The sequence below is a fragment of the Lentzea waywayandensis genome (genome assembly GCF_900115955.1).
Taxonomy (GTDB): domain Bacteria; phylum Actinomycetota; class Actinomycetes; order Mycobacteriales; family Pseudonocardiaceae; genus Lentzea; species Lentzea waywayandensis.
Map to the genome: position 1 here is coordinate 1 of NZ_FOYL01000001.1, position 56,226 is coordinate 56,226.

Below are 56,226 nucleotides of genomic sequence, written 5' to 3' on the forward strand. Positions count from 1 at the left end.
CGGTCACCGGGGACGGCACCGGCGGAAGAGCACGCTTCTTACGGCCGATCGTGGCCTGAATGTCGCCGCCGGTCTCGGCAAACCGCCTGGCGACCAGCCGCAGCATCTCACCCGAGACCCCGAGCCGGGCCGCGATCACTTCCTTCGGATCAGGCTCACCCACCGAGGTATCCAGCGCGAGCAGCACCCGCGCCCGCCGGATCGCCGACGCCGAGTGCACGCCCGTGGTGGTCAGCCGGAGCAGTTCTTCACGATCCCGCGCCGACAACGTGACCGGCCGTTTCAACTGGGAGGCCATGACAACAGCCTCCCAGCCACATGCATCAAAACTAAGCAGCGACACACTACTAGGGTCGGAGAGGACGCTAGGAGGCGCGCAGTGGGACTACGCAGCGAGCACTGGTACGCAGGTCAGGACCGCAACGCCTACATCCACCGGGCCTGGATGCGGCGTGGCGTCCCGGACGACGCCTTCTCCCGTCCCCAGATCGCGATCGCCAACAGCGCCTCCGACCTGACCCCGTGCAACGCGCACCTGAACGAGGTCGCGAAATCCGTCTCCAACGGCGTGTACGAGGCGGGCGGCATCCCGCTCAACCTGCCCGTCGTGTCGCTGGGCGAGACGAACGTCCGCCCGACCGCGATGCTGTGGCGCAACATGGCCGCGATGGCCACGGAGGAGATGCTGCGCGCCAACCCCGTGGACGGCGTGGTGCTGCTCGGCGGGTGCGACAAGACGATTCCGGCACTGCTGATGGCCGCCGCGTCCGTCGACATCCCGGCGGTCGTGGTGCCCGGCGGGCCGATGCTGACCGGCACGTTCCGCGGCACTCCCCTGGGCTGCGGCACGGACGTGTGGCGGCTGTCCGAGGAGGTGCGCGCCGGCACGTTGTCGCAGGAGGCGTTCGTCCGCTCGGAGTCTTCGATGATCCGCAGCCGCGGTCACTGCAACACGATGGGCACGGCGTCGACGATGGCGTTGGTCGCGGAGGCGCTGGGCACCGTCGTCCCCGGCGTGGCGGGCACCCCGGCGCCGGACAGCAGGCTGCTGGAGGCCTCGCACGGCACCGGGCGGCTGATCGTCGAGCTGATCGAGAAGGACCGGCGTCCCAGCACGTTCCTCACGAAGGCGAACTTCCACAACGCGATCGTGGCGCTGGCGGCGATCGGTGGCTCGACCAACGCCGTGGTGCACCTGCTCGCGATCGCCGGGCGTCTGAACATCGACCTGACGCTGGACGACTTCGACCGCATCGGCTCCGGTGTGCCGTTGCTGGTCGACCTCCAGCCGGCGGGCCGGTTCCTGATGGAGGACTTCCACCGCGCGGGCGGGCTGCTGGCCGTGCTGCGGGAGGTCCGCGACCTGCTCGATCCGGAGGCCTTGTCCGTCACCGGCAACCCGCTGGTCGATTACCTGGACGACGCGCCGATCTGGGAGCCGGAGGTGATCAGGAGCCGCAGCGAACCGATCATCGCCGAGGGCGGGATCGCGGTGCTGCGCGGCAATTTGGCGCCATCAGGATCTTTGATCAAACCGGCGGCCGCGTCGGCGCATCTGTTGCAGCACCGGGGCAAGGCCGTCGTGTTCGACAGCATCGAGGACTTCCACGCCCGCATCGACGACCCGGATCTCGACGTGGACGCGGACTCCGTGCTGGTGCTGCGGGGCTGCGGCCCGCGCGGCTATCCGGGGATGCCCGAGGTGTCGAACATGCCGTTGCCGAAGAAGCTGCTGGAACAGGGCGTGCGCGACATGGTCCGGATCTGCGACGGGCGCATGAGCGGCACCGCGTACGGAACCGTTGTCCTGCACGTGGCACCGGAGGCGGCGGCAGGCGGACCACTCGCGCTGGTCCGCACGGGCGACGTCATCGTGCTGGACGTGGAGAACCGCCGCATCGACGTGGAGGCACCGGACTTCCTGTCCCGTACGCCGAACGCGGCGACGACGTCGGCGTTCGCGGCACCGAAACGCGGCTGGGAACGGCTCTACGTCGACCACGTCCTGGGCGCCGACACCGGAGCCGACCTGGACTTCCTGGTCGGCTCCAGCGGTAGCGACGTCACCCGCGAGTCACACTGAACTCAGTGCGCGTGCTCGTGTTCCTCGACGTGACCCGCGTCGTGCACGTGCGTGTGTGAGTGCGTTTCTCCGTCGTGCGTATGGGTGTGCTCATGCTCGACGTGATCGTGCGCGTGTTCCCCATGCGGATGCGTGTGAGTCGTGTCGCCGTGACTGTGCTCGTGGGTGTGCACTCCGTTGTTCATGTCCTTGATGCTGGCATGAGTCCGACTTGAACGCACAAATGCAAGATCTTGCCTATTGCAACTCCCTTGCTGTTAGCTGCACCCGGCAACACGGACTTCTGGGGAGGATCTGCATGCGGCGAGCTGTTCTGGCGGCCCTCGTTCTGGTGGCGGGGTGCTCGTCTCCCGACGGCGCGACGACCGGATCGGCCACGTCGATCGTCATCGGCGCGGGCAGTGAGCCGGAGAACCTCAACCCCGTGCTCGGCTACGCCCCGGACGGCGCCGCGAAGATCTTCGACGGGCTCGTGACGCGGGACGCCTCGCTGGCCCTGAAACCGGCGCTGGCCGCGGAACTGCCCACCGCGTCGGCGGACGGCCTGACGTGGACGGCCAAGCTGCGCAAGGACATCACCTTCTCGGACGGCACGCCGGTGTCCGCCGACGACGTCGTGTTCACCTACAGGTCCGTGCTGGACAAGAAGGTGAACTCCACGATCGCCTCCCGGTTCGACGCGCTGACCGAGGTGAAGGCGGTCGACGCGGGCACCGTCGAGTTCAGGCTCTCCTACCCGTACGCCCCGTTCGCGCAGCAGCTCGCGCTCGGCATCGTGCCCGCCGCGAAGCTCGCGGGCACGGACATCAACAGCGCGCCGTTCAACACCGCACCGGTCGGCACCGGCCCGTACACGGTCGAGTCGTGGCGCAAGGGCGACCGGATGGTGTTGAAGGCCAACGAGAAGTACTGGGGCGGCGCGCCCGCGATCAAGTCCGTGACCGTGGTCTTCGTGCCGGACGACAACGCTCGCGCGACCCGCATGGCCGCAGGCGAGTTCGACGGGACGGTGCTGCCGCCCAAGCTCGCCCAGACCTACCGCGACCGGTCCGGCTACAAGGTCGTGCAGAACCCGTCCGCCGACTACCGCGGCCTCGGCATCCCGTCCGAACTGCCGCTCACCTCGTCCCCGCAGGTCCGGCGCGCGATCAACCTCGGCATCAACCGCCAGGCCATGATCGACGCCGTGCTGGCCGGCTCCGGCAGGCCCGCCTCCACGCCGATCTCGCCGTACCTGAAGGACTGGTACAGCGCGGGTTCCGCGTTCGGCTACGACCTGGCCGAGGCCGAGAAGCTGCTCGACGAGGCCGGGTGGCGCAAGGGCGCGGACGGCAAGCGCACGAAGGACGGCCAGCCCGCGAAGCTGCCGGTGCTCTACCCCGCGCCGGACGTGCTGCGCAAGGAACTGGCTCTCGCGACGGCCTCCGACATCGCGAAGCTCGGCATCGACGCCCCGGTCGAGGCCACGACGTTCGAGATCATGCTGCAACGCCAGAAGGAAGCGGCGGCGGTGTGGGGCGGCGGCGACCCGTACGACCCGGACACGGCGGCGTACACGTTGCTGCACTCCCGTTACGCGGGCCAGTCCGGCTACGTCAACATGACGCTGTACAGGAACTCCACTGTGGACACCGCACTCGACACGGCGCGACGCAGCCTCGACCCGGCCGCCCGCAAGAAGGCCTACGACGAGTTCCAGACGGCCTACGCGGCCGATCCCGGCTGGGCGTTCCTGGTGTTCCTCGACCACACCTACGTGCTGCGCGACAAGTGGAACGGCCAGGAGACCCAGGTCGAGCCGCACGACCACGGCCTCGTGCACGCGGTGTGGTGGAACCTCGAGCGCTGGACACCGAAGTCATGACCCGGTCGATCGGCCTGGCCGCGTTGCGGCGGCTGGCCTTCGCGGTCCCGGTCCTGCTCGTGGTCAGCTTCGCGCTGTTCGTGCTGGCCAAGGCCAGCCCGTTCGACCCGGTCGAACGCTACTTCGGTGTCCGGATCATCGGCGCCTCCCCGGAACGCGTGGCTCAGCTGCGCGAGAACTGGGGCGTGGACGAGCCCGTCGTCGCCCAGTACTGGGCCTGGCTGCGGCACGCTCTGGCAGGCGACCTCGGTGACTCGCTGTCGTTGCAGCAACCCGTGTCGGCGGTGATCGGCGACCGTCTCGGGTGGACGGTGCTGCTGGTGTCGGTCGGCTTCACACTGGCACTGGTGCTCGGCCTGGTGCTGGGCACGCTCGCGGCATGGCGTCAGTGCTCGTGGCTCGACCGTTCGATCACGGGCAGCTGCTACGCGCTGGAGGCGGCGCCGGTCTTCTGGCTCGGCCTGGCGGTGCTGTACATCTTCGCGCTCCAGCTGCGGTGGTTGCCGGGCGGCGGTGTGACCACGGGCTCCGAACCGGTGTCCGTCGGCGGGGTCGCCGTCCACATGGTCCTGCCGGTGGCGGTGCTGGCGATCTCGCAGGCGCCGTGGTTCGTGTTGTTCGTGCGGCAGAACCTCCTCGAATCGTTCACGCAGGACCACGTGATCGGCGCGCGAGCTCGCGGGCTGCCCGACCACCTGGTGGTGTCGGGGCACGCCTTGCGCACCTCGCTGCTGCCGTTCCTGACGCTCCTCGGCGCACGACTGCCCGAGCTGATCACCGGGGCGTTGCTGGTGGAGACGGTGTTCTCGTGGCCGGGCATCGCGCGGGCAACGGTGGAGGCGGCGCTGAACGTCGACTTCGCGTTGCTGGGCGCGTTGACCGTGATGGCGACGGGTGTGGTGTTGCTGGGCAACCTGCTGGCCGACGTCCTGTACGCGCTGGCCGACCCGAGGGTGGCGCTCGATGGCTGACCTGCTCTGGCGTCCTGCCCCGCGCAGCCGCCTCACCGCCGCGAGCCCGCCGCGCTCGCCTCGCTGGCGGCTGCTGCCCTCCGCGATCATCCTCGCCGTCGTCGCGCTGGTCGTCCTGATCGTGCCGCTGGTCGTGGAGCTCAACGAGCAGTACGTCGACCTCGCGATCGCCAACCAGCCGCCGTCCGCCGCGCACCTGTTCGGCACCGACGAACTGGGTCGCGATGTCCTGCTGCGCTGCGTTTACGCGCTCAGGGTCTCCCTCACCGTCGGTGTGGTCGCCGCGCTGATCTCCGCGTTGGTCGGCACCGCGGTCGGCGCCCTGGCGGGATCGATCGGCGGCTGGTTCGACCGGATCCTGATGCGGGTGGTCGACGCGATCGCGTCGGTGCCGCACCTGCTGCTGGGCATCGTGATCGTCGCGATCCTGCGGCCGAGTCTGTCCGCCGTGATCATCTCGATCGCGCTGACGCACTGGCTCACCGCCGCCCGGATCGTGCGGTCGGAGGTGCTGTCGCTGCGGACCAGGCCGTTCATCGACGCGGCGATCGTCGGTGGCGCTTCGAGACTTCAGGTGATGACCCGGCATCTGCTGCCGAACGTCGCCCCGCAGGTCCTGCTCGCCACCACGCTGATGGTGCCGCACGCCGTGTGGCACGAGACGGCGTTGTCGTTCCTGGGCCTCGGTCTGCCGCCGCACGCGGCCAGCATCGGCAACATGATCAACGACGCCCAGCGCTCGTTGCTCATCGGCGGCTGGTGGATGTCGCTGGCGCCAGGACTGCTGCTGATCATCACGACGCTGGCGGTGTCCGGGGTGAGCGGCGTGTGGCGGGATCGGCTGAACCCCAAGCGGCGCACGGAGTTGACGTGGTGAACCTGGAGATCGACCGGGTGTCGGTGCGGTTCGCGCTCAAGGGCGCGACCGTCGAGGCCGTGAACGACGTGTCGTTGCGGATCCGGCCCGGCGAGTGCGTGGCGCTGGTCGGCGAGAGCGGCTGCGGCAAGACGGTGCTGGCCTCGGCGTTGCTCGGGTTCCTGCCGGGCAACGCGGAGACCAGCGGCAGCGCGCGGCTCGGCGACGTGGACCTGCTCGCGGCGAGCGACCACGAGCTCGCGACCACGATCCGCGGCCGGCAGATCGGCCTCATCCCGCAGAGCCCGGCGAGCCACCTGACGCCGGTCCGCACCGCGCGTTCGCAGCTCGAAGAGGCCGCGCGGGTCCTCGGCGGCGACGCTCTCCAGGCGGCTGAACGAGCCGGTCTGCTCCCTGAGCACCTCGACCGCTACCCGCACGAGCTGTCCGGTGGCATGGCGCAACGCGTCGCGAACGCGTTGGCGCTGGTCGGCGACCCGTGGCTGTTGATCGCCGACGAACCGACGACCGGCCTCGACCGCGATCTCGTGGACGGGCTGCTGGACGAGTTCCGCAGGCTGGTCGACGACGGCCACGCCGTTCTGCTGATCACGCACGACCTCGCGGCGGCGCACCGGATCGCCGACCGGATCGCGGTGATGTACGCGGGACGGATCGTGGAGGTCGGCCCGGCGCACGAGGTGCTCGACAACGCGAAGCACCCGTACAGCCGGGGACTCGCCAACGCCCTGCCGGAACGGGACTTCCTGCCGATTCCCGGCCAGCCGCCCCTGCTCACCGACCTGCCCGCGGGCTGCGCGTTCGCCCCGCGCTGCGAGCAGGCCACCGCGATCTGCGAGGACCGCCCCGTGCTCACCGACGACCCGCACGCCGTCGCGTGCCACCGCCCGTGCTGACCGCGAACGGCGTCACCGCCGGCTACCGCGAACCGGTGATCACCGACGTCAGCCTGACCGTCCAGCCAGGACGGACGGTCGGCCTGGCCGGCCCGAGCGGGTCAGGGAAGTCCACTTTGGCCCGTGTGCTCGCGTTGCTGCACAAGCCGTTCGGCGGCACCGTGGAGATCGACGGCGAGACCGTCACCGGGTTCCGGTTCCAGGCCGTCCAGCGCACCAGGATCGGTGTGCTGTTCCAGCAGCCCAGGCTGTCGGTCGACCCGCGCTTCACCCTCCGTCAGGCGATCGCGGAGCCGTTGAAGAACCAGGACCGAGTCGAGGAACTGGCCTCGTTGGTGATGCTCACCGACGACCTGCTGGGCCGCCGTCCGCACGAGGTCAGCGACGGCCAGTTGCAACGCGCCTGCCTGGCCCGCGCGCTCGCGCTGAACCCGCGCTACCTGATCTGCGACGAGATGACGACGATGCTGGACGCCTCCACGACGGCCGCGCTGGTCGGCGTGATCCGCGCCTACCAACGTGAATCGAACGCGGGTGTTCTCGCGATCTCGCACGACGCCACGTTGCTGACGAGGTGGGCGGACGAGACCGTCAGACTTTCAGCACCGCGTCCACGATGACGTTGTTCCGGTAGCTGCCCGCGACCCGGTCGAACTCGCCCCCGCACGTCACCAGCCGCAGTTCCGACAACGGCGTCGGCCCGTACACGGCGTCCGTCGGGAACGCGGTCTTCTCGGTCGTGTGGGTGCTGCTCACGACGAACGTGAGCTTGCTGCCGTCCTCGCGCTCGACCAGCACCTCGGCGCCGGGCTGCAGTTCAGGCAGCCGGAAGAACACTCCAGGCCCGGTCTTCGAGTCGACGTGCCCCGCGATCACCGCCGGACCGGCGTCCCCCGGCGCGACGCCCTTGGCGTACCACCCGGCCTTGTCCGCGCGCGTCGGTGGCTCCAGCACGCCGGCGGAGTCCACCTTCAACGCCTCCAGCGACGTGTCGACCCCGATCGACGGGATCAGCACCGTCACCGGTTCCGGCACCTCGTCCGCGCCAGGCCCCTTGACCACGTAGATCAGCGTGACCAGCACGGCCGCTCCCATCAGGAGCTTGCCCTTGGCCATCAGCCGAACCGGAACAGCCGGCCGCGCACCGAGAACATCGCGACGCCCACGATCAGCGCGATCACCAGCGCCGTGAGCCAGTCCCAGCCGCCCGCCATGCCGCCGAACCCGGTCTCCTGCCCGCCGCCGGGCACGACCTCGGCGCCCTTGGCGTCGGTGCGCAGCTCGATCCGCCGGGCGCTGACCAGCAACGAGTAGACGCCACCGGGTTCGAGCGTGGCCTCCAGCGTCGTGGAGTCCTTCCCACGCGGCAGCACCTGGAGCCCGTCCGAGCCGGGCAGCATCACGACGTAGCCGGTCGTGGAGGTCGCCTGCACGTTGCGGTGCACGAACACGCTGCCGCGCAGCAGGTCCATCTCGGCGTCGCCGGCGTTGATCACGCGCAGCCGCGCCTGGCCGTTCGGCGGCAGGCTGACGTCGTCCTCGAGGACCTTCATCGAGGACGCGATGTCGATGACCGTGTACGCCTTGCCGGCGCCCGCCTGCACGAGCACCGACCGCAGCACCGGGCTCCCGGGATCGGCCCCGGCCGTGCGGAAGTCGACGACGTGCTCCCCCGCCTCGACACGGCGGTACTCGTAGAGCTCGGCGTAGTCGAGGGTGCCGAGCTTGACGCCGTCGAGCGTGGCATCGACGCGTGCCTGGTCCATCGAGAAGTGTCCCAGGCGCACGTACGTGCCTGTGGCGGCTTGCGCGGGCATGGCTGTGAGCAGCAGCAACAGCACAACAGCGAGCACTCGCACGTGGACACCTCCCCTCACTGGAGGTGTCCACGATAACTCGGCTGATCAGCTCCGTGGGAACTGATCAGTGACGTCCACCCCGTCCGGCAGCACCGCGAACAGGTCCACCGGTGTCCGCTGCGACACCATCTCACTGCGATGCGCGCGCTTGAGCCGGTCCCTGGCGACGACGACCTGCTGGCTCGGCGCGGACAGCACGAGGACCGGCACCGCGCCCTGCGCGACGTGCGCGCTCGCCCGGTCCGCGGTCCCGCGCCCGAACTTGAGCACCTTCCCGTATCGCACCAGGTAGAGCAGGTTCTCCTCGCCGCGCAAGCGCTTGAGCTGCCGCACTTCCCCGGTCTCGTCGTCGCGTCCCCACGTACCGTGCGACTTGGTCAGCCAGCGGAACCCGGTCCACGGCAACCCGTGCACGTCCGTCGCGAGCACCGTCCAGCCGGGCCGGAAGTACTTGGCCAGGCGAACCTTCACGGTCGTCGCTGCGATGAACTCCGAGTTCTCCCGCCAGGTGCCGTCGAGCTCCAGCCGGTGCGCGATCTTCTGCACCGCCGGGTCCGGCACCGACCTGTCGTCCAGGCACACCAGGCACCTCGTGCGCCAGCCGACGCCGCACGAGCGCGCGACGCCGCACCACCCGCACTGCTGGATCTGCACGGGCGCACCGCCAGGCCTGTCGTGCATCACCTTCATCTGGTCGGACACGACTTGCAGGCACGGCGCACACAAAGAACACCACGCGACCTCGGTGACATCCTTGCGCGGCAACCGGGTCATGCAGTTGATGCACTGCTTCACTTTGCCCTCCCCTTGCGGGAAAGCCTATTCCAGCGCCCTTCGCAGGCGCGAGGAGACGAGAGCGTGACGAGGATCGGTGACCGGGAGCAGCAGGTGCAGGCGTTCGAGCACCTCGGCGTCCTCCCCGCTGTCCGCGAACGACAGCAGCGCGTCGAGGTCTCCCCGCTCCAGCACGCCCTTGCGCACCGCCGCGGCGAGATCGATCCGCTCCTCGCGGACCACCGGAGCGTCCGAACGGGGTAGCAGATCACCGCTGTAGTGCCGGGTGGCCTTGCCCGCGTCGCCGGATCGCAACGCAGTCCGCACGTCGAGGAAGTCGCCGCGCACCACCGCATCGAGCCGATATGGCCTCGTCAACAGGACACCACCGAGCTGCGCACGCAGCCGATGCAGCTCCGCGCGGACCGTGGTCGGGTTCCCCCGTTCACCATAGAGCAACAATGCGAGTTGCTCCGCTGTCAGTCCCTTGGGGTGCAGCGCGAGCGCCGTCAGCACCTCCGCGTTGCGCAGCGTCAGCCCCAGCGGCCGTCCGTCGAGATCGGCGTGCACCCCGCCCAGGAAGTTCAGCGTCAGCACGTGCTGCCGTGGCGCGAACTGCCCCAGGTGGTGCTCGGCCAGCCGGGCGGCCGCGGACACGAGCTGCGCGACGGCCGGGTGCATGGTCTTCAACGGCCCGCTGACGTCGACTACGCCCAGCAGCAGCCCCGTGTGGGGGTCGTGGATCGGGCTCGCCGCGCACGTCCAGCCGTGGTAGGTGCGCACGAGGTGTTCGCGGGAGTGCACGGTGACGGACCTGCCGGTCGCCAGCGCCGTGCCCATCGCGTTCGTGCCGATGACGTCCTCGCTCCAGCGCGAGCCCTCGGTGAGGTGGACGCGTTCGGCGGTGTGGCGGACCCGGTTGTCGCCCTCGCACCACAGGATGTGACCGCGGGTGTCGGTGACGATCATGATCGTGTCGTCCATCGACAGCGTGTGCGTGAGCAGCGGCACGGTCGCGGCGAGCGGATGCGCGCCGCGCAGGTCGGCGACCTCGTCCGGCGCGTAGACGACCGGCGCCTCGTGCCTGTCCGGGTCGACGCGCGCGGCAAGGGAGCGCCGCCACGACTCGAAGATCACCGGACGCGCGGCACCCAGCTCGACTGGGTCCATTGGTCCAGGATGCAGCCCGTGCACCGCACCGGCAAGCCTGCGGTTGCTCCGATCGGATGCAACGTGGGTGAAACGTTGCCGGTTCTACGTTCACCGCCTGTTCGCAACGACGCGGGAGGCAGGCCCCATGGCGAAGTACGCGGCTCCAGGACAACCGGACAGCGTGATCACCTATCGCGACCGGTACGACCACTTCATCGGAGGCGAGTACGTGCCGCCCGCCAAGGGCCAGTACTTCGCCAACCCCACCCCGGTCACCGGTGAGGACTTCACCGAGATCGCCCGCGGCACCGCCGAGGACGTCGAACGCGCGCTGGACGCGGCCCACGGCGCCGCCCGCGCGTGGGGCAGGACGTCGGTCGCGGACCGCGCGAACGTGCTCAACAAGATCGCCGACCGCATCGAGGCCAACCTCGAGATGCTCGCGGTCGCGGAGACGTGGGACAACGGCAAGGCGGTCCGCGAGACGCTGGCGGCCGACCTGCCGCTCGCCGTCGACCACTTCCGCTACTTCGCGGGCGTGCTGCGGGCCCAGGAGGGCGGCATCTCGCAGATCGACGAGGACCTGGTCGCCTACCACCTGCACGAACCGCTGGGCGTCGTCGCGCAGATCATCCCGTGGAACTTCCCGATCCTGATGGCGGTCTGGAAGCTCGCGCCCGCCCTGGCCGCGGGCAACGCGATCGTGCTCAAGCCGGCCGAGCAGACCCCGGCGTCGATCCACGTCCTGATGGAACTGATCGCCGACCTCATCCCGCCGGGCGTGCTGAACATCGTCAACGGGTTCGGCGTCGAGGCGGGCAAGCCGCTCGCGTCCTCGCGCCGCGTCGCGAAGGTGGCGTTCACCGGCGAGACGACCACCGGCCGGTTGATCATGCAGTACGCCAGCGAGAACATCATCCCCGTCACGCTGGAGCTCGGCGGCAAGTCCCCGAACGTGTTCTTCGCCGACGTGGCCGCGCAGCGGGATGCCTTCTACGACAAGGCACTCGAAGGCTTCACGATGTTCGCGCTGAACCAGGGCGAGGTCTGCACGTGCCCGTCGCGGGCGTTGATCCAGAGCGACATCTACGACAGCTTCATGGGCGACGCCGTGGAACGGACCCGCGCGATCAAGCAGGGCCACCCGCTCGACACCGACACGATGATCGGCGCGCAGGCGTCCAACGACCAGCTCGAGAAGATCCTGTCCTACATCGACATCGGCAAGCAGGAAGGCGCCCGCGTGCTGACCGGCGGCGAGCGCGCCGACCTCGGCGGCGAACTGTCCGGCGGCTACTACGTCACGCCGACGATCTTCGAGGGCGACAACAAGATGCGGATCTTCCAGGAGGAGATCTTCGGCCCGGTCGTGTCGGTCACCCAGTTCTCCGACTACGACGACGCCATGAAGACCGCCAACGACACCCTGTACGGCCTGGGCGCGGGCGTGTGGTCACGCGACGGTTCCGTCGCCTACCGCGCCGGCCGCGACATCCAGGCGGGCCGCGTGTGGGTGAACAACTACCACGCCTACCCGGCGCACGCGGCGTTCGGCGGCTACAAGCAGTCCGGCATCGGCCGCGAGAACCACAAGATGATGCTCGACCACTACCAGCAGACCAAGAACCTGCTCGTCAGCTACTCCCCGAACGCCCTGGGCTTCTTCTGATGCCCCGCGTCGCACTGACCCCTGAGGCCGCGGACGTTCTCCGCGGCCTCAGGGCCGATCACGGCGACCTGATGTTCCACCAGTCCGGCGGCTGCTGCGACGGCTCCGCGCCGATGTGCTACCTGGCCGGGGAGTTCCGCACCGGTTCGTCCGACGTGCACCTCGGGGACCTCGCGGTGGACGAGTTCGTCATTCCTGTGTGGATGTCCGCCGCGCAGTTCGAGTACTGGAGCCACACGCACCTGACGATCGACGTGGTGCCTGGTCGTGGGAGCGGTTTCTCGCTGGAGGCACCGCTTGGAATACGTTTTCTCGTACGCTCTCGACTGTTGACCGACGAGGAGCTTTAGCATCTGCGCATGACCGTCCAATGCGGATGCTGCGGAGCCGAGATCACCTCTACGGACCGCATCGACTACAGGCTCAACCGTCCGGAGCAACTGCTCGGCGTGCCCGGCGAGCAACTCGGCGCGCCCACAGGCGGGCTGCTCGTCGGACCGGACGGCGACTCCTACATCCGTTGCCTGCTCCCGGTTCGGCTGACCGGCGGAACCGAGCTCGTGTTCGGCGCGTGGACGCAGATCAGCAAAGTCGACGCGATGTACGCGCACGCCGTGTGGGACAACGACGACGAGTACGCGAACCTGCGGATCTCCGGCACGTTCGCGAACGTGATCAAGCCGTGGGACCTGCTCGGCGTGCCCGTCGAGGCCGCGGTGCTCAACATCGACGAGCTGCCGTACTTCACCTCGCACCCGGTGCTGGAGCGGGAATGGAACCGCGACGAGGTGCTGTGCCGCATCCGGCACCCGTTGCCGATCCCCGTCCGCGAGACCCTCGGCGAGGTCTGGTCCATCGAACGCACCGACGGCATGCGCTGTGTGGTCGACGGCCGCACGGTCAGGTTCACGAGCCCGGACCGCCGGGTGGCGCTCGACGTCTACGCCGACCTCACCGGCGGCAGCGTGAGCGACTTCCTGGGCGCGGTCCTCGACGGCTACCCGGCGAGCGCCGAGCACTCCGTCTCGCACGACGGCCCCGAGTTGCGTCACGCGTTCTGGCTCAGCGAGGTGATCGACGGCCATGAGGAACAGGTGTTCCACGGTCACGTCGTCCGTCCCGGCACGATGATCTCCGTGCGCTGCGTATATCGCTATCCGGCAGACAAGGCGTGGGCGCAGCACGTGCTCAACAGCGTCCGGTACATCGGGTGACGGCCTGCGCGTGCTGCGGCACCGAGACCGACGACTCCGGCGCCATCGACCTGGACCTCGGCCTGCCACCCGGTGTCCGCTCCCCCTCGTTCCTGGCCGGCGGCAACGTCCTGCTGACCGACGACGCCGCGTTCGCCCGGTGCGTGCTTCCGGTCGAGCTGACCGGTGACCTGGAGCTGTGGTTCGGCGCCTGGATGCGAGTCGATCCCGGCGACGCCCGGCACGCGGCCGACTCGTGGGACGGCCCCGGCTACGCCTCGCTGAGGTTCACCGGCACGTTCGCGCACGACATCAAGCCGTGGGACGGCCTGCGCGGCGCCGAGGTGGTCGCCGAGGTCCGCGAGCCCGATGACCTGCCCGAATACGTCGAGCACCCGTTGCTCGGCACGACCTGGGACCGCGACGAGGTGCTCAGCGGCTACCTGGTCGAGCTGCCGGTCTCGATCCGGCAGAAGCTGCCCGGCCAGTGGAGCATCGAACGGACCGCGGGCCTCACCCCGCACGTGCTCGACGAGGGTCTGCGCTTCGCCGGTCCTGGCCGCGCCGTGTTCGTGGACGTCCGCAGGGCCATCGGAACGTCGGCCGAGAAGTTCCTGGAGCTGGCTCTGGAGGGCGCGCCGGACGTGCCTGAGGAGCAGCAGTTCCTCGTGCGCGACGGTGTCGAGCTGCGGCACGCGTTGTGGCTCACGGCCAGTTCGGAGGGCGTGACACGGCACGAGTTCCACGGCCACGTCGCACGGTTCGGCGAGATGCTCGTCGTGACGTGCGTGTACGACGACCCTGCCGACCACGCGTGGGCGCGGCACGTGCTGAACAGCGCCCGCTTCCGCCGCGTGACTCGCTCGTAACGTCAGGGAAATCCCAAGTTTGGGTGAGTGAACTGGACCACTTGTTGAGCTGGACTCACGATTCCCGCCATGAACGTCCTGCTGGCATTCGCACTCACCGCGAGTCTCACGTCGCCGGTGCATCTGCCCCCGACCGCACCGTGCCCGGCGAACGTCCCCGCCGGCACCACCTGCTACGAGGGCCGGGACCCCAACGGCGCGTACTACACGATCGCCGTGCCGAAGAAGTGGAACAAGACGCTGGTCGTGCACTCGCACGGCGGCCCTGACCTGGGCGACCCCACGCCGGAGCGCACGCGTGACGACCTGAACCGCTGGTCGGTCATGGTCAAGGAGGGCTACGCGTGGGCGGGCACCTCGTACCGGCGCGGCGGCTACGGCACGCGGATGGCAGCTGAGGACACCGACAACCTGCGCAAGATGGTCAGCGCGATGCTCAAGCCGCACAAGGTGTACATCCACGGGCAGTCGTGGGGCGGCAACGTCGCGGCCAAGACCATCGAGCTGTACAAGGGTTTTGACGCGGCGCTGCTCACGAGTGGCGTGATGGCTGGCGGTTCGCGCGGGTACGACTACCGCGTCGATCTGCGCGTGGTCTACCAGTACTACTGCGGCAACCACCCGCGGCCGTCCGAGGCGCAGTACCCGCTGTGGCAGGGCCTGCGGCCCGGTTCCACGATGACGACCGCCGGGTTGCGCGGCCGGATCGAGGAATGCCTTGGCGTGGCCGGTAGCCGCACGCCCGAGCAGCAGCAGAAGCTCAACGACATCCTCACGGTCACGAAGATCCCCGAGGAGACGCTGAACTCGCACCTGAACTTCGCGACGTTCACGTTCCGCGACATCGTGCACCTCCGCCTGGGCGACAGGAACCCGTTCAGCAACACCGGTGTGGTGTACAAGGGTTCGCACGACGACAAGGCGCTGAACGCGGGCGTCGAACGCTTCGCCGCCGACCCCGCCGCCCGTGCCGAGCTCGCCTACGACAGCGACCTCACCGGCAAGATCGACATTCCGGTGCTGTCGGTGCACGCGATCGGCGACCCGACCGCGTTCGTGGAGCACGAGTCGGCCTACAGGGACGTCGTGACGAAGGCCGGGCGCTGGTACAACCTCGTGCAGACCTTCACGACCGAGGCCACGCACAGCGCGTTCAGCGACTCCGAGTACGCCGCGGCCATGCAGTCGCTGGAGGCCTGGGAGAAGTGGGGCATCCGCTCCAACGCCTTCCTGATCGCGGCGGCCTGCCCCAGCCACGACAGGAAGTACGGCACGGGTTGCTTCTACAACCCCTGGTACAAGCCGAAGTCCTACGAGTCTCGGGTCGCACCCCGCGAGTGACCCGGTGAAGAAGGCCCGGCCGTGCACACCGCCTCCATCACGCTGTGCGCGGCCGGGCCTCGGTTTCACCCTTGACCTCTACATTGGTCGAGGTACGACGATCTTCACCATGACCGACATCGCGGAAATCGAAGACCTCGTCGCCACAGTCCAGCACTCGCAGCAGAACGAGCTAGCCGAGGAGTTCATCGGCCTGTTCCGCGCCGACGCGATCTGGACGACCGCGCACGGCAAACGCCTCACCGGCCGCGACGAGATCGCCGCCTTCACCCGTCAGGTCCTGCCCGGCGCGACGAAGGAGTCGACCGCCACGTACGAGGTGGCGCACGTCCTTTTCATCCGCCCGGACGTGGCGGCCGTCAAGATCCGCCAGCGTCCGGTGAAGCCCGACGGCACCGTGATCCCCGACCAGAACGAGGGCTCACCGCTCTACGTCCTGTCCAAAGAGGACGGATTGTGGAAGATCGCCGCCGGGCAGAACACCATCGTGCTCTAACGGCCCTGCAACGACTTCACCTTGTCGCCGAAGGTCCAGTTCTTCGACCCGTCCCAGTTGATCGACCAGGTCATGAGGCCCTTGAGCTGGCCGCCGAAGCTGTTCCACGCCTGCCCCACCAGCGTGGGGTTCAGGTAACCGCCGCCGGCACCGGGCTGCGCGGGCAGGCCGGGAACCTGCTTGTCGTAGGGCACCTTGATCGTGGTGCCCTGCACGACCAGCCCCTTGTTCAGGCACTGCGTCTGCGCCACGAACCCCTGCACGGTCCCGGCCGAGTAGCTGTCGCCGGCGCAGCCGTACATGGAACCGTTGTAGTACTGCATGTTCAGCCACCACAGGCGGCCGTTGTCCGCGTACTTCTTGACGATCGGCAGGTACGCACCCCAGATCGAGCCGTACGCGACACTGCCACCCGTCACGTACGCGGTCTCCGGCGCCATGGTGAGCCCGAACCCGGCCGGCATCGCCGCCAGCACGCCGTCGATGATGCGGATCAGGTTGGCCTGCGAGGCCGACAGCGAGTTGATGTTGCCGCTACCGACCAGCCCGGTCTCGATGTCGATGTCGATCCCGTCGAAGTTGTACTTCTTGAGGATCGGCACCACCGTCGCGACGAACCGGTTGGCCACGGCGGCCGAGCTCAGGTCGATACCCGCCGCCGCGCCACCGATCGACAACAGGATCGTGGCCCCGGCCGCCTTCGCCGCGCACATCTCGGCAGGCGTGGCGACCTTCACCCCGACGTCCATGCCGTCCTCCCACAGCACGGTGCCGTCGGAGCGGATCACGGGGAACGCCGCGTTGATCACGTTGTAGCCGTGCTGCTTGATGCGGCTGTCGGTGATCGGCGTCCAGCCGAACGGCGGGTGAACCCCGTTCGAGGCGCCGTCCCAGTTCTCCCAGTACCCGTGCAGGACCTTGCCTGCCGGGCGGGGCTTGAGCGCGCAGGTGTCGGCCGCCTGGGCAGCGGACGGGATGAGCACGGTGCTCATGAGCAGAAGCAGGGCGGTCAGTGCCCTCAGCAACAAGCGGGCAGACATTCGCTCACCTTTCGCTTACAGGCGGCGACCCACTGTCATTGAAGCACGAAATGGTCCAGACCTCTACCGGGAGCCCCTGAGCGCCCGGCACCGGACCAAGACCGCCGTTCAAGACATCAAGGTTCGGCCGCTTGGCTAGGCACCCGAGCACCCGAGCACCCGAGGCCGAAGGCCCGGTGAGTCGCCCGCCGGTCTTCTTCCATCAGCTGTTCTGGACCGCGCTCGGGTTCGCCGTCATGCTGGCCGATCCCCTGGCCCTGGCAGCCGCCTTGAGCGGGCACGTCCCTGACGACGACAAGCCTGCCGTCGTCGTGACCGGCCTCGGCCTGACCGCTGTCACTGTGGTCGCCATCGTCGGCACCGCCTGGGAGCAGCGCGTGTGGCGTGTTCTGGACACGGCCGACGTGCGCGTCCTGGGTCAGGTCAGGTCACGTCCGCCAAGCGCGTGTGGTGCGGCGAGGACCGCTGCACCAGGGTCCAGATACTGGTCGCCGCGCCGGGCCCACCGCCGTTCGCCACGAGCCACCTCGTCCACGGCGAGAAGATCGTCGAGGTCGGAACGAGCATCCCGGTCGACGTGCACCCGACGCGCGACCTCTTCCGCCTGGTAGACGACCCGACCTCGGGTGAGATGCTCCGATAGCTCTCACGCCACCTTGATGACGACCTTGCCCGAAGCGTGACCGTTCTCGACGGCGGCGAGGGCAGCCGGTGCGTCGGAGAGCGAGTGGACCGCGGTGATCACGGGTGCGAGGACTCCGTCGACGGCCAGCCGGGCTGACCGTTCCAGGTTCTCACGGTCGAGGCGACGTTCGACGAAACGTCCACCGAGATCGGCCACCGACGCATCCCCCACGGCGATGACGGCGCGGGGATCCCTGGCCAGCGGCGCGACCGTCCGCAGCGAGGCGGCCCCGACCAGGTCGACGATCCCGTCGAAGCCGTCCGGAACCAGCTCGCGCGCCGCGGCGACCACGTCCTCGGTGGCGTAGTCGATGAACCGCACCCCGATGGCTTCGGCGTGCTCGCGCTTGGCGGTGCTCCCGGTGCCGATCACCCGCAGCTCGCGTTCGACGGCCAGCCGGGCGACGGCGAGACCGACCCCGCCGCCGACTCCGTTGACCAGCACCGTGGCACCGGCCGGGAGGCCGAGCTGGTCGAGCACGTCCACCGCAGTTGTCCCGGCCACCGGCAGCGTTGCCGCCACGATCGCGGACAGGCCCGCCGGGACGCGCGCGGTGTTCGCTGCGGACAGCACCGTCGTCTCGGCGTAGGTGCCGCCACCGGTGAGTGCGAAACCGAAGACCGCGTCCCCCACCTCGAGCCCGTCGACGTCCTCGCCCAGGGCGAGGACGGTTCCCGCTGCCTCCATGCCCAGCACGCGAGGAAACGGACGCCCGCCGTCGAGCCCAGGGACCAGACCCGAGCGCACGAGGTGGTCGAGGGGGTTCACGCCGGCGACCTCGACCCGGATCAGCACCTCGCCACGACCGGGGACGGGATCGGGGCGATCGAAGAACTCCTGCACCTCGGGCCCGCCATTCCTGCCGAAACCCAATGCCTGTCCCATTTTCTGCCGCCTCCAGGGTGACCGGCCCGGTGGTTCCGGGCCCTGTCACCACCCTCACCCCTGACATCGATGTAAAGGGCAAGCGGCTGAGGCGCAGGTCACAGCGTCAGGCCGGCTGCGCCACCGGTTCCGGCATCGCGGACAGCTCCGCCCGGTGGCGGCTGTTGATCTTCAACAGAACGTCGAGTGCGTCCCGTTCCTCGATCAGGTGCGCGATGTCGGCGTCGATCCGGTCGCGCTCGCGCATCATCGCCGCGTACGTCTCCTCGGCGACGCCCAGGTCGCCGGGGAGGTCCACGCACGGCAGCACAGTCGCGATCACCCGACTGGGCAGACCCGCGTCGAACAGCTGCCGGATGAGCGACACGCGGTCGACCTCGGCATCGGAGTAGTGCCGCTGCCCCGTGTCGGAGCGTGAGCTGGTCAGCAGCCCCTGCTCTTCGTAGTACCGCAGTGAGCGCGGACTCACGCCCGTGCGCTTGGACAGCTCGCCGATCCGCATTTCTCCGAACCTACTCCGCCACGGCCGGCAGGATTGTGGCCCTGGCCCTGCGGCTGCGCACACCCGACATGAAGCGGGAACACGAGCTGGCGTTCAACTTGTGTTGTGCCCCAACGGCTACCGCTGATGACTAACTGATCCGAGTGGCCGGTGCCCGACGCGCATCACGGCGGCACATCCGAAGGAAGCGTGAACGGTGCAGCACAGGGTCTGATCAGGCGGGGTCCGATCAGGCCGACAGAACGATCTCGCGGATCATCTGGTCGCGGATCCTGCGAACGGTCCCCAGATCAGGTGGGAACGCCTGCGATCAGATCGAAAGCCGCCGACACGTGCAGGATCGCAGCGGAGTTCACCGCACGCGAAGCGAGCCGCGACGCGAGGCGAGCCGCGACGCGAGGCGAGCCGCGAGCCGCGACGCGAGCCGCGACGCGACGCGACGCGACGTTCTCAGGCAGTGGCGGCGCTCCTGCCTGCGACTCCAGGGACGCGTCACCTCAGAACTCACGCCGCCACCTCGGCCGCGCCGCCTCACGGCCCGCCCCCGGTTTGCCGGAAGCGGGCGGTCCACCACCTCCGCGACGACGAGCCGGAGCCCGGCGACAAGACGTTCACGGGGGCGCTGAACTGGGCGGCGGACCGCTCAGGCCGCCTTCAGCGACCAGAGCGTCTCCTCGGAGACTTTCCACAGCTGGGCCGCTGCCTCCGGGTCCTGCGCGTACGGTGCGACGCCACGCAGGTGGCTGCCACCCGAGACCGGGGCGGCCTCGTTGCAGTCCTCGAAGTACCTGCCCGAGATGCCATCCAGCAGCGGCGTGGTGGCTACGACCAACGTGGTCGCGGCGCCTTGTTCCGGGGTCTTCAGGCGGCGGGTGGCCGCGGCGCCGCTTTGGCGGATGCGCTCCTGCAGTTCCTCAGGCGTGAGGTGGCGCTGGAGGTTCGTGGCGATGCTGCCGGGCATGAGGGCGTTCATCGTGATGCCCTCGCCGGACCAGCGGGCGCCTGCCTCCACGCCGAACAGGATGTTCGCCGTCTTGGACTGGCCGTAGGCCTGCCAGCGTTCGTACTCGCGGTGCGCGTAGTGGATGTCGTCGAAGACGACGTCGCTCATCAGGTGCGCGGACGAGCTGACGTTCACCACTCGGGCGCCTTCGGCGCGCAATGAGTTGAACAGGCCCAGGGTGAGCGTGAAGTGGCCGAAGTGGTTCGTGGCGAACTGGAGCTCCCAGCCCTCCGGCGTGCGGGTGAACGGGGTGGCCATGACGCCCGCGTTGTTGATCAGCAGGTGCAGCGGGCCGTCCCAGTTGCGGGCGAACGCCTTCACCGACTCCTGGGAGGCCAGGTCGAGGCGGGCCACGGAGATCCGCTTGTTGCCGGTCGACCTGGAGAGCGACGTCGCCACGCGCTGGCCGGCGTCGATGTCGCGGGCGGCGATGGTGACCTCGGCGCCGGCGGTCGCCAAGGCGCGCACCGTTTCCACGCCGATGCCCGAGGCACCGCCGGTGACGATGGCGCGGCGGCCGGCGAGGTCCGCGGTGTTCGCGACCTCCTGGGCCGTCGTGTCGAACCCGAATCCTGTGGTGATCATGCCTGCACCTTCAGCGTTTCCTCGGAGGCCTTCCACAGCTGGGCAGCGGCCTCGGGGTCGACCGCGTAGGCGGCGACACCGTTGGTCATGCCCTCGGTGTTGGGGAGTGCCTCGTTGCAGTCTTCGAAGTAGAGGCCCGAACGGCCCTCCACCAAGGGGGACACGGCGAGTACCAGCGTGGTGGCCGCGCCCTGCTCCGGCGTCTTGAGCCGCAACGGGTTGTCGCCGCCGCGCAGCTTGATGCGCGCCTGGAGTTCTTCCTGCGAGATGTGGCGCTGCAGCGCCGTCAGGATTCCGCCCGGCATCAGGGCGTTCATCGTGATGCCCTCGGAAGCCCAGCGCCTGCCCGCCTCGACGCCGAACAGCACGTTCGCGGTCTTGGACTGGCCGTACGCCTGCCAGCGGTCGTACTCGCGGCGCTCGAAGTGGATGTCCTCGAACACCACCGGGCTCGACAGGTGGCCGGACGAGCTGACGTTGACCACGCGGGCGCCCTCGGCGCGCAGCGCGTCGAACAGGCCCAGCGTCAGCGTGAAGTGGCCGAAGTGGTTCGTGGCGAACTGGAGCTCCCAGCCCTCCGGCGTGCGGGTCAGCGGCGAGGCCATGACGCCCGCGTTGTTGATCAGCAGGTGCAGCGGGCCGTCCCACGCCGCGGCGAAGGCCTTGACCGACTCCTGCGAGGTCAGCTCCAGCGGAGCGACCAGAACGGCCTTGTTGCCGGTGGAAGCGGACACCTCGGCGGCGACCTTCTGGCCGGCCTCGACGTCGCGCGCCGCGATGGTGACCTCGGCGCCCGCGGCGGCCAGCGCCCGCACGGTCTCGACGCCGATGCCCGACGCCCCACCGGTGACCACGGCGCGACGGCCCGAGAGGTCGACGCCCTCGACGACCTCGAGAGCGGTGCTCCCGAACCCGAACGGGGTGGTGATGCGCTCACTCATCTGATTTCCCCAACCTCTGTCGTACACTGAAACGGAGGTTCCTCCGGTTCGGGTTCCACCGTAAACGGAGAGTCCTCCGTTTAGCAAGTGACGTACCCCATAGGAGTGATGAAGTGCGTGCAGACGCGGTCCGGAACCGAGGGCTGCTGATCGAGGTGGCGCTGGACGCGTTCACCCACGAGAAGGACGCGACGCTCGGCGCCATCGCGAAGAAGGCGGGCGTCGGGATCGGCACGCTGTACCGCCACTTCCCCACCCGCGAGGCGTTGATCGAGGCGGTCTACCGCACCGAGCTGGAGAAGCTCTGCGACGCCGCGCCCGAGCTGCTCAAGACCCACGAACCCGAAGCCGCACTTCGGGAGTGGATGGACCGCTTCATCGCGTACGCCGCGACGAAACGCGACCTCAAGGACGCGCTGCAGGCCGTGATCGCCCTGGGCCTCAACCCGTTCGAGCACAGCCGCGCGAAGATGACCGAGGCCGTGTCCAGCCTGCTCGCCCCTCTCAACGCGAAGACCGAGCCGATGGACCTGATGGCGCTGCTGATCGGCGTCGCGCAGAACGGCGACCCGGCTCAGGCGAAGCGGATGCTGGACCTGATCATGAACGGGGTTCTCCACGACGCTGCTGCTCGAACCGCTCCACCAGCATCGGCGCCTCGTTGATCAGGAACGTGTAGAAGTCCCGCATGTACTCCAGCCGGTCGTGCGCGCGACCGGGCCCGACCGCGCCGACGCCCTTCTCCACCGCGTCCAGCACGTCGGTGACCACCGAGTGCTGCCGCGAGTACAGCGTCGTCCAGGCGTTGTCACGCATCCGGAAGTGCTCACGCCGGCTGCCCGCGACGTAGATCCGCTCGATCAGGCCCATCTGGGCGACCATCTTGATCGCACCGGACACCGATCCCGCGCTCACGCCCAGCTCCTGAGCCAGGTCTCCCGCGGTCAGCGACTCCTCCTCCGAGAACAGGAACGCCGCGATCGCCCGCGCGCCCATCCGCTGCATCCCGGCACCGACCAGCGTGAGCGCCAACTGCTCTGCGGCCTCCCTGCGCTCTGTCTCGCCCGTCACAGTCACCCTGTCTTCAGAAATTTCTGAACATTCGCTAGCCTCAATCCTAGGGGAAGGGGCTGGTCATGGCCACAGCACTCGTAGTCGGGGCCGGCATCTCCGGCCTCGCCACCGCACTCAGGCTCGCCCGCAGCACGTGGGACGTGGTCGTGCTCGACCACGGCACCCACCACGAACCGGTGGTGATCACCGGCCCGGACCGCCACGCCGCGAAACGACTCGCCGCGCTACCCCATCCGCTGCACTACGAGACCCGCCACAGCAAGGTCACCGCGCTGCACCCGGACAGGTTCGGCGTCACGGTCGCGTTCAACGACCACGACGACGAGTGGTTCGACATCGTCGTGTGCGCCCAGCCTTGCTGCGAGGCGGAGCGATTACCCGGTCTGTGCCTCGAAACCTGGTCCCGCGACCACGTGGCCCTGCTCTACCGCGCCGTCCGCGACACCGGCCTCCCGCTCAGCGCCGCCGAGCTGCTCGCCGACGCGTTCGACATCCACCACGACGACATCACCGCTTTCGCTTGGTGGGAAACCACTCTGAAGCCGCACGCCGTTAGGCGGACCTTTACCCGCGTTCGGTAAGCCTGCGGGTCATGACCACGTTACGGAGACGTACCTTCATCGTGGGCGGCCTCGCGGGAGCGAGCGCCGGGGTTCTACTTCCCGCACTGGCCAACGCCATCGGCTACCCGTTCACCCTGGGCGTCGCGTCCGGCGAACCGGCGGCCGACGGGTTCGTGATCTGGACCCGCCTCGCCCCCAACCCGCTCAACGCCGACGGACTCGGCGGCATGCCGAACACCAACACCGCCGTCGAATGGCAGGTCGCCACCGACGAGCGCTTCACCGCCATCGTCCGCACCGGCACGTTCACCACCACCCAGGCAAGCGCTCACGCCGTGCACGTCACCCTCACCGGCCTGGAGCCGGGACGTGAGTACTGGTACCGCTTCCGCACCAGCGGTCACATCTCCCCCACCGGCCGCGCCCTCACCGCACCGGCCGTCGGCACCTCGCCCGCGCTGACCATGCTCTTCGCCTCGTGCTCGCACTACGAGGAGGGCTACTTCACGGGCTACCGCCGGATGGCCGAGGAGCACCCCGACCTGATCCTGCACCTCGGCGACTACATCTACGAAGGCGCCGCGACCACCACGAAGGTCCGCCAGTTCGCCCCCGCCACCGAGATCAGCACGCTCGCGAACTACCGGGTCCGCCACGCCCAGTACAAGACCGACCCGGACCTTCAGGCCGCGCACGCCACCGCGCCGTGGCTGGTCGTCTGGGACGACCACGAGGTCGAGAACAACTACGCGAACCTGATCCGCAACGACTCGAGCCCGGCCGGTGACTTCACGGCTCGCCGCGCGGCCGCGTACAACGCGTACTACGAACACATGCCGCTGCGATCCGCCCAGGCACCGACAGCGCAGAACATGTTGCTGCACCGCAGGGTCCGCTGGGGCAGCCTCGCCACGTTCCACCTGCTCGACACCCGCCAGTACCGCAACGACCAGGCCTGCGGCGACGGCACGAAGGTCTGCCCGGCCGCCGACGACCCGGCCCGCACGCTCACCGGCACCTCGCAGGAGACGTGGCTGATCGACGGCCTCAGGCAGAAGCTCGGCACCTGGGACTTCCTGGGCCAGCAGGTGTTCTTCGCGCAACGGCTCGCCGCGGCGGACGGTTCCAAGAGCATGGACGCGTGGGACGGCTACACCGCCAACCGCACGCGCATCCAGAACGCCTGGGACACCAACGGGAACAAGGGCACGGTCGTGCTCACCGGCGACGTGCACCGCAGCTGGGGCGCGAACCTCATGCAGAACTACGGAACCCAGAACCGGATCATCGGCACCGAGCTCGTCACGACCTCGATCACGTCCGGCGGTGACGGCAACGCGGCCGACAACAGCCTCAACCCGACGCTGAACCCGCACGTGAAGTACTTCAAGAACCTGCGCGGCTACGTGAAGACGCAGACCACGCCGACGGAGATGCGGGTGGACTACCGGGCCGTCGACAAGGTCACCGTGCGCGACTACCCGGTCAAGACCGTCGGCAGCTACGTCGTCGAGGCCACCAACCCCGGATTGCAGGCGCCGTGAAGACACTGCTGATCGCGAGCCTCCTGCTGGCACCCGCACCGATGACGTGGTCCACGGTCAACAGCGACTCGACCGGCGACCAGGACAACGCGTCCGTGAGCGCCACCCGCAACGGCTACACGGCCGTCGTGTGGGAGGACGACAGGGACACCACGACCCCCGCCGACCCGATCCACTCCGACGTCTGGATCCGCCTCTACAAAGAGGGAACGGCGGTCTACGAGAAGAAGCTCTCCACCGGCGGCACCGGCAACTGGCGGCACTGGCAGCCGGACGTCTCGCTGCACGAGAACGGCAGCGCGGTCGTCGTCTGGTCGGAGGACCCGGACGGCAACGGCTACTACAACATCGCCGTCCGCTCGGTCAGCGCGACCGGGACCGTGTCGGGTTCCGGCACGGCCAACGCCAGCGCCGACGGCCAGCAGTACTTCCCCAGCGTGGCAGCGGATCCGGACACCGGCGGCTTCGCGGTCACCTGGGAGGACCAGCAGGGCACCGCCGCGCCCACCGTCCGGGTGAGCGTGTTCGCGTCCCTGAGCTCCAAGACCTACGAGGCCCAGGTCAACAACGCCGGCGGCACCCATGCCAAGCCCCAGGTCGCGATGAGCGCCGCCGGCAACGCGATCATCGCCTGGGAGGCCGACGCGAACGTCGCCCGCAAGATCGTCACCGCGTCCGGTGGCGTGAAGCAGGCGCAGACCACGACGGGTCAGGGGAAACGCCCCGCCGTGGCGGCCAACTTCAACGGCGACTTCGCCATCGCCTGGGAGCAGTCCGGAGTCCGCACGCAGTCGTTCACGGCGGCCGGAACCTCACGGGGTGCCGTCGCCCAGACCACCGGCGCCGACCCGCAGATCGGCATCGACGACCAGCTCGGCGTCGCGGTGACCACGACGGAGGCGCAGGACGTCCACACCAGCGTCTACAACCCCGACGGCACCACCACGGGCCGTCCCGAACGGCAGCTCACGGTCTCGAACGCCACCGGCAGGCAGGACGAACCCGCCGTGGGCGTCGACCCGTGGGGCCGCGTCACCGTCGTCTACACCGACGACAACGACGGCAACGGGTTCGACCAGATCTACCTGGGCACCGGCCTGACCACCCAGCAGTGGTGAGTCAGCGCTGATCGACGGGCCTGCGTCGCTGGTGGACGTCCAGCAGCGACGCGGGCTTCCAGAAGCCGTGCACGTCGTAGGTGTCGACACCGGGCGGCACGATCTCGTCGATCCGGTCCAGGACGTCGTCGGTCAGCACCAGCGAGGCGCCCTCCAGCAACGACTCCAGCTGCTCCATCGTGCGCGGCCCGGTGATCGCCGAGGTCACACCGGGATGCGTCGTCACGAACGCGACCGCCAGCGCGGGCAGCGACACCCCCATCTCGTCGGCGAGCTTCGCGAACTGCTCGACGGCCTCGAACTTCGCCGCGTTGGCGGGCAGCGACTCGTCGAACCGCTCGGGGCTCAGCGTCGCCCGGAACGCCTCGGCCGACGCGCCCCTGCGGTGCCTGCCCGACAGGAATCCGCTGGCCAGCGGGCTCCACACCAGCACACCCATGCCAAGCCGCCGCGCCGTCGGCAGCACCGACCGTTCGACTCCGCGGGCCAGCAGCGAGTACGGCGGCTGCTCGGTCCTGAACCGCAGGTAGCCCCGGTTCATCGACACGTGGTGCGCCTCGACGATCTCCTCCGCCGGGTACGTCGAGCACCCGAACGCCCGGATCTTCCCGTCGCGCACCAGGTCGGTCAGCACCGACAGCGTCTCGTCGATGTCGGTGCGGTAGTCCGGCCGGTGCACCTGGTACAGGTCGATCCAGTCGGTGTCCAGCCGCCGCAGGCTGTCCTCGACGGCGTTCAGGACGTGGCGCCGCGAGTTGCCGCTGCGGTTGCGGCCCTCCCCCAGCGGGAAGTGCACCTTCGTGGCCAGCACGACGTCGTCACGCCGGTCCTTCAAAGCCTTTCCGACGATCTCCTCGGACTCTCCGGCCGAGTACATGTCGGCGGTGTCGACGAAGTTGATGCCCGCGTCGAGGGCGCGGTGGATGATCCGCACGCCCTCTTCGTGGTCGTTGTTGGCCACGGATCCGAACATCATGGCGCCTAGGCAGTGGTGGCTGACCTCGATGCCGGTTCCCCCGAGAACGCGATAGCGCATGTTCATGGCGAGAACGTACGAACTAGAGCCGTCTCTAGGTCAAGAAGCACGTTGTTACTCTCGGGATCATGACCTCCGAGAGCGACCGACAGGCGTTCAAGCCCCTGCCCGGTCGCACGACCCCCAGTTCGACCGCCTGCGAAGCCGTGTTGCGAGACCTGTTGCCCCTGGTGGGAGCCGAATCTCCGGCTGCGGACGAACCTGATGTCATGCCCTCGTGGCGCCATCGGGCCCGGCGTGCCGTCGGCAAGGCGGTGGCGGCCTCCGAGGCGGCACCCGACGAGTGGTTCGAACCGTTGATGCGGGCCACCGTCCTCGAACCGGATCCCGGTTTCAGCCGGGAGCTCGTCAAGCCCGCCATCACGGCGTTCGGCCGTCGCCGCGTCCAGCTCGCCCTTCTCGCCTACCTCGACACGGGCACGGCGGCCGACGTCGCGGGTGCCGCACGCGCCTGGCACGGCACCGAGGTCCAGATCACGTACCTGCCGGGATCCAGGACGCCCACCCCCGAGAGCCTCGCCGAGTGGGAGGAGACCAGCGATCTGCGCGAGCGGTACCAGCACCTGCGCGACCGGGCCGAGGTCCGCTCGGCCGGGTGACCCGGCATTTATGCTCGGACCATGGGGCTGAGCATCGGACAGGTGGCCGAACGGACCGGACTGAGCGTGCACGCGCTGCGGTTCTACGAGAAGGAAGGCATCCTCGCGCACCAGGTCCACAGAGGACCGGGCGGCCGCCGGGTGTACACACAGCAGGACATCGACTGGCTGCGGATGTGCATCATGCTGCGCATGTCCGGGATGCCCGTGCCGGAGATCCGCCGCTACACCGACCTGGTCCGCCAGGGCGACGGGAACGAGCTCCAGCGCCTGGACATCCTGAAGGAGCACCAGGAACGCGTCGCCCAGCAGATGGTGCGGCTCCAGGAGTGCATGGACCTGATCACGCGCAAGGTGGGCATCTACCAGGACTACGTCAATTCGATCGCAGCCAAGGCGGTCGGCCAATAGTCTCGGTCCCATGCCTGTCGTGCTCTCGCTGAACGTCGCCCAGAAGACGGCCCCGGCCGACCACGCCCGCGTCGGTGCCACCGGCATCGACAAGCGCCCGGTGGACGGACCGCTGCGGGTCAGCCCGCCCGGAGCCAAGGGAACGGCGGGCAGCGGCGTCGCGGGTGACTCGATCGCCGACTGGAACGCGCACGGCGGCGACTACCAGGCCGTGTACGGCTACGCGCGCGAGGACCTCGACTGGTGGCAGTCGGAGCTGGGCACCGAGCTCGGCGCCGGCCAGTTCGGCGAGAACCTGACGACGCAGGGCATCGACCACACGAACGCGCTGGTCGGCGAGCACTGGCGGATAGGCACGGCGTTGCTCGAGGTGACCGGCCCGCGCATCCCGTGCCGCACGTTCGCCGAGTTCCTCGGGCAGCGCGGCTGGGTCAAGCGGTTCACCCAGGCCGCCCGGCCCGGCGCCTACTTCCGCGTGCTGGAAGAGGGTCTGGTCGGGCCGGGCGACGAGATCACCGTCGTGCACCGGCCCGGCCACGACGTGACGGTCGAGCTGTTCTTCCGCGCCGTCACCACGGAGGCCGCGTTGCTGCCCCGGCTGCTCGCGGCCGGCGACTCGGTGCCGCCGGAGGTCGTGGAGCTGGTCCACAGGCGTTCCGCGGTCGAGCTCGATTCCTAGTTGGGTGGGAAGTTCCTGACCCAGCGCTTCTGCCACGGCGTCTCGACGGCGCGCTTGTGGTAGTTCGCGCGCGTCCACGCCACGGCCTCGGCGGCCGGGACGCCCGCCAGCACGGCCAGGCACGAGATCACCGTGCCGGTCCGGCCGATGCCGCCGCTGCACGCCACTTCGACCGGTTCGCCGGACAACGCCCGCGCGTGCAGGGAGCGGATCAGCCGGATCGCGGCGTCGTGGTCACGCGGCAGGCGGAAGTCCGGCCAGTCGATCCAGTCGTGCGGCCACGGCACGTCGACCGGGCGGGGTTGCAGGTACACCCCGTAGTGCGGGTGCGGCTCCACGATCTTGCCGTCGCGCAGGCCACGCCCCGTGATCACGGCTCCGTCGGGTAGCTCGATCGTCTTCAACAAACGTCCCCCATGAGTACCGAGTGCTAGGCGAACAACAGTACTACCAATGGCGGAATCCCTTCTGCCGCAACGCCTCCCCAGGCCTGGTTGCGCGGGCGGCTCATCGCCAGCTGGTCGGCCACGGCCAGCACCACGCTGCCTCCGACCATGAACCACGACACGTAGAAGATCAGCGTGCGGCCGACCAGTTCCTGCCCGCTGTGCACCGCGACCAGTCCCGCGATCACCCCGCACGCCAGGAACAGGTTGTAGAACCCGACGCCGAACGCCCACAGCCGGATCGCCGGCACGTCCTGCGCGGGCTGCCCGAACATCGACCGGTGGACGCGGCCGATCAGGAACGCCTCGCAGACCCACACCACGAGGTGGATCAGGGCCGCGACCGCCGCGGCGACCTGGGCGACGACGCTCACCGCGTCACCCCGTGCCGGGCCAGCGCCTCCATGCCGTTCGAGGACAGGTCGAGGAAGAACGCGCCCATCACGTCCCCCACGGCGAACGCCAGGAACTGCACCGACGGCGTGTGCACCGTGAACGTGTGGGACGCGTTGGGCGGAATGGTGATGGCATCGCCGGGCGACAGGTCGTAGAGCTCGCCGTCGAGGAACACCGCCATGCGTCCGTGCAGCACGTAGTACGCCTTCGGCCACGGCGTGCGGTGCGGCGGCGCGGCTTCCCCACGCGGCGCGTCGACCTCGAACAACTCGTAGGTGCCGCCGGTGTGCTTCGCCGATATCCGGATGGTGATCGTCGCGTCGGGCACGGTGACTACCTCGCCCTCGCCTGCGGTGGTCAGCATGCGAGAAGCCTCCGCGCACGGAACGCGCCCCTGTATCCCGGAAAACTGGGATCCCGGACCGGCGACGGCGGGCGCATACTGCCAACCATGTGGGAGGGTCGGGCGCAGGGCGTGCGACGCGACGTCACAGCACTGGCGGGCGCGGGGCTCGACGTCGCGCAACTGCACGCGGCGGCCATCGCCCTCGTGGACCGGGTGGTCCCGTGCGAGCTCTCCTGCTGGGCCTCGATGGACCCGGACTCCGGCGTGTTCAGCACCATGACCAGCGGCGTCAACCGCATCCCGCAGCAGTACGAGCCGGTGCTCGCGACCTGCGAGTACACGCCCGGCGAACCGCACACGTTCGCGTCGCTGGCGCAGCGCGGTGACACCGTGGCGAGGCTGGAGGACAAACGGTCCACGCGACTCAACGAGGTCTGGCGGCCGCTGGGTCTCAGTCATGAGCTGCGGTCGTTGTTCCGGGCCGACGACGTCTGCTGGGGCGGAGCGGGAATGGTGCGCACCGGCGACTTCAGCGAGCGCGAGCTGGAGTTCATGGCCTCGGTGGCACCCGCTCTCGGCGCCGCCACCCGCGTCGCGGCACGCACCTCGTCTCGCGGGACCGGCGCGCCCGCCATCGTCGTGGTCGCCGGGGACGGCACGATCAGGGCCTCGACCGCGTCCACCGCGCAGTGGCGCGACGAACTGGAGGACGTGGCGCCGGGCCGGTTCGCGGTGATGGTGCGCGCCGCGGCGGCGAGAGCGCGGTCCGGGACGTTCAGGGCGAGGGTCCGCGACGCCCGCGGCGGCTGGATCCTGCTCGAAGCGAGCGAACTCGTCAGCGACGACGAGTTCGCGGCGGCCGTGACGATCAGCCGGGCTTCCGGCGCGGACCTGCTGGGGTTGCTGATCAAGGCGCACGGCGTGACCAGCCGCGAAGAGGACGTGTGCCACGAGGTGCTCGCCGGGCAGCCGACGTCGGAGATCGCGGCCCGGCTGGCCATCTCGCCCTACACCGTGCAGGACCACCTCAAGTCGCTGTTCGCCAAGTTCGGCGTGCGCAGCCGCGCGGAGCTGGTCGCGAGACTGTCCTGAGACCAAACACAGGACTCTCGGAGGATCCGCCCGCCAGGTGGTTCTGCCAGCATGGCCGCCATGTACTCCGACCGCGCCCTCGTCATCGGCGCCGGCTTCGCGGGACTGCTGGCGGCGAGGGTGTTGTCCGAGTCGTACGGCGACGTCGTGCTGGTCGAACGGGACAGGATCACCCCCGACACGGGCTATCGCGCGGGCACCCCGCAGGCCAGCCACCCGCACGCGCTGCTGGCGCGCGGGGCCGACGCGCTGGAGACGCTCTTCCCGAGGCTCGGCGCGGAGCTGGAGGACGCGGGCGCGATCCGCGCGGACCTCGGCAGCGACTTCCTGATCCGCGCGCCGTCCGGCTGGGCACCGCGCGACTACCTGGGCCTCAGCGTGCTCTCGACGACGCGGGTGATGCTCGAACGGACCATCCGCCGCCGGGTGCTGAGTCTCACCAACGTGTCCCTTGTGGACGGTGTGACGATCGACGGCCTGCTGCACGACCGGGGCACGGTCACCGGGGTGCACGGCCGGCACGACGACAGGCCGTTCACCGACTACGCCGATCTCGTGGTCGACACCTCCGGCCGCGACGGCAAGCTCGTGTCGTGGCTCGCGGAGCTCGGCGTGCACTGCCCGGCACCGATGATCGTCAACGGCCATCTCAGCCTCACCTCGCGTCTCTACGAGGTGAACCGCGACCTGAAGCTCGACTGGAAGACCGCCTTCGAGGTCACTCGCGCACCCGACGTGAGACGCGGCGGCTCGGTGTCCACGGTGGACGGCAACCAGTGGTTCGTGACGCTGTTCGGCGCGGACGGCGACGCCGCACCGACCGACGACGACGGCTTTCTCGACTACGCCACGACCCTGCGCTGCCACGACATCGCCGAGATCATCAAAACGGCCACCCCTGTGTCGAAGATCTACCAGGCCGGCAACCTGCGCAGCCGGTGGAACCGCTTCCACCAGGTCCCGGACTGGCCACGCGGCCTGCTCGCGCTCGGTGACTCCGTGGTCTCGCTCAACCCCGTGCACGGCCACGGCCTGACGCTCGCCGCCCTGTACTGCCTGGATCTGCGCACACTGTTGCAGGAACACGACCTCGCCAAGGAACCGCTCGTCTTCCAGCGCGCGGTCGCCAGGACCGCCAGGACCCCGTGGAGGTCCGCGACGACCGCCGATCTCGGCTGGAGCACCCGGAAACCGTCGTTGAGCACGCGGCTGCTGCGCTGGTACACCGACCGCGCGTTCGCGGCGCTTCCCGGAAACCGGCAGGTCTACCGCGCGTTCATCCGCGTCTCGCACCTGGTCGACCACCCGGCCACGCTGTTCCGGCCGGCCGTGCTCTTCCGGGTGCTGCGCGGAAAGGCGCTCAGCGGACGGCACCCTCGGGCCACAGAACCGTGACCGGCACACCCCGCGATCGCGCGTAGGCCACCACGTCGGCCGTGCCGCCCGGTCCACGTCCTGGGAGCCCGTCCCACACGGCGAGCAGCGAGTCGGATTCGTCGACCATCCGCTTGCCCGCCTCCATGTAGGCGTGCGGATCCGGCGTGACGTACTCCAGTTGCACGACCTTGGCCGCCCGTGCGAGCAGCGCGTCGTAGACGGACCGGTAGTCCTCGGGCAACGTCTCGCGGTACTTCGAGGCCGGCAGCACGGCGACGAGCGCGCCGCCCACGTCCAGCACGGCCTGCGCGAACACCGCGTCCGCACCGTCCGCGAGGCACGACACCCCGACCACGTCGCCGTGCTCCGCCACCGAGGCGCGGATCATCTCGTCGATCCGCGCCTCCAGTTCGGCGGAGAGTCCGCGATGTCCTGTGATGGCGAGCCGCGTCGTCATTTCAGCAGGATATGCGGCGGCTGACGGTGCTCAGTCGCGACGGTTCCGCTCGGCGATGGCCAGGTAGTGGGTGTTCGTCATGATCCCGAGGATGTTGCCGAACGGGTCGACCACCGACGCCGTCACGAATCCCTCGCCGCGCACCTGAGGTTCGTCGTGGATCTTGGCGCCCAGCTCCTGGAGCCTCGCGAACGTCGCGTCGAGGTCGTCGACCGCCCAGTAGAGGACCTGCCCGGCCGGGCCGTCGGACGGCGAGACCTCGAACCGGCGGTTCACGAGACCGAGTTCGGCCTGGTAGTCGCCGATCCGGAACTCGACGTACGCGAGCATGCCGTCCGGGGTGCTCCGCTCGAAGTAGGCGTCGACCCCGAGGAACCGCGCGTACCAGTCGCGGGCCTCGGTCAGGTCGTCGGCGTAGTAGGACACGGTCGACATTCCTCGCAACACAACTGCCTCCAGTGGAACTTCGTTTCGGTCTGTGTGGCTCCAAGCCTCCGCCGTAAAGTGCTCATCGAGTGAGCACTTTTAGCGGGAATCTGGAGACATGCGCGCAGACCGTCTCGTCGCCACGTTGTTGCTGATGCAGGCTCGCGGCCGGGTGACCGCCGCCGAGCTGGCCGCGGAGCTCGAAGTCTCGAACGCCACCGCCCGGCGCGATCTCGAAGCCCTGTCCGCGGCGGGGGTACCCGTGTACCCCCAACCGGGGAGAGGCGGGGGCTGGTCGCTCGTCGGCGGTGCCCGCACCGACCTGAGCGGCCTGACCTCGGCGGAGGCCCAGGCGTTGTTCCTGGTCGCCGGACCGGCCTCGTCCGTCGCCCCGCAGATCAAGTCGGCGTTGCGGAAGCTGGTCCGCGCGCTGCCGCAGACGTTCCGGGCCGAGGCGGAGGCCGCCGCCGAGTCGACGATCGTCGACACCGCCGGGTGGGGCGAGGACCCCAAGGACAGGCCGGGCCTGGTCGCCACGCTCCAGCAGGCCGTAGTCGCGCAGGTGCGGGTGCGACTGAGCTACCGGAAACGCGGTGAGACACCGAAAGAACGTCTGGTCGACCCGTGGGGACTCGTCGACAAGGACGGCATCTGGTACTTCATCGCGGGCACCGACGACGGCCGGCGCACGTTCCGGCTCGACCGCATCACGGGTGTGACCCCTACCGGCACCCCGTCCTCGCGGCCCGCCGGCTTCGAGCTGGCCGGCGCCTGGGGCGAGGTCGTCACGGCCATGGAGGAGCGGCGTTCGGAGACGTCGGCGTCGGTGCTCGTGCCCACGAGGTTCCTGAAGGTCTTCCAGCACCAGCACGGACGCCACTGCACGGTCGTCGAGGACCGGGGTGAGCTCACGCTGGTCGAACTGACGGCGCCGCGGCCGCTCGACATCGCCCGCAACGTCGCCGGGTGGGGCGGCCTGATCACCGTCGAGTCGCCGGAGGTCGAAGAACATCTGGCCCGCATCGGCGCGGAGCTCGTCAGCCGATACCGGCGTGCTGCTCCAGCCTCGCCAGCCGGGTCATGATCATCTCCAGGATCTTCGCCGCGTCCGGGGCGGCCTTCTGCTGCTTCTTGAGGTGGACGATGCCCGCGAGCGCCGTCTGGACCGCGCGGCGCGCGCCCTTGATCTCGATGCCCAGCTCGCGCAGCTCCTCGCCGCCGGCGCCGTTCGGTTCGGCGACGATGCCGAGCAGCAGGTGCTCGCAGCCCACGTAGTTGTGGCCCAGGGCGATCGACTCGACGACCGCGAGCTCCAGCGCCGCCGCCCCGTCGTCGGCGAACCCGGGTTTCCCGCCCACGTTCGCGGGGGTGGAGGAGGGCAGGCCTCTCGGCTCGATGTCGAGCGCGCGGAGCACGTCCATCGCCAGGTTCTCGCCCTCCGCGGTGATGCCGGCCAGCAGGTGCGAGGTGCCGAGCCTGGTGCCCTGGGAGACCTCGGCGGCGATCTGGACGGCCTTCCACGCGCGGTCGGTGAACTGCGGGGGTTTTTCTCGTTGGAGGTCCCTGATGTCGAGTGCCCGGATCGCGGCGATCCGCTTGACCGACCCTTCGAGCGCCCGCTGGCAGATCGCCGAGACGGGAATGTTCATGTCCTTCACGGAGTCCGCGAGCTCATCGGGCAGGTACACGTTGATTTTTGGCATAACCCCATATGTACCCCCAGATAGGGTTACAGTCAACGACTAACGCGGCAACCGTCACACTTGTGAGTGATCAGAGGGGACGGGAGCACCCGCGTGGAGGACAGCAGCAGGCTCATCGGCAGCCGCTACCAGTTGAAGCAGAAGGTCGGCCAGGGCGCGATGGGAGTCGTCTGGCAGGCCTACGACGAGCAGCTTCACCGTCTGGTCGCGGCCAAGGAGTTGCTCGCGCTGGACGGCCTCGACGACGCCAGGGTGGACCGCGCGAAGGCCAGGGCCATGCGCGAGGCCCGCCTCGCCGCCCGTCTGGAGCACCCGAACGCCATCCGCGTCTACGACGTCGTGGAGGAGGACGGCCGACCGTGGCTGATCATGGAGTACCTCCCCTCCCGCAGCCTCGCCGCCGTGATCACCGAGCAGGGCACGCTGCCGCCCCGTGAGGTGGCCCGCATCGGGTGCTACACCGCCGCCGCACTGGCCGCCGCGCACCGCCACGGCATCCAGCACCGCGACGTGAAGCCCGGCAACGTGCTGATCGGCGACCAGGAAGTCAAGATCACCGACTTCGGCATCTCCCGCGCCACCGACGACGACGGCACTGCCACCGCGACCGGCACCATCGGCACCCCCGCGTTCTTCTCCCCCGAGGTCGCCCGCGGGGAGGACGCCGGTCTCCCCTCCGACGTCTTCTCGCTCGGCGCCACGCTCTACAACGCCGTGGAGGGCGGCCCGCCGTTCGGCACGGCGGACAACAACCTCGTGATGCTGCACCGCGTCGCCGGCGGTTCGATCATGCCGCCCGCCAACGCGGGCCCCCTGCTGTCCCCCGTGCTGTTCCGGCTGCTCGCGAACGACCCCGAGCGCCGCCCGAGCATGCAGGAGGCCGTCCACCTGCTGGCCGCCGTCGTGAACGAGACGCCGCAGGCCTCCCAGGCGACCGTGGTCATCCCCGCGACGGTCAAGCTCCCGGTCGAGGCGCAGCCGGAGGAGAAGGCGAAGCAGGAGGCCGCGGCCGCCGCGGCAGGGTTGATCGCGGGCGCCGCGGCCGTGGAGGCCGCCGGTCTGACCGCCCCGCCCAAGGCAGAGCCCGAACCCGAGCCGGCACCGGAACCGGAAGCGGCCCCCGAGCCCGAGGCGACGCCGGAACCCGAGGCGCCAACACCGGTCGCCGAGGTACCGGCGGAAGCACCCGCTCCCGTGGAGCAGAAGGCCCCGATCGCGACGCCGCCGCCAGTGGTCCGCGAGACCGCCGCGCAGCCGCCCACGCCGGTGCTTCCCGTCAGCACCCCACCCGCACCCCCGGCGGAACCCGACGAGAACCGCCGCAAGTTCCCGCTCGTCCCCATCGCGATCGTCCTTCTCGTGCTGGCCGTGGGCGTCGGCTCGTTCCTGTTGTGGCCCAAGGGCAACGGCAACCAGAACAACGCTCAGCCGCCCAGCAGCAGCCAGACCGGTTCGAGCACCCCGTCGAACCAGCCGACGTCGGGTCAGACCCAGCCGCAGCAGCCGGCGGACAGCCAGACCCCGCCACCGGCGAACTCCCAGACGAACCCTCCGGTCGGCACGCCGAGCCAGGGCCAGCCGGAAACGCCCGCCGGGCCGAAGAACGCCCAGGAGGCGATCACCGCCTACTACGCGCTCATCCCCGGCGACCTGCAGGCCGGGTACGCGTCGCTCACGGACCGGTTCAAGGCCGTACGCACGCCGAGCTTCCAGGCCTACCAGTCGTTCTGGGACGACTACACCGCGGTGCAGCTGTCGAACTTCGTACCGCAGGGCGACAACGTCGTGACCGTGACCCTGCAGTACATGCAGGGCGCGACCGTCTCCACGACCGAAACGCACACATACACGTTCGTGCAGCAGAACGGCAAGTGGATGATCGACAACCAGGCATGATCGGCGCATGACTCGACGCGCGCTCGTCACCGGAGCCTCCCGCGGCATCGGCGCCGCCATCGCACACACCCTCGCGGCGGGCGGCCACCAGGTCGCCGTCCACTACCGCTCCGGCGCGGACGAGGCCAAGGCCGTGGCGGCGAGCCTGCCCGGCGACGGCCACGTGACCGTCCAGGGCGACCTCGGCGCGAACCAGGCCGAGCAGGTCGTCCACGAGACCGTCGAGAAGCTCGGCGGTCTCGACGTGCTGGTCAACAACGCGGGGATCTACTTCCACCACCCCATCGCCGCGACGAGCTTCGAGGAGTGGCAGCAGGCCTGGCGCCGCACGATCGAGCTCAACCTGTACGGCCCCGCCGACCTCGCCTGGCACGCGGTCCGGCACATGTCCGCGGGCGGTCGCATCATCAACGTCGGCTCGCGGGGTGCCTACCGGGGCGAGCCCGACGCCCCCGCGTACGGCGCGGCGAAGGCCGGTCTGCACGCGATGACCCAGTCGCTCGCCCAGTCCCTGGCGCCTCAGGGCATCGCGGTCGCGGGCGTCGCGCCGGGGTTCGTGCGGACCGACATGGTCACCGAGCTCCTCGCGAGTCCGGAGGGCGAGCGGATCCGGGCGCAGAGCCCGTTCGGCCGCGTCGCCGAACCCGAGGAGGTCGCCGCCGCGGTCGCGTGGCTGACCACGGAGAACGCGCTGTGGGCCAGCGGCACGATCATCGACGTGAACGGCGCCTCATACCTCCGATGATTCCCGGAAACCGACCGGAACCAGTTCCGGTACCGAGTTGATCTTCCGGCAACCGGTCTAGACCACTAACGTCGCGGTGGGCGCTCGACGAAGTGGAAGGCCTCCCCTGCAATGCGTTCATTCCGTTCACGCCTCGGCGCCGCCGGCCTCGCGCTGGCCGCCGCCGCGGCGACATTGACAGTCATGGCGCCTGCCGCGCAGGCCGCCTATCCCGCCGGGTTCAAGAGCGTCGGCTACATGCCGTCCTGGGCCGGCAACGTCAGCTCGATCCAGTACAGCAAGCTCACGCACATCAACTACTCGTTCGTGCTGCCGAACTCCAACGGCACGCTCCAGGGCCTGCCGGACCCCGGCAAGTTGCAGCAACTGGTGAGCCTCGGCCACCAGAACAACGTCAAGGTCTCGATCGCGGTCGGCGGCTGGAACGGCGGCAACGACGACAACTTCGAGATCCTGGCGGCCAGCGCGAACGGCCGCACGACGTTCGTCAACGCACTGATCAACCTGGTCAACCAGTACAATCTCGACGGTGTCGACATCGACTGGGAGTACCCGGATCCGGGCGTTGAGGGTGACAACTACACGCTGCTGATGCGTCAGCTCGGCGACCAGTTGCACAGCCGCGGCAAGCTGCTCACGGCCGCGGTCGTGAGCGAGGGCGGCACGGCGAACGGCGTGCAGCCCGCGGTGTTCGGCATCGTCGACTGGCTGAACATCATGGCCTACGACGGTGGCAGCCCGCACGCGAACTACGACTGGTCGATCGCTTCCGTCAACTTCTGGAAGAACCGCGGACTGCCTGCGAGCAAGGCCGTTCTCGGTGTCCCGTTCTACAGCCGGCCGACCTACATCTCCTACCGCGACCTCGTCGCGCAGGACCCGGCCAACGCCAACCGCGACAGCTACAACGGCAACCAGTACAACGGCCTGCCGACGATCCGTCGCAAGACGACGTGGGCGCTGTCGAACGCGGGCGGCATCATGAACTGGGAGCTCTCCCAGGACACGACCGGTGCCACCAGCCTGCTCAACGCCATCTGGGAGACCGCCGGCAACGGCAACCCCCAGCCTCCGACCGGCGGCACCATCACCGGTTTCGGCGGTAAGTGCGTCGACGTGGCCGCGGCGAACTCGGCCAACGGCACCGCGGTGCAGCTCTACACGTGCAACGGCACCAACGCCCAGCAGTGGACTCGCAACGGAAGCACGTTGCGCGCCTTGGGCAAGTGCCTCGACGCGTCGGGTACCGCCAACGGCGCGGTGACCCAGCTGTGGGACTGCACGGGTTCCGGCAACCAGCAGTGGACCGCCGAGGCCAACGGCCAGCTGCGCAACACAGCGTCAGGAAGATGTCTCGACGCCACCGGCAACAGCTCCGCCGACGGCACCAGGCTTCAGCTCTGGGACTGCGCCGGCACCGCCAACCAGCGGTGGACCATCAACGCCTGAGGCTCCTGACTTCAGGAACTTCAGCCCGATGACGCAGGCGATGATCCCGGTGAGGAACACGATCTTCCACGCGGAGAGCGTCTCCTCGCCGGTGATCATCGCCCACGTCACCGTCAGGGCCGCACCGATGCCGACCCACACGGCGTAGGCGGTCCCGACCGGAATTCGTTTCATGCCAATGGAAAGCCCGACCATGCTCAGCGTCGCGGCGACCAGGAACAGCACATAGGCCCCCTGGGACAACGCCGTCGCCCACACGGCTTCGAGCACTGCGCTTCCCAGCAACACGGCCCAGTACATCAGCTCACCACCTTCAGGCCCGCGACGCAGCCGATCAACGCGACCAGCAGCAACGCCCTGGCCACCCCGAGCTTCTCCTCACCGCGCAGTACCGCGACGAGCACCGTGAGCACGGCCCCCACGCCGACCCACACCGCGTACGCCGTGCCGACCGGGATCCCCCGCATCGCCCACGCGAGCCCGACGACGCTCAGCGTCATCGTCACGGCGAACACCACCACCGGCCACGGCCGGCGGAAACCCTTCGACGCCGACAGCGCCGTGGCCCAGACGGCCTCCAGCACTCCCGACGCGATCAGCACCACCCAGTACATTGGTACGACCGTACCAGAAAAGCGCCAACCGGGCGGCTACGATCACGTGATGTGGCTCCCAGCCTGGAAAACCTGCTGGTCGTAGGCGTCGCGTCGAGCGCTCTGTTCGACCTGACCGCGTCCGACGCCGTCTTCTCGTCCGAGGGCGAACAGGCCTATCGCGCCTACCAGGAAGCCCACCTGTCCGAACCGTTCGCGGCGGGCGTCGCATTCCCGTTCATCCGCCGGCTGCTGCGACTCAACTCGCTGGCACCGCTGGTCGAGGTGATCGTGCTGTCGCGCAACTCCCCCGACACCGGCCTGCGCATCCTTCGCTCCGCCGCACATCACGGCCTCACGATCACCCGCGCGATCTTCACCGAGGGCCGGGCACCGCACGAGTTCATGCCGGCGCTGAACATGTCGTTGTTCCTGTCCGCCAACGAGAACGACGTCCGCAAGGCCACCGCGGCCGGTCTCCCCGCCGGCCAGGTGCTCAAGTCGTCGTTCCAGGACGACGACGATCCGGCGCTGCGCATCGCGTTCGACTTCGACGGCGTCCTGGCCGACGACGCCTCCGAGCGGATCTACCAGAGCGGCGGACTCGACCAGTTCCAGCAGCACGAGGCCACGAACGTCGTCACGCCCCTGGATCCCGGTCCACTGAGGAACTTCCTCGCGGGCGTGAACCGCATCCAGCGCCAGGCAGAAGATCGCATCCGGGTCTCGGTGGTGACCGCGCGGTCCGCCCCGGCACACGAACGCGCGATCAACAGCCTCAAGGCCTGGGGGCTGACGGTGAACGACGCGTTCTTCCTGGGAGGCTTGAAGAAGGCGCCGATCCTGGACGTGCTGAAGCCGCACATCTTCTTCGACGACCAGCGCGGGCACCTGATCCAGACCGTGCCGTGCGTGCACATCCCGTTCGGCGTGACGAACGAATGATCAGGAGCGGCGCCACCACCGCTTCGGCCGCGGCGCCCGCACCGGGTCCAGGCCCATCCCTTCCAACTCGGCCAGATGGCCGGCATGGGTCCTGGTGTTCAGCGCGATCGTGCCCAGCTGCGGATCTTCCTCGCCGATCACCACTTCCTCGGCCAGCAGAACGTCCATCAACCGCTTCACCGATGGCGACGGGATCGGTTCGTCGACCGCGATGTGCAGCATCAGGTGTTCCATGCCGGTGTCATGCCACCGGGCGTTCGACACCCAGACCGTCCTGATCGCGGGGAACTCCGCGATCCGCCGCACCAGCGCCTGCCGGAGCGCGATGGCCAGCGCGTGCGTGGACGGACGAAGCTTCAACCACTCCCCCGCAGCGTCGCGGCCGCGCTCGCGCATCGTCCGGCGCAGCAACGGCACCGGCACGCGGGCCCAGCCGCCGAACGAGTGCAGCGACAGCATCTCGACACCGGTCTGCTTCGCGATGTCCAGCAGCCGCAGCACATCGCAGTGCACGGCACCGGCGGCCTGCGGCAACTTCTCGGCACAGCACGCCTCGCTGACGAAGCCGGGAATGGCTGGGCCTCCGTCAGCGTCCTTGGCGAAGAGCACGGAGCCGCTCGCCTGCACGGGAACGAACACCCCGTGGTCGACCAGCGCGGCGAGCAGCTCCGAGTCGCCGGACTGAGCGTCGAGAGCAGTGGCGAGCGCAGAGTTCACGATCATTTCCTCCCCCAAGGAAAAAGCCCGGCCACCCCCAACGGGATGACCGGGCCTGATCATAGAACCTGCTACTTCGCGAGACCGTCCTCGATCGCCTTGATGATCGCCGGCCGCAGCTGCGCGGCCGAGATGATCGCGTCGACCGCCCCGACCTCGACCGCGCGCTGCACGCTGTGCACCCGGTCGAACTCGGCGGCCATCTCGTTGAGCTTCTCGGTCCGCACGCCCTGGCGCGTCGACACCAGCTCGGCGGTCAGCGCCGCCCGCTCGGCACCGGACGCCTCGGCCACCGCGGACTCCAGCTTCTTCACGCGCGGGTCGTTGGCCGTGCGGCCGTCGACCTCACGGGCGAACACCACGGCCGCGGCGGGCGCGCCGCCGATGACCGAGGCGAAGGAGCCCTCGACCGCGAGCACCGTCATGGACGGGTTCAGGGCCTTGGAGAAGACCACGAACGCGCCGCCGTGGTACCGCGAGATCACGGTGAACACGATCGGGCCGCGGAAGTTGACGATCGCGCGGCCGATCTCGGCGCCGTACTCCAGCTGCAGTTCCCGCATCGACTCCGGCGAGCCGTCGAAGCCGGACAGGTTCGCCAGCACGACCAGCGGACGATTGCCCGAGGCCGCGTTGATCGCGCGAGCCGCCTTCTTCGACGACTTCGGGAACAACGTGCCGGCGGTGTAGGTGTCCGGGCCGTCGGTGGGCGGGAAGCCGGTGCGCGAGACTCCGCGCGACTCGACGCCCAGCAGCGTCACCGGGATGCCGCCGAGGTGCACGTCCTGGACGACGGCGGTGTCGGCGTCGGCCATGCCCGCCCAGCGCTCCAGCACCTCGTGGTCCTGGTCGGACAACGCCCGCATGACGGTGCGGATGTCGAACGGCTTCTTGCGGTCCGGGTTCGACTCGATCGAGAAGATCTCGCCGACGGTGTTGAACGGGCTGTCCCCCACCACGTGCGGGTAGGACGACACGTCGCGCGTCGACGGGTCCGAAGTGGACACTCGGCGCGGTCCGGCCTCGCCCGGCGCGATGTAGCTGTGCTCGTAGTGGCCCAGCAGCACGTCGAACGCCGCCCGCAGGTTCGGGGCCCAGTACTGCGCCTGGCCGTTCGGGCCCATGACGCGGTCGTAGCCGCCGATGCCGTAGTTGTCCTCGGCCGAGACGCCGCCGGAGAAGTCGAGTGCCTGCTTGCCGGTCAGCACCATCGCCGAGTCCGGGGTCATGACCAGGATGCCCTTGGTGTGCATGAGCATCGTGGCCTCGGCGTTCCAGTACGGCTGGGCGCCGACGTTGATGCCGTTGACGACGACGTTGATCTCGCCACCGTCCTGCGTGAACTCGACGATCCGCTTCAGTGCCGCGGCCACCCAGTCCATGTTCTCGACACCGGAGCTCATCGAGATCTTCGCGCCGGACGAGAGCGAGAACCACTCCAGCGGAACGGAGAGCTCCTCGGCCAGGTCGATGGCGTGGATCACCCGCGAGCACTCGGGCTCGGCCAGCGCGCCCAGGGACTTCGTCGGGTCGCCCAGCAGCACGACGCGTTTCATGCCCTCGGGGTACGCCGGGGTCGGCGTGGTCACCACACCGACGACGATGCCCGCCTTGTTGCCACCACGCGGGCGGTCGACGGGCACGAGAGCGCCCTCGACCAGGTCGTGCTCCACGAACGACCCGCCGTCGCCGACGAGCATGTCGACCAGCTCGTACGGGTAGATCGTGCCGCGCGACTGGGCGCGCAGGACGTTCTGGCGGTAGTCGTCGAGCGGCTGGATCGGGTCGGTCGGCGGCTGCACGAACGAGAACCGCACGCCGGCACCGGCGTCGTTCGCGATCCGCACACCGATGTCGGTGAGCTCACCGGACGCCGGGTCCCTGCGGCGCGCCAGGAACAGGACCTCTTCCAGGTCGAGGCCCGCGGTCGTCGGCAGCACGCGCTGACCGATCGCGTCCAGGTCCTTCGAGGACAGCTCGGTGGGCGGCCACGCGTAGAGCACCACGCGGTTGGTGGCCAGGCGGGTGCGGCCACCGGCCTGCGCGCGAGCCCGGCGAATGCCGTCCAGGCACGTGGCGAGCACGTCCTCGGCGGCGGGCAGGGCCACGATCCGGCCCTCGTCGTCGCGCAACGGCGTCAGGTCGCGGACCTGGCCCAGCGCCACGAGCCGCTCGTCGGACTTGTTCGCCTTGGCCACGGCGCGGAACAGGTAGACGTCCTCGTCCACGGAGGACAGCCGGGTGAGGTCGAACTCGCGCAGCCGTTCGAGCTGCATGCGTTCGGCGATGCGCGGGTGCAGCCCGCGCACCAGCCTCTCCTCCGCGAACCCGTTGGACGACGGGCGGAACGTGAAGTGGTGGTGCATCGACTCGCCGCGACGGCCCGCCACCGTGGTGGTGATGCGGGTGATCGTCGGCGGCAGCTGGTGCGCGGCCAGGGCGGCACCCAGACCGGCGGCCATCTCGTCCTGGTCGGACGGGCCGTCGACCCAGTTGACGTAGAGGTCCGCGACGACCGCGCTGCCGGTGCCGTGCTTGACGACGTCACCGACGGCGTCGATCAGGGACGGGAACTCCACCGCGGTCGAGATGAGCCTGGTCTGCTCCGGCTCGTTCTCCGCGATGAAGAACGCGCCGTTCACCCGCGGGTTCTCCAGCGCCTTCTTCGTGTAGTAGCGGCGGGCCAGCACCTCCAGCAACGGGGTGTTGTCCGCGCCGGGCTTGCCGATGCGCTGGCCGAGCAGGCGCACCAGCGGTTCGGCCGACGCGACCATCGCCGCGATCCGCTCCTCGCGGTCCGCCGCCTGGGGCTGCGTGTCGAGGTGGATCAGGTGCTTGCGGACCTCGCTGTGCACGCGGGCGCGGTTGCGCCGCACCAACGGCTGCGCGAACCAGGTGAACACGACGCTGCGGGCGAGGTCGGCCACCGCCGGGTAGCGGACCTGCGTCGCGGCGACGATGTGCTCCAGCACCAGGCCGATCTGGACCTGCTCGGACTCGACCGGCGGTGCCTCCTGCACCCACTGGCGCAGCAGGGTCGTCGCGACGGCCGCGTCGAACACGCCCCGGCGCGACGCCACGAAGATCCGGAAGACGGCCTGCTCCAGCTCCGGCGTGCGGTCGAGCTCGGTGATGCCGTAGTGGCCGATCACGTTCTGCAGCCGGGCGCGGAAGGCCTCCGGCAGCGCGGCGCGGTCGGCGTCGAGCGTCTTGAGGTAGGTGTGCAGGTGCTCGCGCGGAGAGTGGATGTGGTTCTCCGGCTTGGTCTCCTCACCGGCGGGACGGTTGCGCGAGAGGTCGCAGAGGTCGGCGAAGATGCCGAGCAGCTGGGCCTCCTGCACGAGCGGCCGCTCCAGCAGGTCGTGCCGCGCGCCCATGTAGTCCGACAGCACCCGCTCGGTGTCGGCGGCGGTGGTGTCGAAGCCCAGCAACAGGTTGCGCAGGTCGTCGATGCCGCGAGCGACGAGCTCCTCCGGCTGGACGTCCGTGCGCGGCGCGGGCAGTTCCAGCTCGACCGAGGACTCGGACTTCTGCTCCTCGACGGCGCCGGCCGCGTCCTCGATCTCCTCCAGCTTCAGCAACGCGCCACCGGCGGGCACCTGGGTGCCGACGACGACGTTGAGCTCCTTGAGGCGGGCGCGGAACGGCGCGCGCAGCACCGTCTCCATCTTCATCGCCTCGAGCACGAGGACCGGTGCGCCAGCCTCGACCTCGGCGCCGACCGCGAGCGGCGTGGCGACGACGAGCGCGGGCATCGGGGAGCGCAGGACGCCGCCCTCGTCGCGGGTGACGCGGTGGGTGACCCCGTCGACCTCGACCTGGTGGACCACGCCGTGCGTACCGGTGACGACGCGGAACCGGGTGCCGTTGACGGTGATCTGGCCGACGTGGTGGTCGAACCGCTCGACGTCGACGTCACCGGTCAGCACGGTCTCGGAGTCCACGGCGGACACGCCGACGCGGTACTTCGCGGCACCGATGCGGGCGACGTTCACGAGGTAGGGCTGGCCGCGCAGGACGAACTCCAGCTTGACCGCGCCCTCGTGGTTCGTGCGCGGCTGGCCGCCACGCGAGGACGCCAGCAGCTCGGAGCGGTTGATCTGCTCCTCGTCCTCGTACACCTCGATGCCGGCCGCGGCCAGCGCGATCGCGGAGTGGCGGTGCGAGATCAGGCCGCCGTCGGCGCGGACGCGGTCGATCCACGAGGTGTCGGCCGAGCCGTCGATCACGGCGGGCTCGTCCAGCAGGTCGAGCACGAAGCTCTTGTTGGTCGTGCCGCCCTCGATGATGACGGTCGTCTCGGCCATGGCGCGGCGCAGCTTGCCCAGCGCCTCGTCGCGGGTGCGGCCGTACGCGATGATCTTCGCGATCATCGAGTCGAAGTCGGCGGGGATCTGCGAGCCCTCGGCCACGCCGGTGTCGACGCGGATGCCGGGGCCGGCCGGGAGCTCCAGACGGACGATCGTGCCGGGGCACGGCGCGAAGTCGCGGTCCGGGTCCTCGGCGTTGAGGCGGGCCTCGACGGCGTGGCCGAGCTCGACGGGCTTGTCGCCTTCGAGCCTGCCGCCACCTGCCACGTGCAGCTGCGCCTTGACCAGGTCGAAGCTCGTGGTGATCTCGGTGATCGGATGCTCGACCTGGAGGCGGGTGTTGACCTCGAGGAACGCGAAGAGCTTCTCACCGGGGTGGTAGAGGAACTCGACGGTGCACGCGCCGCGGTAGCCCACCGCGTTCGCGAGCCGCTCGGCCGAGGACTTCAGCTCGTCGACCTGGTGCGGCTCCAGCACGCACGACGCCGACTCCTCGATGATCTTCTGGTTGCGCCGCTGCACCGAGCAGTCGCGGACGCCGAGCGCCCACGCCGTGCCCTGGCCGTCGGCGATGACCTGCACCTCGACGTGCCGGGCGCCGGTGACCAGGCGCTCCAGGAACATCACGCCGGAGCCGAACGCGCGCGCGGCCTCCAGGCTGGTGCGCTCGAAGTTCTCTTCCATCTCCGCGGGAGAGGTGATCTTGCGGATGCCCCGGCCACCACCACCGGCGGTCGCCTTGAGCATCAGCGGGTAGGTGACCTCCTCGGCCACCTTGAGGGCGTGCTCCAGGTCCGTGACGGCACCGCGCGACCAGGGCGCGACCGGGACACCGACCTCCTCGGCGATCAGCTTCGAGCCGATCTTGTCACCGAGCTTGCGCATGGCCTCGGCGGACGGGCCGACGAACGTGACGCCGACCTTCTCGCACAGTTCGGCGAACTCGGGGATCTCGGCGACGAAGCCCCAGCCGACCCACGCGGCGTCGGCCTTCGTCTCGACGAGTGCCTTCTCCAGGACCTCGAGGTCGAGGTACGGACGGTCAGCCGCCAGGCCGAGGTTGTAGGCGAGGTCCGCTTCCCTGACGAAGGGCGCGGACTTGTCGACATCGGTGTACAGGGCGACGGTCTCGATCCGTTCCCCTGACTCGGCGGCGAGCTCACGGACGGCGTGGATCAGCCGCATAGCGGCTTCCCCGCGGTTGACGATCGCTACACGACTGAACAACGACTTGGCTCCTCGCGGACATTACGACCTCAGCGGCAAACGCCGCCCAATCGATGTACACACTCTCGTCTACTACCCGGTAGGAAAACCGCTAGATCGAAGCGAGTTGAGCAGCGTGGTTTGTATGAAACCAACAAGCCACCAGGTCCTCGGCACAGCATCACTTGAGCCCGTGTCCCAACTCACCACCCCGCTCGGCGTTCACCCGGGACCATCCGAGCCCCGCGGCGAACACGAGCGGTAACGCCGTGATCACCAGGGCGGTGCGCACCGACAGCGCGTCGGCCAGGACTCCCCCGGCCAGCGCCCCGACGGGCTGCCCCACCCCGAACGTCATCATGCGCCCCACCAGGTTGACTCTGCCCTGAAGATGATCAGGGGAGATCAGCTGGCGCACCGTGATGCCGTTGACGATGACGATCGTCGAGGTCAGGCCCCACAGGGCGGTGCTGAGCACGGCGAGCCACCACAGCTGTACCCCCACCAGTAACCCCATCACCCCCACCCCGGCGGACAGCCCGATCGTGGTGGTGCGGCGGGGTTCGCAGGTGTCGCTGATCGCGGGCATGAGAACGGTGGCGGCGAACGACCCGGCGGCCAGCGCGCTGAACAGCACACCGATCCGCGCGTCGTTCTGCGGCACCTCGAACACCCGGACGGCGTAGACCACCAGGAGCCCGGACACGGCGCCACCCGCGACGGCCTGACCGAGACCCAAGGCGAGGAAGAGCCGGACTGTGGGTTCCCTCCACAGGAAGTCGAGTCCTTCCCGGATGTCCGCTTTGAGGGAGGTTCGCGGTGGCCGGGTCAGGTTCAGCGGTCGCAGGATCGTGCGGACGAGCGCCGCGGACACGGCGAAGCTCACCGCGTCGAGCGCCATCGTCCCGGCCGGCCCGTGGATCGCGAACAGCACGCCCGCCACCGACGGCGCCACGACGTGCACGGCGGTGGCCGTGCTCCAGATGGCGCTGTTGGCCCGGACGAGGTTCTCGCCGCCGACGAGCGCGGGTACGGCGCCGAAGGTGGCGGCGTCGAACCAGACACCGACGCTCGCGACCCCGGCCGCGACCAGCAGGAGGTGCAGCGGCGTCAGTGCGTGCAGAGCCGACGCCACGGGCACGCTGGCGAGCAGCCCGGCGCTGACCAGGTCGGTGACGACCATGACCGTGCGCCGGTGCGTGCGGTCGACGAGCGCGCCCGCGACGAGACCGAACGCGAGGTACGGCGCCGCCGTCAGCGCCGCGAGCGCTCCCGTGTACGCGGCGCTGCCGGTGAGCGAGTACATGAGGACGGGCAGCGCGACGGCCGACACCGCGGTCCCGGCCGTCGAGACCAGCCTGGCGAGCCAGAACTTCCCGAACTCCCGGTCGTACCAGAGGGTTCTGAACTGTTCGGTGGTTTGTGATCATGTGTGATTGAACGTGTTCGTTCGTGAGCTGGGATGACCCTTCGCGGCGATGGGAACATGTGTTCGGTAGGCTGGTCGGGTGTCGTCCGTGATCCAGGCGTATCGGTTCGCCCTGGACCCTGCTCCCGTTCAGGAGCAGGCGTTGCGGTCGCACTGTGGCGCCCGGCGGCGCGCGTTCAACTGGGGCCTGGCGCGGATCAAGGCGAACCTGGACCAGCGGGCCGCCGAGATGACCTACGGCCTGGTCGAGGACGAGCTGACGCCGTCGGTGTCGTGGTCGGCTTACAGCCTGCGCAAGGACTGGAACCAGGCCAAGGACGAGGTCGCCCCGTGGTGGGCCGAGAACTCTAAGGAGGCCTACTCCTGCGGTCTGGCGAACCTCGCGACCGCCCTGGGCAACTGGGCGGACTCCCAGCGTGGCAAGCGCAACGGCCGCAGGTTCGGGTTCCCAAGGTTCAAGGGCAGGCGGTCCGGCCTGTCGTGCCGGTTCACCACCGGCGCGTTCGGACTCGCCGACGACCGCCGACACGTCAAGCTGCCCCGCATCGGACTCGTGCGCACCCACGAGTCGACCCGCAGACTCGCCCGGCACGTCGAGCGCGGCACCGCCCGTATCCGCTCGGCGACCGTGTCCTTCCGGGCCGGGCGGTGGTTCGTGTCGTTCTCCGTGGAGATCACCCGGACCGATCCCTTGCCCACGCGGCCCGGCAGCGTGGTGGGGGTCGACCTGGGCGTGAAGTCGCTGGCCGTGCTGTCGACCGGCGAAAGCATCCCGAACCCGCGGCACCTAGAGACCGCGCTGCGGGAACTGCGTCGCCTGCAACGCCAGGCCGCGCGCCGTACCGGCCCGGATCGGCGCATCCGCCGGCAACCATCCGCCCGGTGGCGTAAGACCCAGGCGCGCGTCACGCGGCTGCACACCACGGTCGTGAACGCCCGCCGGGATGGGCTGCACAAGCTCACCACCCGGCTGGTGCGCGCTCACGGCGCGGTGGTGATCGAGGATCTGAACGTGGCCGGGATGACCCGCAACCGCCGGTTGGCCCGGCACGTCGCTGGTGTCGGCATGGCCGAGCTGCGCCGTCAGATCGAGTACAAGGCCCAGTGGGCGGGTGCGCGCGTGCACGTCGCTGACCGCTGGTATCCCAGTTCCAAGACGTGTTCGGCCTGTGGCGTGGTGAAAGCCAAACTGCGCCTGTCCGAACGCACCCTCTGCTGCGACGCGTGCGGCCTGGTCCTGGACCGGGACCTCAACGCCGCGCGTAACCTCGCCGCGCTCGTGCCCCGCGAGACGTCCTCCCCGAGTTGCGGGGCGACGGTAAACGAGCCCGCTGGAAACCCAGGTAAGACCCGCACCGCGCGGGCAACGGGTACTGCCACGGGAAGACCCGCACCGGTTGGTGCGGGCCAACGCCGCCGCCGCAAGGCGACGGCTGTCTGAACCGTGATGGACTCACGTTCACTCACACTTCAGATAACGGAATCCGGATCACGCTCCCCGGGGTGATCACGTTGGGGTCCGTGATGACGTGCGGGTTGGCCCGCACCAGCCGGGTGTAGAGGTTGCCGGAGCCGTAGAACTGCGTGGCGATCGACCACAGCGTGTCACCGGCCTTGATCACGTACTCCTGGTAGACCCGGTAGCCGGGCACGATCCGCGGCCCGTACACCACCGGCACGATGACCTTGTCGAGCTCGGCGCCGTCCTGCGGCGAGACCCAGAACACCTCGACGAAGAGCCGGTCGAGCGCGAACGACGCCCCCGACACGTCGACCTGAACCTGGAACTGGCCGTGGCCGCCGACCCCGTCCCCGGCGGTGAACCCGCCGACCACCTCGTCGTGCCCTTCATGGATCCGGTAGCCGAACTGGGCCTCGAACGCTCCGCCCGCGGTGCCGGCGATGTGGACGTGGCTCCCGACGAGGCCGAGCGCACGAGGTTGCTGAATGTCGATGGACATGGTGTCCCCTTCCTCCGCTAGTAGATCGTGAGCGGGGTGGGGGTTGTTGCCGGGGTTCACCCCGGTGGCGCAACGGCTGGTGGTGGAGGTCGGAGTCGAACCGACTCTGCACGGAGGCTCCCGTTTTACAGACGGGCGGGGCTCCACAGCCCCATCTCCACCATTGTCGTGCGCATTTTCCGCGCACGAAAAAGCCGCCCTGACCCGTTCGCACGGGCGGGCGGCTCTCGACGTCGAAGAGGCCTTACGGCGTCACGACGGAGAGCCTGAGCTGGGCGGATAGCTGCGATAGCGGCGCATGCGGACCACCTTGCCGGACCGTCCGCTCGGTGGCCAGCCATTTATCGCGGCCTTTGCCGGAAACGAGGTTCCACACCCGAGCGATATCCAGGCGTGAAGGTCGTGGGGCGTGGTCGTGAGCTTGCCGCGGCACGGTCGTGGCTGGCGGCGGAGACCGGGCGGCTGGTGCTCTGCGGCGGCGAACCGGGCATCGGCAAGACGCGGCTGGCCCAGGAACTGGCCGGGCACGCGCTCGCTCTCGGCCGGGAGGTCGTGTGGGGGCACTGCGTCGAAACCGCCGGGGCGCCGGCGTTCTGGCCGTGGCGGCAGGTGCTGAAGGCGACCGGCGCGGATCCCGATCTCGTGCTCGCGCACGACGCCGAGGTGCCGCAGGACCGGTTCCGGGTGTTCGACGCGATCGCGGCCGCGCTGGACCGCGACGGCCTGGTGATCGTCGTCGAGGACGTCCACTGGGCTGACGAGGCGTCACTGCTCGTGCTCGCTCATCTCGCCACACAACTGCGGAACGTGCTGCTGTTCGCGACCTTCCGCGACCCGTGCCCCGCGGCCGCGGACCTCATGCGCTCGGCCGACCGGATCGACCTGCACGGGTTGTCCCCGGACGAGGTCGCGGAGCTGGTCGGCGCCGAGCACGCGGCCACGATCACGGAGCTGACCAGCGGAAACCCGTTGTTCGTCACGGAGATCGCCCGCGCGGTCGGCGACGGCACGTGGCGTGCGGACCAACCACCGCGCAGCGTCCGTGACATCGTGACCGCTCGCCTCGCCCGGCTCTCCCCCGACGCCCGCGACCTGATCAAGACGGCCGCGCTGGTCGGCCGCGACTTCGACCTCGACCTGGCCGCCCAGGCCTCCGGCCTGCCGATCAGCGCGCTGGACGAGGCGACGACGCTGATCGACGCGACGGGGCACCGGTTCGTGCACGCGCTGACCAGGGACGCCGTCGAGGCCGCGCTCACCCCGGCCGAACGCCGCGCGTTGCACCGCCGGATCGCCGAGGCGATGGCGAGCAGCACGCGCTACGCCGACGTGGCCCGGCACTGGAACGCCTGCGGTGAAACAGAAGAGGCCCGCACGTGGACGATCCGTGCGGCGCAGGACGCGGTGGCCCGGCTCGCCTACGAGGAAGGCGTGCGTCTCTACCGCGCCGCCGCCGAACTGAGCGACAGTCACGAGATCCAGGTGGCGCTGGGCAGAGCCGCCTACTTCGCCGGGGACCTCGCGGGGTGCGTCCAGGCCGCCCAGCGCGCCGCCGAGCTGGCCGGGTCGCCCGAACAGATCGCGGAAGCCGCCCTGGTCCTCGAGGCCGCACCCGGCGCGGGCGTCAACGCGGTCGCGACCCCGTTGTGCGACAACGCCCTTCGCCAGGACGTCAGCCCGGCCACCCGCGCCCGGCTGCTGGCCCAGCGCAGCCACCTCGCGTTCTACCGCGGCGAGCAGCACCGCCTCGACGAGCTCAGCCGGGAGGCGCTGCGTCTGGCCCGCGGCGACGACCGCGCGCTCGCCGAAGCGTTGCACGCCAGGCAGGAGGCGTGTCCCGGCCCGGCCGGACGTGCCGAACGACTCGGCCTCGCCACCGAGATGATCGACCTCGCCCACCGCACGCACAGCCCGCGCGGCGCGATGTGGGGCTCGTTGTGGCGCATCCACGCGTTGGTCGAGAGCGGCGAACTCGCTGCCGCACAAGAAGAACTCCCGGCCCTGAAGCTGGCCTGCGAACGGGTCGGTGGCCAGGTCCCGTTGTGGCACCTCGATGTCGTGACGGCCTGCATCGCCCAGGCACAGGGACGTTTCGTGGAGGCCCAGGAGGTCGGCCGCAGGGCCTACGACCGCATGCGGGTGATCGAGCGCGAACCGGCATCGGGCGCCTACTTCGCCTTGCAGTGCGGGCTTTCCTGCCATCTCGGCGTCACCGAGGACGGCCTCGCACTGGCCCGCCACTTCCACGACCCGCCGCCCCGGTTCCGGCTGATGTCGAAGCTCACGCGAGCGTTCCTGTTGCTGCGCGCGGGTTTCCGCGACGAGGCTCTGGACTTCTACCGCCGCTCCGGCCCGATCGCCGAGTGGGACCTGCCCGCGTTCTTCGTGCTGCCCGGCCTGGTCGACGCCGTCCTGGTGACCTCGGGCCTGGGCCTGACCGAGGACCTGAGGCTGATCCTGCCGCGCCTCGCGGAGTTCCGCGGCGAGCACGCGGCCGGCAACGGCGTCGCGTACATGGGCCCGGTCACCCTCGCGCTGGGCCGCGGCCACCTGGCACTCGGCGACCACGAACAGGCCGTCACCGACCTCACCGCCGCCGTCGACGAGGCCTCCCGCGCCGGCGCACCCGCGTTCGCCGCCGAGGCCCGCTGGCACCTCGCGGCCGCGTTGCGCGCTCTGGGCCGCGACGCCGACGCCGTGCACCGCGCCGCCGACCGTGCCATCCGCACGCTGGGCATGACCGCGTTCACCACGACCGAACTGAGCGGCCGAGAGCACGAGGTCGCGTCGCTGGTCACCGAAGGCATGACGAACCGGCAGATCGCACGACGGCTGGTGATCTCCGAGCGGACCGCCCAGAACCACGTCCAGCACATCCTCACCAAGCTCGGCTTCAGCACCCGCAGCCAGATCGCGGCGTGGATGAGTACCGCACCGAGTACTCCGGCGGATGGCTGACCAGCGCGAACTTCCTACCTTGGGAGCACACCGACCGAGGAGGAACCCCATGTGGCTCACCATCGCGACCCCGCCCACCCAGTCCCTCGACCAGCTCGACCAGGTGATGGGCTCGGCCACCCCCGACGGCCTGCGCGCCCGCTACGCCTGCCGGGCCGACGGCGAGTTCCGGGTCATCGCCGTGTGGGAGTCGAAGGAGCACGCCGACCGCTTCTTCCGCGAGGTGCTCGGCCCGATCCTGGCCCGCGTGCTCGGCCCGGAGCCGTCCGGCGCGCCCGCGATGACCGGCATGGAGGTGCTGCGCGAGTTCGTGCCGGTCAGTTGAGCACGGCGATCGACACGTTCAGGGCCGCCGCGAAGCTCACCCACGCCAGATAGGGCACCAGGAGCATCCCGGCGGCCCTGCTCCGCCGCCAGAACGCCACGATCACCGCGACGATCGCCAGCCACAGCACCAGGATCTCGGCGAACGCCACCCAGAACCAGCCGAGCCCGAAGAACAACGGCGTCCAGGCCGCGTTCAGCACCAGCTGCACGCCGAACAACGTCAGCTCGTTCCGAGTCGCTCCCGCGCGCCAGGCCAGCCAGCCCGCGGCCGCGATCATCACGTACAGCAGCGTCCACACCGGACCGAACAGCCACGAGGGAGGCGCCCAGGAAGGCTGCTCCAGCGCCATGTACGTCGATCCGGTCGACACGGAGAACAGCGACCCCACCACGGCGGTCACCAGCACGGCCCCCGCGAAGAGCCCGAGAGCGCGAACCGGATGCCGTTGCGATACCAGCGTCATGCCACGGTGGTACCCACTCAGGAGTCGGCCAAAGCACGAACGATCTTCAGCACCGCCGCCCTGCTCGGCCGCACCCGCTCGGCGGCGTTGAGCAGGGTGAGCTCGTCGACCAGCACGGCCTCGCGGATCTGCGCGTCGTGCCCAGGCAGTTCGGCCCGCAAGGCCGCCACCAGCCGCGACCGCAGCGCCCGGCCCAGCGGGTCGTCGGCCGGCAGCAGCCGCCAGTGCGTGCGCAGGATCCGTGCCGCCACGTCCTCGCCGCCGACCGCCCAGAGCAGACGGATCATCCGGTCGGCGAGGCCCATGCGGTCAACACTGAAGTCCGGCGGTCACGCTCGCAACCGCCGGACTCAGGAAAGAACGACCTACTTCTTGCCGGTGAACAGGGCTTTGACCTGGTTGCCGCGGCGACGCAGGCCCCACTTCGTCACGCGGATCAGCGCCTCGCGCACGATGTTGCCGCTCATCTTCGACTCGCCGAACTCGCGCTCCAGGAACGTGATCGGCACCTCGCGGACCCGGAAGCCCAGCTCGATCGTCCGCCACAGCAGGTCGATCTGGAAGCAGTACCCGGCCGACGCGACCGAGGCGAGGTTCAGCTTGCGCAGGGTGTCCGCGCGGAACGCCCGGTAGCCGCCCGTCATGTCGCGGATGTTCGCGCCCAGCGCGAGCCGCGAGTACAGCGAGCCGCCCAGCGACAGGAACTTGCGCTGCGCCGGCCAGTTCACGACCTCGCCGCCCGGCACCCAGCGCGAGCCCAGGACCAGGTCGGCCTGCGGCAGCGCGTCGAGCAGCCGGTGCAGCTGCTCCGGGGCGTGGGAGCCGTCGGCGTCCATCTCGCAGATGACGCCGTAGTCCCGCTCCAGCGCCCACTGGAAGCCCGCGACGTACGCGGCGCCCAGGCCGGCCTTCTCGGTGCGGTGCATCACGTGGACCCGGTCGTCCGCGGCCGCCATCTCGTCGGCGAGCTGCCCGGTGCCATCGGGGCTGCCGTCGTCGACCACCAGCACGTGCACGTCGGGCAGTGCCGTGTGCAGTCGCTTGACGATCTTTCCGATGTTGTCCCGCTCGTTGTACGTCGGGATCACCACCAGCACCTGCCCGAGTTCCTGGTCAGGCTGCCGCGCCATTCGAGTCCTTCCGTCGTCGGGTGAAGCCCAGCGCCAACGCCACAAGGCCCGCAGCGGCAATCACCCACTCGGGCCAGGCTCCTAGCCAAGTCGCCAGCGTAGTCTGTGACCGCAGCGGCAGTGTCGCGACCAGGGCACCAGGCTCGAAAAGCCCAGTCTTCTGAGTGACGGAACCGTCAGGTTCGACGATCCCGCTGACCCCCGAGGTGGCCGCCACGACCACGGCCCGTCCGTGCTCCACCGCACGCAGTCTGGACATGGAAAGCTGCTGGTAGGTCATCTCCGTGTACCCGAACGTGGCGTTGTTCGTCGGGATCGCGATGATCGTCGCCCCGGCCGTCACGGAGTCGCGGACCACTGAGTCGAACGCCACTTCGTAACATGTGTCAATCGCGACCTTCGCGGGTCCCATGACGAAACCCTCCGGGTCCGTGCCGGGCTGGAAGACACCCGCCCGGTCCACCTCGGACGCGAACAGCCGGAAGAACGACCGCATGGGCATCGTCTCGCCGAACGGCTGCAGCTTGCGCTTCGTGTAGGTGTCCGTGGCGCCCTTCTCGGGGTCCCACAGCACCACCTGGTTGCGCGGCAGCCCGTCGCCCTTGTCGACGACCACGGCCCCCACCGCGATCGGCGCCTTGATCGCCTTCGCGGCCGCGTCGATCCGCGCCGCCGCGTCCGGGTTGCGGAAGGGGTCGATGTCGGAGGAGTTCTCCGGCCAGATCACCACGTCCGGCTGCTTGACCTTGCCCGCGGCCACGTCGGCGGCGAGTTCGATCGTCTTCTTGACGTGGTTGTCGAGCACGGCCCGGCGCTGTGAGTTGAAGTCGAGCCCGGCACGCGGCACGTTGCCCTGGATCGCGGCGACCGTGACCGTCCCGGCGGACGCGTCCACCCCCACGGGCACCACCAGGCCCACCGCCAACGGCACCACGACCAGCGGCAGGCCGAGCTTCCAGTTCTTCGCGAGCCAGAACAGCCCGAACCCGGTCAGCACCACCGCGAACGTCACCAGCGGCGCCCCGCCCAGCGACGCGAGCGGCAGGAACCAGCCCTCCGGCTGCCCGAAGGCGATCTTCCCCCAGGTGAAGCCGCCGAACGGGAACACCCCGCGCAACGCCTCGTCCGCCACCCACAGGCACGC

At 69.6% G+C, this 56,226-nt stretch carries 56 protein-coding genes, 1 tRNA gene and 2 pseudogenes (1 of these 59 only partly in view); 30 read left to right on the forward strand and 29 right to left on the reverse strand.

Annotation, left to right across the window (positions count from 1 at the left end; genetic code table 11):
- Positions 1–298: pseudogene (locus tag BM417_RS00005) on the reverse strand (helix-turn-helix domain-containing protein); the annotation flags it as partial.
- 81 nt (positions 299–379) lie between these two features.
- On the opposite strand from BM417_RS00005, the gene BM417_RS00010 reads away from it, so the two are divergent.
- The 6 genes from BM417_RS00010 to BM417_RS00040 all read left to right on the forward strand — a co-directional run bounded on the left by BM417_RS00010 (position 380) and on the right by BM417_RS00040 (position 7,311).
- Positions 380–2,083 (forward strand): dihydroxy-acid dehydratase, encoded by a 1,704-nt coding sequence (locus BM417_RS00010; RefSeq protein ID WP_093587648.1) that lies wholly within the window; start codon positions 380–382, stop codon positions 2,081–2,083.
- A 298-nt stretch (positions 2,084–2,381) separates the two neighbouring features.
- On the forward strand, positions 2,382–3,947 hold the full coding sequence (locus BM417_RS00020; RefSeq protein WP_093587650.1) for an ABC transporter substrate-binding protein: 1,566 nt from the start codon (positions 2,382–2,384) through the stop codon (positions 3,945–3,947).
- Positions 3,944–4,918 carry an ABC transporter permease gene (locus BM417_RS00025; RefSeq protein WP_093587651.1) on the forward strand — a complete coding sequence of 325 codons (975 nt, stop codon included), beginning with the start codon at positions 3,944–3,946 and terminating at the stop codon, positions 4,916–4,918. The genes BM417_RS00020 and BM417_RS00025 overlap by 4 nt, the downstream gene beginning before the upstream one ends.
- Complete coding sequence (locus BM417_RS00030) at positions 4,911–5,795, forward strand: ABC transporter permease (RefSeq protein WP_093587652.1); 885 nt, start codon at positions 4,911–4,913, stop codon at positions 5,793–5,795. Before BM417_RS00025 ends, BM417_RS00030 begins: the two co-directional genes overlap by 8 nt.
- On the forward strand, positions 5,789–6,691 hold the full coding sequence (locus BM417_RS00035) for an ABC transporter ATP-binding protein (RefSeq protein ID WP_218164273.1): 903 nt from the start codon (positions 5,789–5,791) through the stop codon (positions 6,689–6,691). Before BM417_RS00030 ends, BM417_RS00035 begins: the two co-directional genes overlap by 7 nt.
- The gene (locus BM417_RS00040; protein ID WP_093588494.1) at positions 6,685–7,311 is read left to right on the forward strand and encodes an ABC transporter ATP-binding protein; all 627 of its coding nucleotides are present in this window, start codon (positions 6,685–6,687) and stop codon (positions 7,309–7,311) included. Before BM417_RS00035 ends, BM417_RS00040 begins: the two co-directional genes overlap by 7 nt.
- On the opposite strand, the gene BM417_RS00045 is transcribed toward BM417_RS00040, so the two are convergent.
- Genes BM417_RS00045 through BM417_RS00060 form a run of 4 tightly spaced genes read right to left on the reverse strand, consistent with a single transcriptional unit; the run spans position 7,283 to position 10,494 of the window.
- Entirely contained in the window at positions 7,283–7,807 is a 525-nt protein-coding gene (locus BM417_RS00045; RefSeq protein WP_093587654.1) for a class F sortase, read from the reverse strand. The genes BM417_RS00040 and BM417_RS00045 overlap by 29 nt on opposite strands.
- A complete protein-coding gene (locus BM417_RS00050; RefSeq protein ID WP_143138441.1) occupies positions 7,807–8,550 on the reverse strand; it encodes a DUF4397 domain-containing protein in 744 nt (247 codons plus the stop codon). The genes BM417_RS00045 and BM417_RS00050 overlap by 1 nt, the downstream gene beginning before the upstream one ends.
- A 45-nt stretch (positions 8,551–8,595) precedes the next feature.
- Complete coding sequence (locus BM417_RS00055) at positions 8,596–9,345, reverse strand: hypothetical protein (RefSeq protein ID WP_093587656.1); 750 nt, start codon at positions 9,343–9,345, stop codon at positions 8,596–8,598.
- Positions 9,346–9,369: 24 nt separating this feature from the next.
- Entirely contained in the window at positions 9,370–10,494 is a 1,125-nt protein-coding gene (locus BM417_RS00060) for a GAF domain-containing protein (RefSeq protein WP_093587657.1), read from the reverse strand.
- 127 nt (positions 10,495–10,621) lie between these two features.
- Here BM417_RS00060 and adh point away from each other — a divergent pair, with 127 nt between their 5' ends.
- From adh to BM417_RS00090, 6 genes are all read left to right on the forward strand, one after another.
- Positions 10,622–12,145: an aldehyde dehydrogenase gene (gene adh, locus BM417_RS00065; protein WP_093587658.1), complete on the forward strand. Its 1,524-nt coding sequence runs from the start codon at positions 10,622–10,624 to the stop codon at positions 12,143–12,145.
- The gene (locus BM417_RS00070; RefSeq protein ID WP_177320206.1) at positions 12,145–12,495 is read left to right on the forward strand and encodes a DUF779 domain-containing protein; all 351 of its coding nucleotides are present in this window, start codon (positions 12,145–12,147) and stop codon (positions 12,493–12,495) included. Before adh ends, BM417_RS00070 begins: the two co-directional genes overlap by 1 nt.
- Positions 12,496–12,504: 9 nt before the next feature.
- Positions 12,505–13,359, forward strand: coding sequence for a hypothetical protein (locus BM417_RS00075; RefSeq protein ID WP_093587659.1), 855 nt, complete (start codon positions 12,505–12,507; stop codon positions 13,357–13,359).
- Positions 13,356–14,207 carry a hypothetical protein gene (locus tag BM417_RS00080; RefSeq protein ID WP_093587660.1) on the forward strand — a complete coding sequence of 284 codons (852 nt, stop codon included), beginning with the start codon at positions 13,356–13,358 and terminating at the stop codon, positions 14,205–14,207. Before BM417_RS00075 ends, BM417_RS00080 begins: the two co-directional genes overlap by 4 nt.
- Positions 14,208–14,276: 69 nt before the next feature.
- A complete protein-coding gene (locus tag BM417_RS00085; RefSeq protein ID WP_093587661.1) occupies positions 14,277–15,548 on the forward strand; it encodes an alpha/beta hydrolase family protein in 1,272 nt (423 codons plus the stop codon).
- A gap of 109 nt (positions 15,549–15,657) precedes the next feature.
- Positions 15,658–16,044: an SgcJ/EcaC family oxidoreductase gene (locus BM417_RS00090; RefSeq protein ID WP_093587662.1), complete on the forward strand. Its 387-nt coding sequence runs from the start codon at positions 15,658–15,660 to the stop codon at positions 16,042–16,044.
- Here BM417_RS00090 and BM417_RS00095 read toward each other — a convergent pair.
- Positions 16,041–17,084 (reverse strand): chitinase, encoded by a 1,044-nt coding sequence (locus tag BM417_RS00095; RefSeq protein WP_093587663.1) that lies wholly within the window; start codon positions 17,082–17,084, stop codon positions 16,041–16,043. The genes BM417_RS00090 and BM417_RS00095 overlap by 4 nt on opposite strands.
- 379 nt (positions 17,085–17,463) lie before the next feature.
- On the opposite strand from BM417_RS00095, the gene BM417_RS00100 reads away from it, so the two are divergent.
- Complete coding sequence (locus BM417_RS00100; RefSeq protein WP_143138442.1) at positions 17,464–17,727, forward strand: hypothetical protein; 264 nt, start codon at positions 17,464–17,466, stop codon at positions 17,725–17,727.
- 3 nt (positions 17,728–17,730) lie between these two features.
- Here the strand turns inward: BM417_RS00100 and BM417_RS00105 are convergent, their stop codons facing one another.
- From BM417_RS00105 to BM417_RS00120, 4 genes are all read right to left on the reverse strand, one after another.
- Positions 17,731–18,654 (reverse strand): quinone oxidoreductase family protein, encoded by a 924-nt coding sequence (locus BM417_RS00105; RefSeq protein WP_093587665.1) that lies wholly within the window; start codon positions 18,652–18,654, stop codon positions 17,731–17,733.
- A gap of 106 nt (positions 18,655–18,760) precedes the next feature.
- A complete protein-coding gene (locus tag BM417_RS00110) occupies positions 18,761–19,156 on the reverse strand; it encodes a MerR family transcriptional regulator (RefSeq protein ID WP_093587666.1) in 396 nt (131 codons plus the stop codon).
- Positions 19,157–19,799: 643 nt separating this feature from the next.
- Positions 19,800–20,744: an SDR family NAD(P)-dependent oxidoreductase gene (locus BM417_RS00115; protein WP_093587667.1), complete on the reverse strand. Its 945-nt coding sequence runs from the start codon at positions 20,742–20,744 to the stop codon at positions 19,800–19,802.
- Entirely contained in the window at positions 20,741–21,685 is a 945-nt protein-coding gene (locus tag BM417_RS00120; RefSeq protein WP_093587668.1) for an SDR family NAD(P)-dependent oxidoreductase, read from the reverse strand. The genes BM417_RS00115 and BM417_RS00120 overlap by 4 nt, the downstream gene beginning before the upstream one ends.
- 113 nt (positions 21,686–21,798) lie before the next feature.
- On the opposite strand from BM417_RS00120, the gene BM417_RS00125 reads away from it, so the two are divergent.
- A complete protein-coding gene (locus BM417_RS00125; RefSeq protein WP_093587669.1) occupies positions 21,799–22,350 on the forward strand; it encodes a TetR/AcrR family transcriptional regulator in 552 nt (183 codons plus the stop codon).
- On the opposite strand, the gene BM417_RS00130 is transcribed toward BM417_RS00125, so the two are convergent.
- On the reverse strand, positions 22,286–22,756 hold the full coding sequence (locus BM417_RS00130) for a GbsR/MarR family transcriptional regulator (protein WP_093587670.1): 471 nt from the start codon (positions 22,754–22,756) through the stop codon (positions 22,286–22,288). The two genes, BM417_RS00125 and BM417_RS00130, sit on opposite strands and share 65 nt — an antisense overlap.
- A 65-nt stretch (positions 22,757–22,821) precedes the next feature.
- On the opposite strand from BM417_RS00130, the gene BM417_RS00135 reads away from it, so the two are divergent.
- From BM417_RS00135 to BM417_RS00145, 3 genes are read left to right on the forward strand one after another with little or no spacing between them, the layout of a single operon-like run.
- On the forward strand, positions 22,822–23,340 hold the full coding sequence (locus BM417_RS00135) for an FAD-dependent oxidoreductase (protein WP_093587671.1): 519 nt from the start codon (positions 22,822–22,824) through the stop codon (positions 23,338–23,340).
- Between the two features lie 11 nt (positions 23,341–23,351).
- On the forward strand, positions 23,352–24,866 hold the full coding sequence (locus BM417_RS00140; RefSeq protein ID WP_093587672.1) for an alkaline phosphatase D family protein: 1,515 nt from the start codon (positions 23,352–23,354) through the stop codon (positions 24,864–24,866).
- On the forward strand, positions 24,863–25,984 hold the full coding sequence (locus BM417_RS00145) for a hypothetical protein (protein WP_245821578.1): 1,122 nt from the start codon (positions 24,863–24,865) through the stop codon (positions 25,982–25,984). The genes BM417_RS00140 and BM417_RS00145 overlap by 4 nt, the downstream gene beginning before the upstream one ends.
- Position 25,985: 1 nt before the next feature.
- Here the strand turns inward: BM417_RS00145 and BM417_RS00150 are convergent, their stop codons facing one another.
- Positions 25,986–27,020: an aldo/keto reductase gene (locus tag BM417_RS00150; protein ID WP_093588496.1), complete on the reverse strand. Its 1,035-nt coding sequence runs from the start codon at positions 27,018–27,020 to the stop codon at positions 25,986–25,988.
- A gap of 68 nt (positions 27,021–27,088) precedes the next feature.
- Between BM417_RS00150 and BM417_RS00155 the strand changes: the two genes are divergently transcribed.
- From BM417_RS00155 to BM417_RS00165, 3 genes are read left to right on the forward strand one after another with little or no spacing between them, the layout of a single operon-like run.
- A complete protein-coding gene (locus BM417_RS00155; RefSeq protein WP_143138443.1) occupies positions 27,089–27,619 on the forward strand; it encodes a hypothetical protein in 531 nt (176 codons plus the stop codon).
- A gap of 21 nt (positions 27,620–27,640) precedes the next feature.
- Positions 27,641–28,030, forward strand: a complete 390-nt coding sequence (locus BM417_RS00160) for a MerR family transcriptional regulator (protein ID WP_093587675.1) — start codon at positions 27,641–27,643, stop codon at positions 28,028–28,030.
- 10 nt (positions 28,031–28,040) lie between these two features.
- Positions 28,041–28,709 carry an MOSC domain-containing protein gene (locus BM417_RS00165; RefSeq protein ID WP_093587676.1) on the forward strand — a complete coding sequence of 223 codons (669 nt, stop codon included), beginning with the start codon at positions 28,041–28,043 and terminating at the stop codon, positions 28,707–28,709.
- Here BM417_RS00165 and BM417_RS00170 read toward each other — a convergent pair.
- From BM417_RS00170 to BM417_RS00180, 3 genes are read right to left on the reverse strand one after another with little or no spacing between them, the layout of a single operon-like run.
- Positions 28,706–29,104 (reverse strand): protein-tyrosine phosphatase family protein, encoded by a 399-nt coding sequence (locus BM417_RS00170; RefSeq protein WP_456085498.1) that lies wholly within the window; start codon positions 29,102–29,104, stop codon positions 28,706–28,708. The two genes, BM417_RS00165 and BM417_RS00170, sit on opposite strands and share 4 nt — an antisense overlap.
- A 35-nt stretch (positions 29,105–29,139) precedes the next feature.
- Complete coding sequence (locus BM417_RS00175) at positions 29,140–29,529, reverse strand: DUF1304 family protein (RefSeq protein ID WP_093587678.1); 390 nt, start codon at positions 29,527–29,529, stop codon at positions 29,140–29,142.
- On the reverse strand, positions 29,526–29,915 hold the full coding sequence (locus BM417_RS00180) for a cupin domain-containing protein (protein WP_093587679.1): 390 nt from the start codon (positions 29,913–29,915) through the stop codon (positions 29,526–29,528). Before BM417_RS00180 ends, BM417_RS00175 begins: the two co-directional genes overlap by 4 nt.
- A gap of 87 nt (positions 29,916–30,002) precedes the next feature.
- On the opposite strand from BM417_RS00180, the gene BM417_RS00185 reads away from it, so the two are divergent.
- Together BM417_RS00185 and BM417_RS00190 are read left to right on the forward strand one after the other, a co-directional pair.
- Complete coding sequence (locus tag BM417_RS00185; protein WP_093587680.1) at positions 30,003–30,989, forward strand: helix-turn-helix transcriptional regulator; 987 nt, start codon at positions 30,003–30,005, stop codon at positions 30,987–30,989.
- Positions 30,990–31,049: 60 nt separating this feature from the next.
- On the forward strand, positions 31,050–32,384 hold the full coding sequence (locus BM417_RS00190) for an FAD-dependent oxidoreductase (RefSeq protein WP_143138444.1): 1,335 nt from the start codon (positions 31,050–31,052) through the stop codon (positions 32,382–32,384).
- Here BM417_RS00190 and BM417_RS00195 read toward each other — a convergent pair.
- Together BM417_RS00195 and BM417_RS00200 are read right to left on the reverse strand one after the other, a co-directional pair.
- The gene (locus tag BM417_RS00195; RefSeq protein ID WP_093587682.1) at positions 32,350–32,823 is read right to left on the reverse strand and encodes a hypothetical protein; all 474 of its coding nucleotides are present in this window, start codon (positions 32,821–32,823) and stop codon (positions 32,350–32,352) included. The two genes, BM417_RS00190 and BM417_RS00195, sit on opposite strands and share 35 nt — an antisense overlap.
- Before the next feature lie 30 nt (positions 32,824–32,853).
- Entirely contained in the window at positions 32,854–33,258 is a 405-nt protein-coding gene (locus tag BM417_RS00200) for a VOC family protein (protein WP_093587683.1), read from the reverse strand.
- A 109-nt stretch (positions 33,259–33,367) separates the two neighbouring features.
- On the opposite strand from BM417_RS00200, the gene BM417_RS00205 reads away from it, so the two are divergent.
- Positions 33,368–34,333 carry a helix-turn-helix transcriptional regulator gene (locus tag BM417_RS00205; RefSeq protein WP_093587684.1) on the forward strand — a complete coding sequence of 322 codons (966 nt, stop codon included), beginning with the start codon at positions 33,368–33,370 and terminating at the stop codon, positions 34,331–34,333.
- On the opposite strand, the gene BM417_RS00210 is transcribed toward BM417_RS00205, so the two are convergent.
- Positions 34,287–34,952: a Clp protease N-terminal domain-containing protein gene (locus tag BM417_RS00210; protein ID WP_093587685.1), complete on the reverse strand. Its 666-nt coding sequence runs from the start codon at positions 34,950–34,952 to the stop codon at positions 34,287–34,289. The two genes, BM417_RS00205 and BM417_RS00210, sit on opposite strands and share 47 nt — an antisense overlap.
- A gap of 93 nt (positions 34,953–35,045) precedes the next feature.
- Here BM417_RS00210 and BM417_RS48900 point away from each other — a divergent pair, with 93 nt between their 5' ends.
- The 3 genes from BM417_RS48900 (at position 35,046) to BM417_RS00225 (ending at position 39,042) form a co-directional block, all read left to right on the forward strand.
- A complete protein-coding gene (locus BM417_RS48900; protein WP_093587686.1) occupies positions 35,046–36,848 on the forward strand; it encodes a serine/threonine protein kinase in 1,803 nt (600 codons plus the stop codon).
- Between the two features lie 7 nt (positions 36,849–36,855).
- On the forward strand, positions 36,856–37,593 hold the full coding sequence (locus BM417_RS00220) for an SDR family NAD(P)-dependent oxidoreductase (RefSeq protein WP_093587687.1): 738 nt from the start codon (positions 36,856–36,858) through the stop codon (positions 37,591–37,593).
- Positions 37,594–37,704: 111 nt separating this feature from the next.
- Positions 37,705–39,042, forward strand: a complete 1,338-nt coding sequence (locus tag BM417_RS00225; protein ID WP_093587688.1) for a glycosyl hydrolase family 18 protein — start codon at positions 37,705–37,707, stop codon at positions 39,040–39,042.
- On the opposite strand, the gene BM417_RS00230 is transcribed toward BM417_RS00225, so the two are convergent.
- Entirely contained in the window at positions 38,935–39,342 is a 408-nt protein-coding gene (locus BM417_RS00230) for a DMT family transporter (protein WP_093587689.1), read from the reverse strand. The two genes, BM417_RS00225 and BM417_RS00230, sit on opposite strands and share 108 nt — an antisense overlap.
- Positions 39,342–39,656, reverse strand: coding sequence for a DMT family transporter (locus BM417_RS00235; protein WP_093587690.1), 315 nt, complete (start codon positions 39,654–39,656; stop codon positions 39,342–39,344). Before BM417_RS00235 ends, BM417_RS00230 begins: the two co-directional genes overlap by 1 nt.
- Before the next feature lie 51 nt (positions 39,657–39,707).
- Here BM417_RS00235 and BM417_RS00240 point away from each other — a divergent pair, with 51 nt between their 5' ends.
- Positions 39,708–40,580 carry a 5'-nucleotidase gene (locus tag BM417_RS00240; protein WP_093587691.1) on the forward strand — a complete coding sequence of 291 codons (873 nt, stop codon included), beginning with the start codon at positions 39,708–39,710 and terminating at the stop codon, positions 40,578–40,580.
- On the opposite strand, the gene BM417_RS00245 is transcribed toward BM417_RS00240, so the two are convergent.
- The 3 genes and pseudogenes from BM417_RS00245 to BM417_RS00255 all read right to left on the reverse strand — a co-directional run.
- Entirely contained in the window at positions 40,581–41,297 is a 717-nt protein-coding gene (locus BM417_RS00245) for a hypothetical protein (protein ID WP_143138445.1), read from the reverse strand. It abuts the gene before it with no gap.
- Positions 41,298–41,368: 71 nt separating this feature from the next.
- Complete coding sequence (locus BM417_RS00250; protein ID WP_093587693.1) at positions 41,369–46,834, reverse strand: ATP-binding protein; 5,466 nt, start codon at positions 46,832–46,834, stop codon at positions 41,369–41,371.
- Positions 46,835–46,994: 160 nt separating this feature from the next.
- Positions 46,995–48,182, reverse strand: a pseudogene (locus tag BM417_RS00255) (MFS transporter); the annotation flags it as partial.
- Positions 48,183–48,321: 139 nt separating this feature from the next.
- On the opposite strand from BM417_RS00255, the gene tnpB reads away from it, so the two are divergent.
- Positions 48,322–49,683 (forward strand): IS607 family element RNA-guided endonuclease TnpB, encoded by a 1,362-nt coding sequence (gene tnpB, locus BM417_RS00260; RefSeq protein ID WP_093587695.1) that lies wholly within the window; start codon positions 48,322–48,324, stop codon positions 49,681–49,683.
- 22 nt (positions 49,684–49,705) lie between these two features.
- On the opposite strand, the gene BM417_RS00265 is transcribed toward tnpB, so the two are convergent.
- Together BM417_RS00265 and BM417_RS47465 are read right to left on the reverse strand one after the other, a co-directional pair.
- On the reverse strand, positions 49,706–50,203 hold the full coding sequence (locus BM417_RS00265; RefSeq protein ID WP_093587696.1) for a Gmad2 immunoglobulin-like domain-containing protein: 498 nt from the start codon (positions 50,201–50,203) through the stop codon (positions 49,706–49,708).
- A 77-nt stretch (positions 50,204–50,280) separates the two neighbouring features.
- Positions 50,281–50,365, reverse strand: a tRNA-Tyr gene (locus BM417_RS47465).
- A 231-nt stretch (positions 50,366–50,596) separates the two neighbouring features.
- On the opposite strand from BM417_RS47465, the gene BM417_RS00270 reads away from it, so the two are divergent.
- Positions 50,597–53,161, forward strand: coding sequence for an ATP-binding protein (locus tag BM417_RS00270; protein ID WP_093587697.1), 2,565 nt, complete (start codon positions 50,597–50,599; stop codon positions 53,159–53,161).
- A 49-nt stretch (positions 53,162–53,210) separates the two neighbouring features.
- Positions 53,211–53,486 carry a hypothetical protein gene (locus BM417_RS00275; protein ID WP_093587698.1) on the forward strand — a complete coding sequence of 92 codons (276 nt, stop codon included), beginning with the start codon at positions 53,211–53,213 and terminating at the stop codon, positions 53,484–53,486.
- On the opposite strand, the gene BM417_RS00280 is transcribed toward BM417_RS00275, so the two are convergent.
- The 4 genes in view from BM417_RS00280 to lnt are tightly spaced (at most 60 nt apart) and all read right to left on the reverse strand, a layout consistent with a single transcriptional unit that may run on beyond the window.
- Positions 53,479–53,952 (reverse strand): TspO/MBR family protein, encoded by a 474-nt coding sequence (locus BM417_RS00280; protein WP_093587699.1) that lies wholly within the window; start codon positions 53,950–53,952, stop codon positions 53,479–53,481. The genes BM417_RS00275 and BM417_RS00280 overlap by 8 nt on opposite strands.
- A gap of 17 nt (positions 53,953–53,969) precedes the next feature.
- A complete protein-coding gene (locus tag BM417_RS00285; protein WP_093587700.1) occupies positions 53,970–54,257 on the reverse strand; it encodes a hypothetical protein in 288 nt (95 codons plus the stop codon).
- 60 nt (positions 54,258–54,317) lie between these two features.
- Positions 54,318–55,082, reverse strand: coding sequence for a polyprenol monophosphomannose synthase (locus BM417_RS00290; protein WP_093587701.1), 765 nt, complete (start codon positions 55,080–55,082; stop codon positions 54,318–54,320).
- On the reverse strand, positions 55,066–56,226 hold the 3' portion of the coding sequence (gene lnt, locus BM417_RS00295) for an apolipoprotein N-acyltransferase (RefSeq protein ID WP_245821582.1). It continues 387 nt past the right edge of the window; 1,161 of the gene's 1,548 nt are visible here — the last part of the coding sequence; the start codon falls outside the window, past its right edge — the gene reads right to left on this strand; the stop codon is at positions 55,066–55,068. The genes BM417_RS00290 and lnt overlap by 17 nt, the downstream gene beginning before the upstream one ends.

Bases quoted from the DNA above. Each gene is read 5' to 3' on its own strand.
- BM417_RS00135 (WP_093587671.1), top strand. From the start codon at position 22,822: ATGGCCACAGCACTCGTAGTCGGGGCCGGCATCTCCGGCCTCGCCACC.
- BM417_RS00230 (WP_093587689.1), bottom strand. From the start codon at position 39,342: ATGTACTGGGCCGTGTTGCTGGGAAGCGCAGTGCTCGAAGCCGTGTGG.
- BM417_RS00280 (WP_093587699.1), bottom strand. From the start codon at position 53,952: ATGACGCTGGTATCGCAACGGCATCCGGTTCGCGCTCTCGGGCTCTTC.
- BM417_RS00045 (WP_093587654.1), bottom strand. From the start codon at position 7,807: ATGGCCAAGGGCAAGCTCCTGATGGGAGCGGCCGTGCTGGTCACGCTG.
- BM417_RS00195 (WP_093587682.1), bottom strand. From the start codon at position 32,823: ATGACGACGCGGCTCGCCATCACAGGACATCGCGGACTCTCCGCCGAA.
- BM417_RS00070 (WP_177320206.1), top strand. From the start codon at position 12,145: ATGCCCCGCGTCGCACTGACCCCTGAGGCCGCGGACGTTCTCCGCGGC.
- BM417_RS00155 (WP_143138443.1), top strand. From the start codon at position 27,089: ATGACCTCCGAGAGCGACCGACAGGCGTTCAAGCCCCTGCCCGGTCGC.
- BM417_RS00150 (WP_093588496.1), bottom strand. From the start codon at position 27,020: ATGCGCTATCGCGTTCTCGGGGGAACCGGCATCGAGGTCAGCCACCAC.
- BM417_RS00020 (WP_093587650.1), top strand. From the start codon at position 2,382: ATGCGGCGAGCTGTTCTGGCGGCCCTCGTTCTGGTGGCGGGGTGCTCG.
- BM417_RS00165 (WP_093587676.1), top strand. From the start codon at position 28,041: ATGCCTGTCGTGCTCTCGCTGAACGTCGCCCAGAAGACGGCCCCGGCC.
- BM417_RS00085 (WP_093587661.1), top strand. From the start codon at position 14,277: ATGAACGTCCTGCTGGCATTCGCACTCACCGCGAGTCTCACGTCGCCG.
- BM417_RS00210 (WP_093587685.1), bottom strand. From the start codon at position 34,952: ATGCCAAAAATCAACGTGTACCTGCCCGATGAGCTCGCGGACTCCGTG.
- BM417_RS00060 (WP_093587657.1), bottom strand. From the start codon at position 10,494: ATGGACCCAGTCGAGCTGGGTGCCGCGCGTCCGGTGATCTTCGAGTCG.
- BM417_RS00140 (WP_093587672.1), top strand. From the start codon at position 23,352: ATGACCACGTTACGGAGACGTACCTTCATCGTGGGCGGCCTCGCGGGA.
- BM417_RS00275 (WP_093587698.1), top strand. From the start codon at position 53,211: ATGTGGCTCACCATCGCGACCCCGCCCACCCAGTCCCTCGACCAGCTC.
- BM417_RS00200 (WP_093587683.1), bottom strand. From the start codon at position 33,258: ATGTCGACCGTGTCCTACTACGCCGACGACCTGACCGAGGCCCGCGAC.
- BM417_RS00025 (WP_093587651.1), top strand. From the start codon at position 3,944: ATGACCCGGTCGATCGGCCTGGCCGCGTTGCGGCGGCTGGCCTTCGCG.
- BM417_RS00190 (WP_143138444.1), top strand. From the start codon at position 31,050: ATGTACTCCGACCGCGCCCTCGTCATCGGCGCCGGCTTCGCGGGACTG.
- BM417_RS00095 (WP_093587663.1), bottom strand. From the start codon at position 17,084: ATGTCTGCCCGCTTGTTGCTGAGGGCACTGACCGCCCTGCTTCTGCTC.
- BM417_RS00285 (WP_093587700.1), bottom strand. From the start codon at position 54,257: ATGGGCCTCGCCGACCGGATGATCCGTCTGCTCTGGGCGGTCGGCGGC.
- BM417_RS00205 (WP_093587684.1), top strand. From the start codon at position 33,368: ATGCGCGCAGACCGTCTCGTCGCCACGTTGTTGCTGATGCAGGCTCGC.
- adh (WP_093587658.1), top strand. From the start codon at position 10,622: ATGGCGAAGTACGCGGCTCCAGGACAACCGGACAGCGTGATCACCTAT.
- BM417_RS00265 (WP_093587696.1), bottom strand. From the start codon at position 50,203: ATGTCCATCGACATTCAGCAACCTCGTGCGCTCGGCCTCGTCGGGAGC.
- BM417_RS00075 (WP_093587659.1), top strand. From the start codon at position 12,505: ATGACCGTCCAATGCGGATGCTGCGGAGCCGAGATCACCTCTACGGAC.
- BM417_RS00110 (WP_093587666.1), bottom strand. From the start codon at position 19,156: ATGCGGATCGGCGAGCTGTCCAAGCGCACGGGCGTGAGTCCGCGCTCA.
- BM417_RS00235 (WP_093587690.1), bottom strand. From the start codon at position 39,656: ATGTACTGGGTGGTGCTGATCGCGTCGGGAGTGCTGGAGGCCGTCTGG.
- BM417_RS00105 (WP_093587665.1), bottom strand. From the start codon at position 18,654: ATGGGACAGGCATTGGGTTTCGGCAGGAATGGCGGGCCCGAGGTGCAG.
- BM417_RS00030 (WP_093587652.1), top strand. From the start codon at position 4,911: ATGGCTGACCTGCTCTGGCGTCCTGCCCCGCGCAGCCGCCTCACCGCC.
- BM417_RS00290 (WP_093587701.1), bottom strand. From the start codon at position 55,082: ATGGCGCGGCAGCCTGACCAGGAACTCGGGCAGGTGCTGGTGGTGATC.
- BM417_RS00090 (WP_093587662.1), top strand. From the start codon at position 15,658: ATGACCGACATCGCGGAAATCGAAGACCTCGTCGCCACAGTCCAGCAC.
- BM417_RS00160 (WP_093587675.1), top strand. From the start codon at position 27,641: ATGGGGCTGAGCATCGGACAGGTGGCCGAACGGACCGGACTGAGCGTG.
- BM417_RS00225 (WP_093587688.1), top strand. From the start codon at position 37,705: ATGCGTTCATTCCGTTCACGCCTCGGCGCCGCCGGCCTCGCGCTGGCC.
- BM417_RS00115 (WP_093587667.1), bottom strand. From the start codon at position 20,744: ATGATCACCACAGGATTCGGGTTCGACACGACGGCCCAGGAGGTCGCG.
- BM417_RS00180 (WP_093587679.1), bottom strand. From the start codon at position 29,915: ATGCTGACCACCGCAGGCGAGGGCGAGGTAGTCACCGTGCCCGACGCG.
- BM417_RS00120 (WP_093587668.1), bottom strand. From the start codon at position 21,685: ATGAGTGAGCGCATCACCACCCCGTTCGGGTTCGGGAGCACCGCTCTC.
- BM417_RS00220 (WP_093587687.1), top strand. From the start codon at position 36,856: ATGACTCGACGCGCGCTCGTCACCGGAGCCTCCCGCGGCATCGGCGCC.
- BM417_RS00185 (WP_093587680.1), top strand. From the start codon at position 30,003: ATGTGGGAGGGTCGGGCGCAGGGCGTGCGACGCGACGTCACAGCACTG.